Annotated in this window: 53 protein-coding genes, 1 tRNA gene, 4 pseudogenes and 1 riboswitch (2 of these 59 running past the window's edge); of the genes and pseudogenes, 19 read left to right on the top strand and 39 right to left on the bottom strand. The window is 69.8% G+C overall.

The features are described from left to right. From AB0B50_RS35310 to AB0B50_RS35280, 7 genes are all read right to left on the bottom strand, one after another. A protein-coding gene (locus tag AB0B50_RS35310) for a 2-aminoethylphosphonate ABC transporter permease subunit (RefSeq protein WP_362339904.1) crosses the window boundary here: on the bottom strand, positions 1 to 492 show its 5' portion. It extends 363 nt beyond the left edge of the window; 492 of the gene's 855 nt are visible here — the first part of the coding sequence; it begins with the start codon at positions 490 to 492; its stop codon lies beyond the left edge, outside the window. A gap of 139 nt (positions 493 to 631) precedes the next feature. Beyond that, entirely contained in the window at positions 632 to 1,693 is a 1,062-nt protein-coding gene (locus AB0B50_RS35305; RefSeq protein ID WP_362339903.1) for an ABC transporter ATP-binding protein, read from the bottom strand. Then, positions 1,693 to 2,403: an HAD family hydrolase gene (locus AB0B50_RS35300; protein WP_362339902.1), complete on the bottom strand. Its 711-nt coding sequence runs from the start codon at positions 2,401 to 2,403 to the stop codon at positions 1,693 to 1,695. Before AB0B50_RS35300 ends, AB0B50_RS35305 begins: the two co-directional genes overlap by 1 nt. 5 nt (positions 2,404 to 2,408) lie before the next feature. Next, complete coding sequence (locus AB0B50_RS35295) at positions 2,409 to 3,533, bottom strand: TIGR03364 family FAD-dependent oxidoreductase (RefSeq protein ID WP_362339901.1); 1,125 nt, start codon at positions 3,531 to 3,533, stop codon at positions 2,409 to 2,411. Between the two features lie 172 nt (positions 3,534 to 3,705). After that, positions 3,706 to 4,596, bottom strand: coding sequence for a GntR family transcriptional regulator (locus AB0B50_RS35290; RefSeq protein WP_362339900.1), 891 nt, complete (start codon positions 4,594 to 4,596; stop codon positions 3,706 to 3,708). Positions 4,597 to 4,678: 82 nt separating this feature from the next. Further along, positions 4,679 to 5,899, bottom strand: coding sequence for a hypothetical protein (locus AB0B50_RS35285; protein WP_362339899.1), 1,221 nt, complete (start codon positions 5,897 to 5,899; stop codon positions 4,679 to 4,681). Positions 5,900 to 6,152: 253 nt separating this feature from the next. Beyond that, entirely contained in the window at positions 6,153 to 7,259 is a 1,107-nt protein-coding gene (locus AB0B50_RS35280; RefSeq protein WP_362339928.1) for an ROK family transcriptional regulator, read from the bottom strand. A gap of 113 nt (positions 7,260 to 7,372) precedes the next feature. Between AB0B50_RS35280 and AB0B50_RS35275 the strand changes: the two genes are divergently transcribed. Next, positions 7,373 to 8,479, top strand: a complete 1,107-nt coding sequence (locus AB0B50_RS35275; RefSeq protein WP_362339898.1) for a Gfo/Idh/MocA family oxidoreductase — start codon at positions 7,373 to 7,375, stop codon at positions 8,477 to 8,479. Further along, positions 8,476 to 8,943: a heme-degrading domain-containing protein gene (locus AB0B50_RS35270; RefSeq protein ID WP_362339897.1), complete on the top strand. Its 468-nt coding sequence runs from the start codon at positions 8,476 to 8,478 to the stop codon at positions 8,941 to 8,943. Before AB0B50_RS35275 ends, AB0B50_RS35270 begins: the two co-directional genes overlap by 4 nt. A 305-nt stretch (positions 8,944 to 9,248) precedes the next feature. On the opposite strand, the gene AB0B50_RS35265 is transcribed toward AB0B50_RS35270, so the two are convergent. From AB0B50_RS35265 to AB0B50_RS35250, 4 genes are all read right to left on the bottom strand, one after another. Beyond that, entirely contained in the window at positions 9,249 to 10,106 is an 858-nt protein-coding gene (locus AB0B50_RS35265) for a fumarylacetoacetate hydrolase family protein (protein WP_362339896.1), read from the bottom strand. A 159-nt stretch (positions 10,107 to 10,265) separates the two neighbouring features. Then, positions 10,266 to 11,024, bottom strand: a complete 759-nt coding sequence (locus AB0B50_RS35260) for a YidC/Oxa1 family membrane protein insertase (RefSeq protein ID WP_362339927.1) — start codon at positions 11,022 to 11,024, stop codon at positions 10,266 to 10,268. Between the two features lie 130 nt (positions 11,025 to 11,154). Next, complete coding sequence (locus AB0B50_RS35255) at positions 11,155 to 11,475, bottom strand: DUF6412 domain-containing protein (protein ID WP_362339895.1); 321 nt, start codon at positions 11,473 to 11,475, stop codon at positions 11,155 to 11,157. A 57-nt stretch (positions 11,476 to 11,532) separates the two neighbouring features. Further along, complete coding sequence (locus tag AB0B50_RS35250; protein ID WP_362339894.1) at positions 11,533 to 12,063, bottom strand: helix-turn-helix domain-containing protein; 531 nt, start codon at positions 12,061 to 12,063, stop codon at positions 11,533 to 11,535. A gap of 135 nt (positions 12,064 to 12,198) precedes the next feature. On the opposite strand from AB0B50_RS35250, the gene AB0B50_RS35245 reads away from it, so the two are divergent. Continuing rightward, positions 12,199 to 13,590: an MFS transporter gene (locus AB0B50_RS35245; protein ID WP_362339893.1), complete on the top strand. Its 1,392-nt coding sequence runs from the start codon at positions 12,199 to 12,201 to the stop codon at positions 13,588 to 13,590. On the opposite strand, the gene AB0B50_RS35240 is transcribed toward AB0B50_RS35245, so the two are convergent. The 3 genes from AB0B50_RS35240 to AB0B50_RS35230 are packed head-to-tail and all read right to left on the bottom strand — an operon-like array spanning position 13,556 to position 16,170. Then, positions 13,556 to 15,085 (bottom strand): sodium:solute symporter family protein, encoded by a 1,530-nt coding sequence (locus AB0B50_RS35240; RefSeq protein WP_362339892.1) that lies wholly within the window; start codon positions 15,083 to 15,085, stop codon positions 13,556 to 13,558. The two genes, AB0B50_RS35245 and AB0B50_RS35240, sit on opposite strands and share 35 nt — an antisense overlap. After that, the gene (locus tag AB0B50_RS35235; RefSeq protein WP_362339926.1) at positions 15,082 to 15,288 is read right to left on the bottom strand and encodes a DUF3311 domain-containing protein; all 207 of its coding nucleotides are present in this window, start codon (positions 15,286 to 15,288) and stop codon (positions 15,082 to 15,084) included. Before AB0B50_RS35235 ends, AB0B50_RS35240 begins: the two co-directional genes overlap by 4 nt. A 33-nt stretch (positions 15,289 to 15,321) precedes the next feature. Continuing rightward, on the bottom strand, positions 15,322 to 16,170 hold the full coding sequence (locus tag AB0B50_RS35230) for a class E sortase (RefSeq protein ID WP_362339925.1): 849 nt from the start codon (positions 16,168 to 16,170) through the stop codon (positions 15,322 to 15,324). 126 nt (positions 16,171 to 16,296) lie between these two features. On the opposite strand from AB0B50_RS35230, the gene AB0B50_RS35225 reads away from it, so the two are divergent. Both AB0B50_RS35225 and AB0B50_RS35220 read left to right on the top strand, forming a co-directional pair. Beyond that, a complete protein-coding gene (locus tag AB0B50_RS35225) occupies positions 16,297 to 17,334 on the top strand; it encodes an SEC-C domain-containing protein (RefSeq protein ID WP_362339891.1) in 1,038 nt (345 codons plus the stop codon). 259 nt (positions 17,335 to 17,593) lie between these two features. Beyond that, positions 17,594 to 20,290, top strand: a pseudogene (locus tag AB0B50_RS35220) (DUF3427 domain-containing protein). Positions 20,291 to 20,294: 4 nt separating this feature from the next. On the opposite strand, the gene AB0B50_RS35215 reads toward AB0B50_RS35220, so the two are convergent. Next, complete coding sequence (locus tag AB0B50_RS35215) at positions 20,295 to 20,654, bottom strand: hypothetical protein (RefSeq protein WP_362339890.1); 360 nt, start codon at positions 20,652 to 20,654, stop codon at positions 20,295 to 20,297. A 495-nt stretch (positions 20,655 to 21,149) separates the two neighbouring features. Between AB0B50_RS35215 and AB0B50_RS35210 the strand changes: the two genes are divergently transcribed. The 4 genes from AB0B50_RS35210 to AB0B50_RS35195 all read left to right on the top strand — a co-directional run bounded on the left by AB0B50_RS35210 (position 21,150) and on the right by AB0B50_RS35195 (position 24,705). Continuing rightward, positions 21,150 to 21,998 (top strand): helix-turn-helix transcriptional regulator, encoded by an 849-nt coding sequence (locus AB0B50_RS35210; RefSeq protein WP_362339889.1) that lies wholly within the window; start codon positions 21,150 to 21,152, stop codon positions 21,996 to 21,998. Next, positions 21,995 to 22,192, top strand: a complete 198-nt coding sequence (locus AB0B50_RS35205) for a DUF397 domain-containing protein (RefSeq protein WP_362339888.1) — start codon at positions 21,995 to 21,997, stop codon at positions 22,190 to 22,192. Before AB0B50_RS35210 ends, AB0B50_RS35205 begins: the two co-directional genes overlap by 4 nt. Before the next feature lie 685 nt (positions 22,193 to 22,877). After that, complete coding sequence (locus AB0B50_RS35200; RefSeq protein WP_362339887.1) at positions 22,878 to 23,939, top strand: hypothetical protein; 1,062 nt, start codon at positions 22,878 to 22,880, stop codon at positions 23,937 to 23,939. Between the two features lie 454 nt (positions 23,940 to 24,393). Further along, positions 24,394 to 24,705, top strand: a complete 312-nt coding sequence (locus AB0B50_RS35195; protein WP_362339886.1) for a hypothetical protein — start codon at positions 24,394 to 24,396, stop codon at positions 24,703 to 24,705. Between the two features lie 40 nt (positions 24,706 to 24,745). Here the strand turns inward: AB0B50_RS35195 and AB0B50_RS35190 are convergent. The 3 genes and pseudogenes from AB0B50_RS35190 to AB0B50_RS35180 form a co-directional block, all read right to left on the bottom strand. Further along, positions 24,746 to 25,106, bottom strand: a pseudogene (locus AB0B50_RS35190) (VOC family protein). A gap of 31 nt (positions 25,107 to 25,137) precedes the next feature. After that, positions 25,138 to 25,587, bottom strand: coding sequence for a hypothetical protein (locus AB0B50_RS35185; RefSeq protein WP_362339885.1), 450 nt, complete (start codon positions 25,585 to 25,587; stop codon positions 25,138 to 25,140). Between the two features lie 76 nt (positions 25,588 to 25,663). Further along, complete coding sequence (locus AB0B50_RS35180; RefSeq protein WP_362339884.1) at positions 25,664 to 26,713, bottom strand: helix-turn-helix domain-containing protein; 1,050 nt, start codon at positions 26,711 to 26,713, stop codon at positions 25,664 to 25,666. Positions 26,714 to 26,758: 45 nt separating this feature from the next. Between AB0B50_RS35180 and AB0B50_RS35175 the strand changes: the two genes are divergently transcribed. Next, a complete protein-coding gene (locus AB0B50_RS35175; RefSeq protein ID WP_362339883.1) occupies positions 26,759 to 28,021 on the top strand; it encodes an MFS transporter in 1,263 nt (420 codons plus the stop codon). Here AB0B50_RS35175 and AB0B50_RS35170 read toward each other — a convergent pair. Further along, positions 28,014 to 29,483 (bottom strand): MFS transporter, encoded by a 1,470-nt coding sequence (locus tag AB0B50_RS35170; RefSeq protein WP_362339882.1) that lies wholly within the window; start codon positions 29,481 to 29,483, stop codon positions 28,014 to 28,016. The genes AB0B50_RS35175 and AB0B50_RS35170 overlap by 8 nt on opposite strands. Before the next feature lie 46 nt (positions 29,484 to 29,529). Then, positions 29,530 to 30,789: pseudogene (locus tag AB0B50_RS35165) on the bottom strand (DUF445 domain-containing protein); the annotation flags it as partial. Positions 30,790 to 31,220: 431 nt separating this feature from the next. On the opposite strand from AB0B50_RS35165, the gene AB0B50_RS35160 reads away from it, so the two are divergent. Beyond that, positions 31,221 to 32,543, top strand: coding sequence for an SGNH/GDSL hydrolase family protein (locus tag AB0B50_RS35160; protein ID WP_362339881.1), 1,323 nt, complete (start codon positions 31,221 to 31,223; stop codon positions 32,541 to 32,543). Positions 32,544 to 32,695: 152 nt separating this feature from the next. Here AB0B50_RS35160 and AB0B50_RS35155 read toward each other — a convergent pair whose 3' ends face one another. Genes AB0B50_RS35155 through AB0B50_RS35140 form a run of 4 tightly spaced genes read right to left on the bottom strand, consistent with a single transcriptional unit; the run spans position 32,696 to position 36,045 of the window. After that, positions 32,696 to 33,427: a DUF1707 domain-containing protein gene (locus AB0B50_RS35155; RefSeq protein ID WP_362339880.1), complete on the bottom strand. Its 732-nt coding sequence runs from the start codon at positions 33,425 to 33,427 to the stop codon at positions 32,696 to 32,698. Positions 33,428 to 33,437: 10 nt separating this feature from the next. Next, the gene (locus AB0B50_RS35150) at positions 33,438 to 34,403 is read right to left on the bottom strand and encodes an ATP-binding cassette domain-containing protein (RefSeq protein WP_362339879.1); all 966 of its coding nucleotides are present in this window, start codon (positions 34,401 to 34,403) and stop codon (positions 33,438 to 33,440) included. Between the two features lie 6 nt (positions 34,404 to 34,409). Then, positions 34,410 to 35,174, bottom strand: a complete 765-nt coding sequence (locus tag AB0B50_RS35145) for an ABC transporter permease (protein ID WP_362339924.1) — start codon at positions 35,172 to 35,174, stop codon at positions 34,410 to 34,412. Positions 35,175 to 35,223: 49 nt separating this feature from the next. Next, a complete protein-coding gene (locus tag AB0B50_RS35140; protein ID WP_362339878.1) occupies positions 35,224 to 36,045 on the bottom strand; it encodes an ABC-2 family transporter protein in 822 nt (273 codons plus the stop codon). A gap of 198 nt (positions 36,046 to 36,243) precedes the next feature. Here AB0B50_RS35140 and AB0B50_RS35135 point away from each other — a divergent pair, with 198 nt between their 5' ends. Then, positions 36,244 to 38,721, top strand: coding sequence for a transglycosylase domain-containing protein (locus tag AB0B50_RS35135; RefSeq protein WP_362339877.1), 2,478 nt, complete (start codon positions 36,244 to 36,246; stop codon positions 38,719 to 38,721). Between the two features lie 92 nt (positions 38,722 to 38,813). Here the strand turns inward: AB0B50_RS35135 and AB0B50_RS35130 are convergent, their stop codons facing one another. The 3 genes from AB0B50_RS35130 to AB0B50_RS35120 form a co-directional block, all read right to left on the bottom strand. Further along, a complete protein-coding gene (locus AB0B50_RS35130; RefSeq protein WP_362339876.1) occupies positions 38,814 to 39,134 on the bottom strand; it encodes a multidrug efflux SMR transporter in 321 nt (106 codons plus the stop codon). Between the two features lie 38 nt (positions 39,135 to 39,172). Continuing rightward, positions 39,173 to 39,244: riboswitch (guanidine-III (ykkC-III) riboswitch) on the bottom strand. A 55-nt stretch (positions 39,245 to 39,299) separates the two neighbouring features. Beyond that, the gene (locus AB0B50_RS35125) at positions 39,300 to 39,644 is read right to left on the bottom strand and encodes a co-chaperone GroES (protein ID WP_030793504.1); all 345 of its coding nucleotides are present in this window, start codon (positions 39,642 to 39,644) and stop codon (positions 39,300 to 39,302) included. A gap of 64 nt (positions 39,645 to 39,708) precedes the next feature. Beyond that, on the bottom strand, positions 39,709 to 40,029 hold the full coding sequence (locus AB0B50_RS35120) for a DUF3618 domain-containing protein (RefSeq protein WP_362339875.1): 321 nt from the start codon (positions 40,027 to 40,029) through the stop codon (positions 39,709 to 39,711). Between the two features lie 191 nt (positions 40,030 to 40,220). Between AB0B50_RS35120 and bcp the strand changes: the two genes are divergently transcribed. From bcp to AB0B50_RS35105, 3 genes are all read left to right on the top strand, one after another. Continuing rightward, on the top strand, positions 40,221 to 40,688 hold the full coding sequence (gene bcp, locus AB0B50_RS35115) for a thioredoxin-dependent thiol peroxidase (RefSeq protein ID WP_362339874.1): 468 nt from the start codon (positions 40,221 to 40,223) through the stop codon (positions 40,686 to 40,688). 173 nt (positions 40,689 to 40,861) lie between these two features. Beyond that, positions 40,862 to 42,358 carry a glycine betaine/L-proline transporter ProP gene (gene proP, locus AB0B50_RS35110; protein WP_362339873.1) on the top strand — a complete coding sequence of 499 codons (1,497 nt, stop codon included), beginning with the start codon at positions 40,862 to 40,864 and terminating at the stop codon, positions 42,356 to 42,358. Between the two features lie 70 nt (positions 42,359 to 42,428). Beyond that, a tRNA-Leu gene (locus AB0B50_RS35105) sits at positions 42,429 to 42,512 on the top strand. 54 nt (positions 42,513 to 42,566) lie between these two features. On the opposite strand, the gene rdgB is transcribed toward AB0B50_RS35105, so the two are convergent. The 5 genes from rdgB to AB0B50_RS35080 form a co-directional block, all read right to left on the bottom strand. Next, positions 42,567 to 43,172, bottom strand: coding sequence for an RdgB/HAM1 family non-canonical purine NTP pyrophosphatase (rdgB, locus tag AB0B50_RS35100; protein WP_362339872.1), 606 nt, complete (start codon positions 43,170 to 43,172; stop codon positions 42,567 to 42,569). A 42-nt stretch (positions 43,173 to 43,214) separates the two neighbouring features. Next, positions 43,215 to 43,610: a hypothetical protein gene (locus AB0B50_RS35095; RefSeq protein WP_362339871.1), complete on the bottom strand. Its 396-nt coding sequence runs from the start codon at positions 43,608 to 43,610 to the stop codon at positions 43,215 to 43,217. Between the two features lie 122 nt (positions 43,611 to 43,732). After that, positions 43,733 to 44,125, bottom strand: a complete 393-nt coding sequence (locus AB0B50_RS35090; protein WP_362339870.1) for a hypothetical protein — start codon at positions 44,123 to 44,125, stop codon at positions 43,733 to 43,735. Positions 44,126 to 44,252: 127 nt separating this feature from the next. Continuing rightward, the gene (rph, locus tag AB0B50_RS35085) at positions 44,253 to 45,002 is read right to left on the bottom strand and encodes a ribonuclease PH (RefSeq protein WP_362339869.1); all 750 of its coding nucleotides are present in this window, start codon (positions 45,000 to 45,002) and stop codon (positions 44,253 to 44,255) included. A gap of 105 nt (positions 45,003 to 45,107) precedes the next feature. Continuing rightward, a complete protein-coding gene (locus AB0B50_RS35080; protein WP_362339923.1) occupies positions 45,108 to 45,464 on the bottom strand; it encodes a PTS glucose/sucrose transporter subunit IIB in 357 nt (118 codons plus the stop codon). A 144-nt stretch (positions 45,465 to 45,608) separates the two neighbouring features. Here AB0B50_RS35080 and AB0B50_RS35075 point away from each other — a divergent pair, with 144 nt between their 5' ends. The 3 genes from AB0B50_RS35075 to AB0B50_RS35065 all read left to right on the top strand — a co-directional run bounded on the left by AB0B50_RS35075 (position 45,609) and on the right by AB0B50_RS35065 (position 49,448). After that, complete coding sequence (locus AB0B50_RS35075) at positions 45,609 to 46,922, top strand: PTS transporter subunit EIIC (protein WP_362339868.1); 1,314 nt, start codon at positions 45,609 to 45,611, stop codon at positions 46,920 to 46,922. Positions 46,923 to 47,178: 256 nt separating this feature from the next. Then, complete coding sequence (locus tag AB0B50_RS35070; protein WP_362339867.1) at positions 47,179 to 48,444, top strand: PTS transporter subunit EIIC; 1,266 nt, start codon at positions 47,179 to 47,181, stop codon at positions 48,442 to 48,444. A gap of 89 nt (positions 48,445 to 48,533) precedes the next feature. Further along, positions 48,534 to 49,448, top strand: coding sequence for a hypothetical protein (locus AB0B50_RS35065; RefSeq protein WP_362339866.1), 915 nt, complete (start codon positions 48,534 to 48,536; stop codon positions 49,446 to 49,448). A 4-nt stretch (positions 49,449 to 49,452) separates the two neighbouring features. Here the strand turns inward: AB0B50_RS35065 and AB0B50_RS35060 are convergent, their stop codons facing one another. Then, positions 49,453 to 50,205: an MBL fold metallo-hydrolase gene (locus AB0B50_RS35060; protein ID WP_362339865.1), complete on the bottom strand. Its 753-nt coding sequence runs from the start codon at positions 50,203 to 50,205 to the stop codon at positions 49,453 to 49,455. A 221-nt stretch (positions 50,206 to 50,426) separates the two neighbouring features. Between AB0B50_RS35060 and AB0B50_RS35055 the strand changes: the two are divergent. Then, positions 50,427 to 50,839, top strand: a pseudogene (locus AB0B50_RS35055) (type II toxin-antitoxin system PemK/MazF family toxin). A 97-nt stretch (positions 50,840 to 50,936) separates the two neighbouring features. Here the strand turns inward: AB0B50_RS35055 and AB0B50_RS35050 are convergent. The 6 genes from AB0B50_RS35050 to AB0B50_RS35025 form a co-directional block, all read right to left on the bottom strand. After that, a complete protein-coding gene (locus AB0B50_RS35050) occupies positions 50,937 to 51,890 on the bottom strand; it encodes a cysteine synthase (protein WP_362339864.1) in 954 nt (317 codons plus the stop codon). A 12-nt stretch (positions 51,891 to 51,902) separates the two neighbouring features. Continuing rightward, positions 51,903 to 52,181, bottom strand: a complete 279-nt coding sequence (locus AB0B50_RS35045) for a MoaD/ThiS family protein (protein ID WP_362339863.1) — start codon at positions 52,179 to 52,181, stop codon at positions 51,903 to 51,905. A 128-nt stretch (positions 52,182 to 52,309) separates the two neighbouring features. Next, entirely contained in the window at positions 52,310 to 52,465 is a 156-nt protein-coding gene (locus tag AB0B50_RS35040; RefSeq protein WP_362339862.1) for a putative leader peptide, read from the bottom strand. Positions 52,466 to 52,531: 66 nt separating this feature from the next. After that, the gene (locus AB0B50_RS35035) at positions 52,532 to 53,353 is read right to left on the bottom strand and encodes an ABC transporter ATP-binding protein (RefSeq protein WP_362339861.1); all 822 of its coding nucleotides are present in this window, start codon (positions 53,351 to 53,353) and stop codon (positions 52,532 to 52,534) included. Next, entirely contained in the window at positions 53,350 to 54,354 is a 1,005-nt protein-coding gene (locus tag AB0B50_RS35030; RefSeq protein WP_362339922.1) for an iron ABC transporter permease, read from the bottom strand. Before AB0B50_RS35030 ends, AB0B50_RS35035 begins: the two co-directional genes overlap by 4 nt. 125 nt (positions 54,355 to 54,479) lie before the next feature. Further along, positions 54,480 to 55,161, bottom strand: the 3' portion of a protein-coding gene (locus AB0B50_RS35025) for an ABC transporter substrate-binding protein (RefSeq protein ID WP_362339860.1). Its footprint extends 290 nt past the window's final position; only the last 682 of its 972 coding nucleotides appear in the window; its start codon lies beyond the right edge, outside the window — the gene reads right to left on this strand; it ends in the stop codon at positions 54,480 to 54,482.

Below are 55,161 nucleotides of genomic sequence, written 5' to 3'. Positions count from 1 at the left end.
GTACGTGATCTCGGCGAGCAGCACGCCCCACGGGGTGGTCAGGAACTGGAACGGCCCCTCGGCGGCCCCGGTCGCATCCGTCCAGACGCCGTTGGCCATGCCCTTCGTGCCGTAGATGAACAGAAGGGCGAGAGTGATCAGGAAGGACGGGAAGGACAGAAAGACGTCGATGAACTTCGAGACGGCCTTCCCGCCGGGAAACGGCACGAAGGCGATGACGAGCGCGAGGGCGAACCCGAGCACGAGACATCCGACGGTGGCCCCGACGGCCAACCACACGGTGGTGCCGAGAGCTTCCCGAAAGGCCTCGGACGCGAAGACGTCCGAGTACGGCTGAAGAGAGGTCCCTCCCGTGTCCGGCTGCACGGACTGCTGGACGACGAGAAGAAGCGGATAGAGAAAGAAGAGGGAGAGCAGAGCGATTGGGGGCAGAGCCCAGACGAACTTGGGCACACCCCGCCGCAGTCCACCACCCGCACGCCGCTCTCCCACCCCGCCCTGTCCCGGCTGTGTACAGCCGTCCCGCCCTTGCTGTGGGGGGCGGCCGTCCCGCCCTTGCTGTGGGCAGGCGTTCCGCACGGCGGAACGGGTGGGCACAGCCCTTGATCCCGGCCCACCGTGAACGAGGCGCTCACTGGGACTGCCCATCGGTCACCCCACCCCCCAGCAACACCGCGTCATCCGGCGCGAAGTGCAACGTAACCGTCTCCCCCAGAACCGGCGGAGCCTTCAGCTCGCGTACGTCCGCCTTCACCCGCTCCCCGCCGACATCCACGTACAACCGATGCGTGGCCCCCCGCCACTGAACCTCCACCACCTCCCCCACAAGGGAGTTGGGCCCCTCCCCCAGCCCCACCAGATGCGGCCGCACGCACAGCGTGGCCGCCACCCCGGCAGCCGCCTCCCCCGTATCGACCACGATCTCGACCCCACCGAAGGAGACACCCCCCGCCCCCACCGTCACCGGCAACAGATTCGCGTTGCCCACAAAGGAAGCCGTGAACTCCGTCCGCGGCGCCCGATACAGCTCCTGCGGCGTCCCGCAGTCCTGAAGCCGCGCCCGATCCATCACGGCAATGCGGTCGGCCAGCGTCAGCGCCTCGACCTGGTCATGGGTGACGTACAGAATCGAGACGTCCGGCAACTCCCGGTGCAGCCGGGCAAGTTCGGCCAGCATCCCCGACCGCAACTGCGCGTCCAACGCGGACAGCGGCTCATCGAGCAGCAGCACCCCCGGCCGAACGGCGAGCGCCCGCGCGATGGCCACCCGCTGCTGCTGCCCACCGGACAGCTCGCGTGGATACCGCTTCGCGTACGCCGCCATCCCGGTCATCTCCAACGCATCGGCGACGCGCCCGGGTATCTCGCCCTTGGCCACCTTCTGCGCCTTCATCCCGAAGGCCACGTTGTCCTCGACCCGCATGTGCGGAAAGAGCGCGTACTGCTGGACGACCATGCCGATCCCCCGCTGATGCGGCGGCAGCCCGGTGACATCACGGTCCCCGATGAACACCCGCCCGGACGCGGGCCGCACGAAGCCCGCGACGGCCCGCAGCGCGGTGGTCTTGCCGGACCCGGAGGGCCCGAGCAGGGCCATCACCTCACCGGGCTCGACGGCCAGGTCGAGGGAGTCGAGGACGGTGGTCCCGCCGTACGCGACGGAGACGTGGTCGAAGCGGATGCCGCTTCCCATCAGCCGACTCCCCTGAGCATCAAGGGCAGTTCGGCGACGGACCCGAGCACGTGCGTGGCCCCGGCCTCCCGCAGCACACCCTCTCCGTGAGCGCCGGTCAGCACCCCGGCGACGACCGAGGCCCCCGCCCGTACACCGCTCTTCATGTCGTACGCGGTGTCACCCACGACGGCGACCTCCTGGACGCCCGCCGCCGCACCGGTCCGCAGGAACGCGCTGAGCACCATGTCCGGACAGGGCCGCCCGCGGCCGCCCGCGTCGGCGGGGCACAGGGTCAGCTCGACGAGGTCCCGCCACCCGAGCGCGTCCAGGATGGCGTCCTGTGTGACCCGCGCGAACCCGGTGGTCAGGACGACGGTCCTGCCGTCGGCCCGCAGCTCCTCGATGGCCTCGCGCGCCCCGTCGACCGGCGCGATGTGCCCGCCGTCGACCAGCGTGCCGTACGCCTTCTCGAAGGCGGTGTTGGCCTGCCGCGCGAGCGCCTCCTCGCCGAACAGATGCCGGAACACGGAGATCTTGGACTCGCCCATGGTGGCGCGGACGTACTCCAGCTTCGCGGCGTGGTCCGCGGAGTCCGGCTCGACGCCGAGCTCCCGCGCGGCGGCGGCGAAGGCCTGCTCCACCAGGCCCCCGTCGGCGACGGTGGTCCCCGCCATGTCCAGTACGACGAGTCCGATGCGACCCGTGGTCGACGTCTTCTCTGCGGCCAATTCCCTCACCATCCCAATTCGTCGGCGGTCTTCTCGGCGATCGCGGGCGAGCAGGTCATGCCGCGCCCGCCGGGCCCGGTGACCAGCCACACGCCCTCGCGCACCTGCTGGCGGTGCACGACCCGGCTCGTGTCGACGCACTGCGCGTACACCCCGGCCCAGCGGCGCCGGATCTTCGGCAGCGGCCGCCCGAGAAAGCCCTCGACGACCTCGGTGAGGTGCTCGTAGGGGTCCTCGACGGTGTCGAAGGCGAAGGGGTGCTCGTACTCGTGCGTGTCGCCGATGGTCAGGCCGCCGTCCTTGCGCTGCACCATCAGGAGCTGCATCTTGTGCGCGGCGGCGGTCGGCGTCTGCGCCTGCCGGGCGTTGAGGTCGTCGAGCGCGGGCGACTTGTACGCCGGGTAGTAGCGGAAGCTGTCCGCGTCGGCGACGGAGGTGGTGAGCGGCTCGCCGAGCGCCTCGGTCTGCATCATCTGCAGCCGCACGCGGCGCACGGGCAGGTCGGGGCCCGCGAGCTCCCGGACGAGCCCGCCCAGCCAGGCGCCGGTGGCGAGCACGACGACATCGCCGGTGTGCACGTCGCCGTGGTCGTCCCGCACCCCGCTCCCGCCGACGACCTCGCGCACCTCACGGCCCGGCAGGAAGGTGTAGCGCGGCGACGCCAAGAGGGCTTCGCGCAACCGGAGTTGGGCGGTTCGGGGTTCGACCGCGGCGTCCCGCTCGCACCACAGCCCCGCGAGGAAGTCACCGCGCAGGGCCGGGTTGAGGGCGCGCGCCTCGTCGGCGCTCAGGAGTTTGTAGCCGCGGGCTGCCGCGTCGGGGCGGGCGAGCGCGGCCTCGGCGACGGCCCGCTCGCGTTCGTTGCGTACGAGGGTCAGCGAGCCGTTGGCCCTGAAGCCCAGGCCCGGCACGCGCTCGCCGATGCCCTCCCACAGCTCACGGGCGCGCAGGGCGGTGTCGAGCTCCTCGCCGCCCGCCCGTCCGCTGACCCATATCTGCCCGAAGTTGCGCAGCGACGCCCCGCGGGCCTCGCTCTCACGCTCGATCTGTACGACCTCGTGGCCGCGTTCCACTGCGTGCCAGGCGTGCATGGTTCCCACCACGCCGGCTCCTACGACGATGACTCTCACGGCGGCAACGCTCCTGGGAGTTGGTGACCCGCGCGGGACCGGTCGGCAACGGGACGGTGAACGGCCACCCAAGGTTGGCCTAGACCCGTTACGTTCCCGTTATCATCATGGGTCAACTGCCGTACGGGGAGACGAGGTTCGGCCGTTGCCCGACGACGACCGGAAGCCGGGCTCAGGCGCCGCCGTTGCCCAGATGCGTCGTGAAGGAGAACCGGTCGCCCCGGTACAGGGTCCGCACCCGCTCCAGCGGACGGCCCGCCGTGTCCCGCGAAAGCCGGTGGATCAGCAGCATGGGCAGCGCGGGGGGCGTCCCGATGAGCAGGGCCTCGCGCGGAGTGGCGAGCACCGTCTCGATCCGCTCGTCGGCGTCGCCGAAGGAGATGCCGAGCTCGTCGCGCAGATAGGCGTAGAAGGACGAGTCCGGCTCGAAGTCGCCGTCGAGCCCCGGCACCCTCGCCACGGAGACGTAGGTGCTCTCCAGGCCGACCCGCTCGTCGTCGGCGAGCAGCACCCGCTCCATGTGCCAGACGGGCTCGCCCGCCTCGGCGCCGATCTGGGCGGCGAGCGCGGCCGGGCACGGGAAGCGGTCGAGGGAGATGAGGTTGCGGCCGGGGGTGCGCCCCTGGCGCCGTACGCCTTCGGTGTAGCTCGCGAGCGACAGCGGCTGCTCCAGCTTGGGCCCGGCGACGACGGTGCCGCGGCCCTGCCTGCGCAGCCGCCCCTCCAGGAGCAGTTCGCGCAGCGCCTGGCGCACGGTCTCGCGCGCCACCTCGTACCGCTCGGCGAGATCCCGCTCGGTGGGCAGCGGCTGTCCGTCCCCCAACTCCTCCATCAGGACGGCGATCCGGGCCTTCACGGCGTAGTACTTGGGGATGCGGCCGTGCTCGGGAATGCCGGAGCGAATGGGCGCGCCCGGCGCCTGGTCGAGCAGGTGGGCGGCGGGGTGCGCGGTGTTCGGGTTGTCCACCCCGGGATGTTCGCAGACGTACGTGAACACGAAGGTGAACGCGGGGTGTCCTCGGCCACGGCCGAAGGTATGGCTGAGGACACGGCCCGTGGGCATGACCGCGCCCGCGGCCGCCGGTACTGATCGGCTGGGGCGGCGCGGGCGCGGTCTTTCCGGAAGGTGGTGGGAGCGGCTGGTTTCAGCGCCCTCTGGCCCGAAGGCGCCGAGATCCCACCACAAGGGCGCCGCCGGCGAGGAGGAAGGCGCCGGCGGTGGCCCCCAGCCCGAGCAGAGTGCCCGGGCCCGTCTGTGCGAGTTGCTTGGCGGACGGCGTTCCGGAGCCGTCGGCCACGATGTCGAACGGGTAGTCGTTGGAGTCGCCGACCCAGTCGCCGTCGTCGTCCCTGCGCTGCACGAGCGCGGCGGACGCGACGACGTGGTTGGCCTGGGTGTCGGAGGTGAAGGCGAGCCGGACCTTGACGGTGACGGTCTTGCCGGGGCCGACCGTGAAGCCCGGGAAGCCGTCGTCGAAGACCCCGATGTTCTCGTCCTGGTCGGTCTTCTCGAAGGGCACGGGCCGCCAGCGCGTCCCGTCGTGGAACTCCAGCTGGATCTGGCGCGCCTGCAGCGTCTGCTTCTGGTCGACGAGGACGAGGATCGGGTGGACGTTGCCGCAGGACTGGTCGGTGGTGTTGGTGAGGTCGATCGTCCAGTGCTGGTAGCCGCCGCCGGGGTGGTAGGTGGCGGGCCCCTGGTGGATGCGGGTGTCGATGGGGAAGTCGGCGCTGTCCGCGGGCCCGCAGGTGGGCTGGTTCGCGGCGCCGGTGTCGACCAGGGTCTCGCGGGGGCGGGCTTCCTTGGCTGCGGGGCGGACGACGGTGGCGGCGTCGGCGGGCTTCTGTACGCCGGTCACGTCGGTCGGGTTCTGGGCCGTGCCGGTGTCCGCCGGGTTCTGCGCGGCGCCGGTGTCGGTGGGGTTCTGCTGGGTGTTCGTACCCGTGGGCTGCTGCTGGGTGTCCGTACCCGTGGGCTGCTGCTGGGAGTCCGCCCCGGTCGGCTGCTGCTGGGTGCCCGTCGCGTTCGGCTGCTGCTGGGAGTCCGTACCCGTCGGCTGCTGCTGGGAGTCCGTCCCGGTCGGCTGCTGCTGGGTGCCCGTCGCGTTCGGCTGCTGCTGGGGCTGCGGCTGTACGTCCGTGCCGTTCGGCTGCTGCTGCGACTGAGGGAAGTTCGTCGCCGCTTCGGTGTCCGCGGCACAGGACGAGTCCTCGATCACCGCGTCCAACAGCCCTGTCACCGCGCAGACTTGGCTGTTCAGGATGCTGCTGCCCTCGTCCGCCACGGCGGGTGCCCCGGCCACGGCGGGCGCGAGGGTGGCGGCTGCGGCGGTGACGCCGAAGGCGAGAGAACTGCGGAGTCGCATGGAAGACCTTTGCTGAGCTGAACGCCGAACTGAACGCTGATCTGTACGCGGGGCAGGTGCGGAGCGGGACCGGAGCGGAGCGGTGAGCGAGCGAGCCGACGACCGGTCCAAGCGCCATCCCCCGCGAAGGAGTTGGTCCGCGATCCACCGGTCGTGGCCCGAGACCCTGCCACGCGCGCGCGACCTCGCCGTCACGCCACCGCCCGATAGGACCAATCGGCCGCCCAAGTCCCCTCGATCAGCCGAGTTTGCGTCAATTCCGATTGGCGGGAAAGGCCACATTCGCGCGGCCGAAAAGGGGCGCGAGGACGAGCTGGGCCGCCCCCTCCGCGACTCCGCGCTCCCCTCCGGGGGCGAGGGCCACGGGTACGTCCGCTCCCCCGCCGCCGCGCCGGACGCGTGCGGCGACGACGGCGCCCACCCCTCGTACGAAGAGGCCCTCAGCAGTGAAGACGGTCCGCCCGCCGAGCAGGACGCGGTCGATGTCGAGCAGCCCCGTGAGGTTCCCCGCGGCCGTGCCGAGCACCCGAGCGGCCTCCGCCAGATCGCCCCGGGCGACGGCCGCGAGGCAGAGCGCCTCGACGCAGCCGCGGTCCCCGCACTCGCAGGGCGGGCCGTCCAACTGCAGCACCTGGTGGCCGAATTCACCCGCCCCGGTCCTGGCCCCGCGATACAGGGTGCCGCCGAGCACGAGCCCGGCGCCGAGGCCGGTGCCCAGGTGCAGATAGGCGAAGGAGTCGGCGGCGCCCGCGAGGGCCAGGCCGAGGGCGGCGGCGTTGGTGTCCTTGTCCACGACGACGGGCAGCCCGAGCCGCTCCCCGAGCGCGTCCCGCAGCGGGAAGCCGTCCCACTCCGGGAACCCGGTGACGCGGTGCAGCACCCCCTCGGCGTGGTCGAGCGGTCCTGGCAGCGCGACGCCGACCCCGGAGACGGCGCCGTGCCCGGCGAGCAGTTCCCCGACCTCCCCCGCGGCCGCGTCGGCCACCGCGTCGCCGCCCGCGCCGAAGGCCAGCGGGGCGCGGCGCTCTGCGACCACCGTGCCGGTCAGGTCGACGAGGACCGCCGTCAGCTCGTCGCGGTCCAGATGGAGGCCGACGGCGTGGCCCGCGTCGGGGACCAGGCGCAGGACGGTGCGGGGCTTGCCGCCGGTCGAGGCGCGGCGGCCCGCCTCCGCGGCCAGTCCCTCGCCGCGAAGGCGTGCGGTGATCTTGCTGACCGCCTGCGGGGTGAGCCCGGTGCGCTCGGCGAGCTCGAGTCGGCTGATGCCGGTCTCACCCGCGGCGCGCAGCAGATCGAGCACGAGCGCGGCGTTGTGGCCGCGCAGCGCAGGCAGGTTCACCCCGGCGTTCGCCCCGGTCATGTACGTCCCGCTCACCTTCACCCCGGCCACGTCCGCCCTGTTCACGTACGACTTCACGACCCCATTGTCCCGTCCGCTTGCACTTTGGCAACACCGTTGCTTAAGTGGAAAGCATGACTGGCACAGGCTCTGACTCCGCGGGCCCTTCGAGGTCCCCCCTCCGCGTCGGCCTCATCGGGTACGGCCTCGCGGGCTCCGTCTTCCACGCCCCGCTGATCGCCGCCACCGAGGGCCTCGCCCTCGACACGGTCGTGACGTCGAACCCCGAGCGGCAGGCGCAGGCCCGCGCCGAGTTCGGCGACGGCCTGCGCCGCGCGGCGTCGGCGGACGAGCTGTGGGAGCGCGCGGACGAGCTCGACCTGATCGTCATCGCATCCCCGAACAAGACGCACGTGTCGCTGGCGACCGCCGCGCTCAAGGCGGGCCTGCCGGTCGTCGTGGACAAGCCGATCGCGGGCACGGCGGCCGAGGCGCGCGAGCTCGCGTCCCTCGCCGACGAGCGCGGCCTCCTCCTGTCCGTCTTCCAGAACCGCCGCTGGGACAACGACTTCCGCACGCTGCGACAGCTGCTCGCGGAGGGTGAGCTCGGCGACGTATGGCGCTTCGAGTCCCGTTTCGAGCGGTGGCGGCCGCGGCCGAAGGGCGGCTGGCGCGAGTCCGGCAACCCGGAGGAGATCGGCGGACTCCTCTACGACCTCGGCAGTCACGTCGTCGACCAGGCGCTGGTGCTGTTCGGCCCGGTCGTGAGCGTGTACGCCGAGTCGATCGTCCGCCGCCCCGGCGCGGAGGCGGACGACGACACGTTCCTCGCGCTCACGCACGCGAACGGCGTCCGCTCGCATCTGTACGTGAGCGCGACGACGGCCCAACTGGGCCCGAGGTTCCGCGTCTTGGGCTCCCAGGCGGGTTACGTGAAGTACGGCCTGGACCCGCAGGAGGCGGCCCTGCGCGACGGCAAACGCCCCGCGTCCGGCGCCCCCTGGGGTGTGGAGCCGGAGTCGCTGTGGGGCAGGGTCGGCTCCGGCGAGTCCCCCCTGACCGGCGGCGGCCGCCCCCTGCCGACGCTGCCGGGCGACTACCCCGCGTACTACGCGGCGGTGGCCGACGCCCTGCGCGGCACGGGCGAGAACCCCGTCACCGCGCACGAGGCGGCGGCGGCCCTGGACGTCCTGGAGGCGGCGCGACGCTCGGCGCGCGACGGTGTGACGGTGACGCTGTGAGCGAGGCCCCGTCGATATCCGAACTGGAAGCCCAGGAACGCCGCCTGACGCTCCCTCACTTCACGCACGACGACGCGTGGACGCTGGGCGCACTCCTCGTGACCCTGGCCCGCGAGCGCCGTGCCCCGGTGGCGATCGACATCCACCGCGGCGGCCAGCAGCTGTTCCACGCGGCGCTGCCCGGCTCGACCCCGGACAACGACGCCTGGATCGACCGCAAACGCCGCGTGGTGGAACGCTACGGCTGCTCCTCCTACCTGGTCGGCTCCCGCTTCCGCGCCAAGGGCACGACGTTCGAGTCCTCCTCCCGCCTGGACCCGGACGTGTACGCGGCCCACGGCGGCGCGTTCCCGATCACGGTCGAGGGCGCGGGGGTCATCGGCACGGTCACGGTGTCGGGCCTGCCGCAGGTGGAGGACCATGCGTTGGTGGTGGAGGCGTTGGAGAGGTTCGTCGGGGCGTAGCCGGGGGGGCTCGCAGGGCCGCACAGGTTCACGTACGGGTCGGCGTCCAGGCCGTGGTCGTGCGGGACGGCCATGTCCTGCTCGGCCTGCGGGCCGGTGGGTTCGGTCCCACACCCGGCTCTCGCGCTCGCGCCGGGCGGTGGCCCGCTGGATGAGCCGGGCGCTGGAGAAGGTGGCGAGCGACCCCGACGCCGTGCCGATGAGCGCGGCCTCCGCCGCAGCCAGTCCCACGGCGTCATCATGCCGCGCGAGCGCCCCCGGCGAACCAGGAGCGCCCGCACCGATGCCCAGGGGCGAAACCGCGGTTACGCGTTCTTCAGCTCCTGCCGCTGCCGCCCGAGCCCCTCGATCTCCAGCTCCACCACGTCACCCGCCCGCAGATACGGCTTCGGCTCCGGCTGCCCCATCGCCACGCCCGCCGGCGTACCCGTGTTGATCACGTCACCGGGGTAGAGCGTCATGAACTGGCTGACGTACCGCACCACTTCGGCCACCGGGAAGATCTGGTCGGCCGTCGTGCCGTCCTGCTTCGGCTCACCGTTGACCCAGAGTTTGAGGGACAGCGCCTGCGGGTCCGGGATCTCGTCCGCGGTGACCAGCCAGGGGCCCAGCGGGTTGAACGTCTCGCAGTTCTTGCCCTTGTCCCAGGTGCCGCCCCGCTCGATCTGGAACTCCCGCTCGGAGACGTCGTGCGCGACCGCGTACCCCGCGACGTGCGCCAGCGCCTCCTCGTGCGAGTCCAGGTAGCGCGCCGTACGTCCGATGACCACGGCGAGCTCCACCTCCCAGTCCGTCTTGACCGAGCCCCGCGGCACCAGGACGGTGTCGTCGGGGCCGACCACCGTGTCCGCCGCCTTGAAGAAGACGACGGGCTCGGTGGGCGGCTCGGCGCCCGTCTCACGGGCGTGGTCGTGGTAGTTGAGCCCGATGCAGACGACCTTGCCTATCCGCCCCACCGGCGGCCCCACGCGCAGCCCTTCGGCGTCCAGCGCGGGCAGCTCACCGGCCTCGGCGGCGGCCCTGATCCGGCCGAGCGCGGCCGCGTCGGCGAGCACGGTGCCGTCGATGTCGGCGACAACCCCCGACAGGTCCCTGAGGGTCCCGTCGGCGTCGAGCAGCGCGGGGCGCTCCGCCCCTGCCGTACCGACTCGCAGCAGCTTCATGGTCTGAACTCCCTTGGTCGAGCGCGATCGAGTGTGATCGAGCGTGGCCCGGCCGATGGGTTGCGGCCATCGGAGGTTTGGTCGATCGTCCAAGGTCCCTGTGCGGTATGCAATACCCGGTTCACGTACTGGACCATTACCCGGCGGTAGCCGAGGCCTTCACGCGGCGGCGGCCAGAGCCCCCGCACCGTTCGGCATGTCCCGGTACAGCACCGCCCGCTCGACCGCACTCCAGGTCGTGCTCGTCACCACGTACAGCGCGGCGGCGAGCGGCACCACGGCCACCGTGATCAGAGTCATGAACGACATCAGCGGCATCACCTTGGTCATCGCGGTCATCGCGCCCGCGCCCGGCATCGGCTGGTCACCGGCCTGCGGCAGTGGGGTCGCGGCCATCTGCCGCTTGGTGCGCCGGTAGTTGAAGGTCGCCACCGCCGCGACGATCGCGAAGAGGCCGAGGTAGACCAGGCCCTGCGCCCCGAAGACCCCGCCGTCCGCCAGCGCGTCCGTCCACCGTCCGCCGAGCGGCGCCGCGAAGAGCGTGTGGTCGAGCAGCGTGTTCGCCTCGCCGCCGATGCCGGAGTTGGAGAAGAGGTGGTACAGCAGGAAGAACGCCGGCAGCTGGAAGAGGCTGGGCAGGCACCCGGAGAGCGGCGACACCTGCTCCTTCCGGTGCAGCTCCATCACGGCCTTCTGGAGCTTCTCGGGGTTCTTGGCGTGCTTCTTGCGCAGCTCCGCGATCTGCGGCGAGAGCTTGGCGCGCGCCTTCTGGCCGCGGGCCGACGCCCGGGAGAGCGGGTGGACGAGGAGGCGTACGCACGCGGTGAACAGCACGATCGCAGCGGCGGTCGCCGAGGCGTGGAAGAGCGGGTCGAGCAGGTCGGCGATGTGCTCGACCAGGCCCGCGAAAAGGGACATGAAGGACGCGAAGAGATCGGACATGGAGAGGCCCTCCGAGGGGTTCGTCGTGCCGGGAGAAGAGGCGACGGATGACGTCGCGTCGGCGTGACGACCCGCGAGGGGACTCGATGGAGCTGGGCGTGTTCCCCTACGCGGCCGTCAGGAGGGCACGGCCGGGTGCTCGGGGGCGCCTGCGGCCCCTGGCGTCGGGGTCGCGTTGCGGCAGGAAGGCCGTACGCAGCTCGCGGTCGCGGATGGCCGTGCGCACCTTGGTGCGGGGCACGGCGGGCGCGCAGCGCGCGGCGATCACGGAGCAGACGGTGAGAGCGGAGCCCGCGGCGGCGGTCGCGGCGAGCGCGACGGCGGCGGTGAGGCTGCCGGTGTCGACGAGGACGACCTCGACGAGGAGGAACAGAAGGAGCAGGGCCGGGCGCGCGGCCGCCTTCCAGCTGCGGATCGCGTCGTGCATGGCTGCCCTCCTCTCCTCACGCTCGGTCAGTGCACACGGCACTTTGTCGTACTGACGTTATACAGGATCCGTCTCGACCGGCTGAAGCAGCCTGCGGGGCCGCAGCAGCGCCCGGCTGACCGGATCCGAGGGTTCCGGATCGAGTCCGGGGCCCGGCACCATCTCGACGTCCTCGACGGCGACGAGGCCGCCGCAGGCCGGGCACTCCCCCACCAACCCCAGCTCCGTACCGCACTCGGCATGGCGGAAGTACCGCAGCGGCGCGGTGCCCGGGATGTGCTCGCGCCCCCACAGACCGAGCGCGCGCAGCGTGGGCCACAGGGCCTTGCCGCGCTCCGTCACCACGTACTCGTGCCGCCTGGGTGCGTCCGGGCACGGCCGCTTGTCGAGGACCCCGGCGGCGACGAGCGCCTGGAGGCGCCCGGCGAGGACGGCGCGCGGGATGCCGAGGTGGACGAGGAAGTCGTTGTACCGCCGCACTCCATAGAGCGCGTCGCGGACGACGAGCAGCGTCCAGCGCTCGCCCACCACCTCCAGCGCGCGGGCGATCGAGCATTCCTGCGCGGCGTAGTCCTTGCCCAGAGCCATGGCCCCACTCTAACCACTTTTCCCGTACGAGGTTCAGTGAACGAACTCGGGGTGCTACGGTCACCCCACTTGCCGAGTTCATTGACTGAACCTGAACGACCTCAAGGATCTCCAAGAACCTCGAAGGGCTGACCCATGTCCACGACCACGGCACCGGCCACCACACCGCCGGCCGAAGCCGCGCCCCGCGCCTCCGCCACCCTCGCCGTCACCAGCGCCGCCACCGCCGTGGCCCTGATGACGTACACGGCGCCGATGATCACGCTCCCCGACACGGCCGCCGCCCTGCACACCCCGCTCTCCGCCCAGGCCTGGCTGCTCAACGGCACGCCGCTCGGCCTCGCCGCCGTGCTCCTGGTCGCGGGCAGCCTCGCCGACGACTACGGCCGCCGCCGGATCTTCCTGACCGGCACGGTCGCGCTCGGCATCACCACCGCACTCGCCGCGCTCGCCGATTCCACCTGGCTGTTCACGCTGGCCCGCGTTGCCCAGGGCATGGCGAGCGCGGCGATCCTCGCGAGCAGCCTCGGCCTGCTCGTGCACGCGTTCCCCGCGGGTCCTGGCCGGATCAGGGCGACCGGCATCTGGGGCGCGTTCGTCAGCGGAGGCATCGCCGCGGGCCCGCCCGTCGCGGGCGGCATCGCGAGCGCGGGCCAGGACGGCTGGCGCTGGGCGTACGCGGTGCTCGGCCTCGCCGCGCTCGCGGTTGCCGCCTTCGTCCCGCGCGCCCTGACCGAGTCCCGCGCGGCGCGCCCCGGCCGCCCGGATCTTGCGGGCGCCCTGACCCTCGGCCTCGCCCTGACCTCCCTGGTCGCCGCGCTCACGCTCGGCAGGGACGGCTGGCTGCGCGCGCCGGTGGGCGTACTCCTGGTCGCGACGGTGGCCCTGCTCGCCGCGTTCGTCGCGGTGGAGCGCCGCGTCAGGACCCCGATGCTCGACCTCGGCCTGCTGCGCCGCCCGCTGTTCCTCGCCTCGACGTCGGGCGCCCTGTTCACCGGGTTCTCGGTGATCGCCCTCTTCAGCTACCTGCCGACCCTGCTCCAGCACACGCTCGGCATCTCGACGATGGGCGCGGCCTGGCTGTTCGTCATCTGGTCGGGCACGTCGTTCCTGGCGGCGCTGCAGGCCAGGCGGCTCGCGGGCCGGGTCTCCGCCCGCCACCAACTGGCCGTCGGCTTCGTGCTGCACGCCGTCGCCGTCCTGACCATGCTGGGCGCGGCGGGCGGCGGCTCCTGGCTCCGCCTCCTGCCGGGCCTCCTCGTCTCCGGCGTGGGCAGCGGCCTCCTGAACGCCGCGCTGCCGCTGCTCGCGGTCGAGTCCGTGCCGGCCGAGCGCGCCGCGATGGGCTCGGGCGCCAACAACACGGCGCGCTACATCGGTTCGGCGGCGGGCGTCGCGCTGATGATCGCGGTGTCGACGTCCACGGGGGACCTCGCGCACGGCGCGAACGTGGCGATGGCGGTCTCGGCGGGGCTCGGCCTGGTGGCGGCGGTCAGCGTGACGCTGCTGCGGGAGCGGCGGGGCTGATCTCCTCCTCGTCGCCGAGGGGATCCCGGGCAAGGACCTCCGCGTCCGGCCGGTCGTCCCCGCGGTCGGCCGGACCCGCGTACGTCACGGTGAGGGCGACGGCCAGGTTGACGGCGAGCGCGACGATCCCCGCGTTCACCCCGAAGACCGGATCGTGCTCGGTGAAGACCAGCCCGCACACGACCCCGACCCCCACGACGAGACCGCTCACCGCCCCCACCATCGTCAACTTCCGCCACACCAGGCCGAGAAGGAGCATCGGCACCAGCTGGGCCATCCCCTCGTACGAGATGAGGGAGAGCCGTACGAGGGTGTTGGGCGCCGTATAGGTCAGGGCGAGGGCCAGCGCCCCCGCGACGACGACCACGCCCTGCGAGGCCAGCTTCTGCCGCTGCGGGGTGCGCCACCGGGGCAGCAGTGACAGCACGCTGCTGCCCCACATGGTCCCGATGACCAGCATGAACACGGCCATGGGCACGATGGAGGAGAGCGCGGCCGCGACCCCGATGATCCCGACGGCCCACGCGGGCAGCGAATCCACGACCAGCTTGAAGAGCGCGAGATTGGACTCGGCCCCGACGAGCCCCGGCACGACGAACAGCGCGGCCATGCCGAGCAGCATCGGCACGAAGAGCAGCACGTTGTAGGCGGGCAGCCAGATGGCGTTGCGCCGCAGCCCGTCCGCGTTGCGGGCGCCGAGATACCCGGCGACGGTGGTCGGAAAGATGACGACGGTCAGTGCGTTGAGCAGCGAGGTGGTGGCGAACCAGGCCTCTCCGTACGCGCTTCCGCCACTGCCCGGCAGAGTGAGCCAGTCGCTCTTCTCACTCACGATGCGGTCGAGGAAAGGCCCGTACCCGTCGAAGTAGTGCAGCGGCACATAGACGGCGAGGAACCCGAGGGTCCCGATGACGAGCAGGTCCTTCAGGACGGAGACCCAGGCGCTCCCGCGCAGCCCGCTCACGACCACGAAGCCGGTCGTGACCGCGAAGCCGATGAAATAGGCCCAGTTGAGGCTGATGGCGCCGTAGGAAATGGTCGAGACAACAACACCCATCCCCGTGATCTGCAGCTGGATGTACGGCAGCAGGAAGACGGTGACGAGCAGCGCGACCCCGGCGCCGAGCCAGGGCCTGTCGTACCGGTGGGCGACCATGTCCGAGATGCTGACGAGACCGTGCCGCCGGGCGTACGCCCAGAGCATGGGCCCGACCACGTACCCCACGGCGTATCCGCAGGACATGTAGGCGACGACGTACAGCACGGGAGCCCCGTAGTTGTACCCCCACCCGGCAGCGCCCAGATAGCTGAAGCTGGTGTACCCCTCCCCCGCCATCAGCACCCAGATGAAGACGGCCCCGAGACTGCGCCCGCCCACGGACCACTCGGCGATCCCGCCCTGCCGCCCGCGCCCGCGGACGGCGGCGAGCCCGAGGGCGACGGTCCCGACCATGAAGACACCGAACACGGCGGTGGCGACGGCCCCGTCACTCATGCCCGACCCCCTGCCCGCTGCCGGTCGCCCCTATGGGCCAGCCACACGCAGAACGGCGTGAGGAGAGTCGCACAGAGCAGCCAGAAGAAGAGAAAGGGCAGCCCGAGGACGACGGGCCGTACGCGGTTGGCGAGCGGGAGGGCCCCGAGATACAGCACGAAGGGCACGAGGAGCCAGAGGAGATGGGGTCGTCGTCGAGCGATCACGAACGGTGAGCCTATCGGCCGCACAGCTCCCTATCGGGGCCGCATGGACCGCAACGTGCCCCACACGACGAGCCGGTACTTCGAGGTGTACTCGGGTGTGCAGGTGGTGAGCGTGATGTAGTACCCGGGTTCGCGGTACCCGTACCCTTTGCGCACATCGCTGCGCGGCACGCTGCGGAGGACACCACTGTCGCGGGCGGAGGTCTGCGCGAGCGTCTTGTTCACGACGTACGTATAGACGGCACCGGCGGTCTCGACCCTCAGCTCGTCCCCGCCCCGAAGCCGGTTGATGTACCGGAAGGGTTCGCCGTGGGTGTTGCGATGCCCGGCGAGGGCGAAGTTCCCGGCCTGGCCCGGCTGGGCGGTGCGGGGGTAGTGCCCGACGTATCCCCGGTCGAGAACGCCCCTCTTGCTGATCCCCTCGGCGACGGGGACGCGGATGCCGATGCGGGGGATGTGGAGGATGGCGTAGGCGTGGTCCCAACGAGGTTTGGATTCAGGGGAATTGGCACGCCCTGAGGCATCCGAGGCACCGGAGGCGCTGCGGGACCGCCACTCCTCCCCGTCGGCACCCTCGGTACGTGCCCGATCACCACCGGAGGGGGAACCGGAGGGGGAACCGGAGGGGGAACCGGAGGGGGAACCGGACGAGGAGTCACCGGAACCCCCCGCGTCCTGCCGCTCCCACTGCTCCTCAAGGGACTGGACCTTCCGCTCGGCGGCGGCGCTGGCCTGGCGGTTGGTCCACCACAGCTGGTGGGCGACGAGGAGGAGCAGGACGAGTCCAAGGGTGACGGCGACTTCGGCGCCGTTCCAGAGGAGGCGGACAGGAAGGGGCCGCCGAGAGCCACGGCCTTGCTGAACGACGGGAACCCGCACCTGCACGACGCCTCCTTCGGCCGCGGGGAGGATAGGCGCCGCAAGGGCAACAATCCATGGCCGGACCAGGTCGACAGTCGAACCGCCCCTCCTACAGGAGGCCCGCGCGGCAGTACGGTGTCCCGTATGCGCCCCGACAAGCCTGCTGCTGCCGACCACGTCGACGCCGACCACATCGCCGAAGCCGCGCGCCTGGAACGCACGGCCGGCCTGTACCCGGAGGACGCCGAACAGCTGCTCCTCCAGGCCGCCGCCCACCTCGAACTGGCCGGCGCACGCGCCCGCGCGACGACGCTCTACGACAGCCTCCTGTCGCCGTCCGCCCCGCACCCCCCGTCCGCCCCGCTCCTGATCCGCGCCCTGAAGGCCTCGAACCTCTGGGAGTACGGCCACGAGGCGGAGGCGAGGGCGATCATCGACGGAATCCGCACGGCAGCCCCCCACGACCCGGCGCCGTGGGTGATCGTGGCGGAGTCCCTGGAATCGCACGACGAGTTGGAGCAGGCGCACGCGACGTTCACGGAAGCAGCAACCCTGCTCCTCCCCTCCGACACGCAGGACCCCCCGTACTCAACCCACCCGCTCCTCTTCGGCCGCCACCGCGTACGCCGCCTCCTGGGCAAGGACCACGACGAGTGGGACGCCCTGGCAGACCGCGTCTCCACCGCCCCCGTCCCCCTGGACGAACTCCACGACCCGAAGCGGGTCTGGTCCCTGGGCTCGGAGAACCCGGCGGAACTCCGCGCGGAAATCACGCGAATCCAGGCAGAGTTGGGCTCGTACAGGGAGGCCCTCTCCCGCCCCTTCCCGGTGGCGATCCTCCACTGGCCGGCGACGGAACTGACGGAACTCCTGACGGCGTACCCGGCGCTCTCTTCTGAATACCCGTCCCACGAGGCGCACTTGGCGACCATAGAGTCCTCCCTCCGAGAACTCTCGGCCTCCGGCACCCCGAACCTGGGCATCGTGACGGGCACGGTCCCTTCGTACGAGGCCTTCGCGGCTTCGGAGAGCACGTCTCCGGAGGACCCGTCCTTGTTGCCGCAGTACGCGACGACGTTGGCTGCGCGGGGGCGGGCGGTGGGGTGGCCGCCGGAGAGGGGTGGGGATTGCTGGTGTGGGTCGGGGGCGGCTTACGCGGAGTGTCACGGGAGCGATGCCTGACGGGGATCGCGCTTCCCTGGCGAGTCGATCAACTCCAGTCACACTTCGGCGATATACAGCCAATGCTTGTCCTAATCGCCTGCACATCTCAAGATTGCGCGCTTCGATGCCCCAAGCATCGACCGTCAGTGACTCCTGCTAGAACGGAGCCACATCGGTTCCGGCGGTCGAGGGAGTCAGCGTGACGGAGTCGTGGAGTGCTACACAGCCAGTGGCAGGCGTATACGAGAGGCTCATCACTCAGGGGCTACAAGGCAACATGGAGCATCTCAAAGCCGCTGGTTGGAGTGTTGTTGATGCCGAGGTCAGCACCGAGTCCAGACCGCATGTCCTGGCCCGTCGCCTAGGTGAAGTCATCGGACAAAGGCCGTTGCAGTTGCCGCACGACCAAAGGATCCAGGCAGCCAACGCGCTTGCGTGCCGGCCGCGATCGCGGAATCCCCATCCGCGTGATCGCGACCGCCTATATCGGAGCATCAGAGCGACACGCCCTGGATCGACTGATCAACGAGTTCGGCGCCGAGGTCACGGCCAACTACGAAATTCGCTCCACTCGACTACACGCGAAGGCATGACCCTTCCGACGCAACAGCGGGTACGACACCGAGTATGTAGGCAGCTCTAACCTCTCCAAGGCGGCGCTTCTCGATGGCCTCGAGTGGAATGTCTGCATGTCCTCGCGGCCCGTCTAGATGGCGCACTGTCTCAAGCGAGTGGGAGCATCCAAGGAACAGGAAGGAACACCATCACTCTCTCAGGGCTTGAAGTCACCGCCTATCCGCACCAGAAGGACATGCTGGAGCGCTTGGAAGTTGAGCGCTCGATGCGTGGCCGCCACCGCAATCTTCTCGTTGCCGCAACTGGAACGGGCAAGACGGTCATGGCAGCACTCGACTACAAGCGGCTTCGCCGCCAGGATGGGCGCGATCTGCGACTCCTCTTTGTCGCACATCGCAAGGAAATCTTGGATCAGTCCCTACGGACGTATCAAGACGTTCTCAACGACGCCAACTTCGGCGAGCTCTTCTACAGCGGCGAGATCCCGAAGAACTGGACACACGTATTTGCGAGTGTCCAGTCTCTCAACTCTCGCACGCTGGAGCGGCTTTCCCCTGATCACTTCGACGTGATCGTTATTGACGAGTTTCACCATGGTACGTCTCCCACCTACCGTAAGATCATCGATCACTTCAAACCCAGCGAGTTGCTTGGCCTGACAGCGACACCTGAGCGCATGGACGGCAAGAACATTCAGGATGAGTTCTTTGAGGGGCACATCGCAGCCGAGATGCGACTGTGGGAGGCCTTGGAGAACGATTTGCTCAGCCCGTTCCACTACTTCGGGATCAGCGACAACACCGATTTAAGCTCCGTGGAGTGGAAGCGCGGCTCCTACGACTCGACTTCCCTCAGTAATGTCTTGACTGGGAATGACGTACGCGCCCGACTTGTGGTGAAGGCGGTCCAGGAGAAGGCCGGCTCTCCTAGTTCAATGCGCGCGCTAGGGTTCTGCGTCTCTGTCGCACACGCGCACTTCATGGCTCGCTACTTCCGGAAGGCCGGTCTCAACGCCATCGCCCTCTCCGGTGAGAGCCATCGGGACGAGCGAGAGCAGGCCCTCAGGGACCTCAAGGCCGGCAAGATTCAAGTGATCTTCTCCGTAGACCTCTTCAATGAAGGGCTCGACATCCCTGATGTCGATACCTTGCTCCTGCTCCGCCCTACCGCAAGCGCCACCGTCTTCCTGCAGCAGCTTGGGCGAGGACTCCGTCGCACCGAGGACAAGGCCGTCCTCACGGTGCTCGACTTCATCGGCCAGCACCGCAAGGAGTTCCGCTTCGAGAACCAGTTCCGCGCCCTGACCAATCTCACTAGAAAACGCCTGCTCGACAACCTGAGCAACGACTTCCCCATGCTGCCGTCTGGCTGCCAGATCATCCTGGAACCCAAGGCCAAGCAGACGATCATCAGGAACATCAAGGAGCAGCTCAACGTCAATGTGACTGCCCTGGCACGCGAGGTAGCCACCTACGCTGAACAGCGGCTGGCCACCTATCTAGAGGAGAGCGGCCGAGAGCTCAAAGAGCTCTACCGCGGAGGCAACGGCAACTCGTGGACCAGCCTTCTGCGACGCGCCAACCTACTCACCGACCCCGCCCCCGAAGGCGAGTCCGGGCTGCTGAAGCGCATCCCTTCGTTCCTTCACGTAGATGACCGCGAGCGCATCGAGGTGTACCAACAACTCCTCGCGGATGACGCTCCGCTGTACGACGCCTTGACGCCCATGCAGCAGGCCTACGCTCGCATGTTGTTCTTCAACTTCTGGGACAAGGCGGGTGGCTACACCTCGTACCAAGATGGGTTGACGGCTTTGCGTGAGCACAGAGCCGTCCGTCAGGAGCTCCATCAGGTCCTCGACCACTGCCTCGCTACGGCGGATCACTTCCCCCTCCCCCTGGAAGGGCCACACAGCGGCCTTGCACTGAAGATCCACAGCTCCTACAACCGCTCCGAGATCCTTGCCGCGCTCGGAGTGGCCCGCTTCGGCGGGCAGATGCCGGGGTCCTTCGCGCAGGGTGTCGTCGACGCCAAGGAGATCAACTCCGACGCTCTCCTCATCACGTTGGAGAAGGACGAGAAGGACTTTTCGCCAACGGTCCGGTACAAGGATTACGCGATGAGCCCCACCAGGTTCCATTGGGAGTCGCAGAGCACGACCGACGAGGACTCCACGACAGGGCGCAGATACCGCGAGCACGTACAACGAGGGAGCCACATTCTGCTCTTCGTCCGCCGATACAAGAACACAGACATCGGCGGCGCCGAGCCGTGGATGCTTCTCGGCCCTGCTCGCTATGTGTCCCACGAAGGAAGCAAGCCCATGGCGATCACGTGGGAGCTCGAGCAGGAGATGCCGGCCGATGTGTGGACGTACTCGGCGATTGCATCGAACTGAACATCTAGGTCTGGAAGTTAGCTGACTCTGCGAGGCCGCACTCCGCCTCGAAGTGCATCTGTGCCCGGTCCAACGCCTCATCAGGGTCGCAGCCATGCGCCAGCAGCCAGTGAAGGAGGTCGGCGATCAGATCGATCGCCGCCTCCTCCGCTACCGCGACACCGACACGCCCTGAACCCTGCACCCCTCCCCAGCGCACACCGCCGTAGAGCAGCAAGTGCTCCGCTGCTCGTGCCACTCTCGGGCTGTCGGCAACCGCATCGGCAGCCCTTTCCCCTGTCTCGAACTCGCACCACACCGTCTTCGAGTCACCGCAGAGGATGACGCCCCAGCGCTGCTTGGACACTGTGTCGACGACGGTCATTCCTCGCCCTGACTCTGCCTCGGGGGCAGCGTCAAGGAGCGTCGGAAGCGCCCGGGCGTCTGAGTCGCGCATTTCAATGCGGAGATAGGCGTCCCGGATGGCAACCGTGAGACACGCAGCCGTACCGATCCCCACATGCCGAATGACGTTTGACGCCAACTCCGCGACGCAGGTCTGAGCTGACTCGACCAACTCCGGCAGCCCCCAAAGGACCAAGCGGAGCTTCAACGCGCGGCGAAGTTCAGCCACTTCGTGCGGCTCAGCCGAGAAGCGCCGCACCCAGGGCTCCCGCCGGACACATTCATTCGCATAGATCATCGCTACCTGCTTCCCGCGCACCGCGCGCGTTGCGTGACCATCGATCACCCTCAGTGAGAGGTTCCCAGCGCTTATCCCTTCGTGCAACGTGCATATCGAGATTCCCCCTAAGGGGTGATTGGCCTTCTGCACCACTTCCGATGAGATGGAACACCCGCTACCGCAGGAGGATTTGAGATGGCTGGTTCCCCGACCGCACGCCGTCGCCGACTGGCGATCGAGCTCAAGAAGCTCCGCGAGGAGAACGGCTTCACCTGCAGCCACGTAGGCAAGGAGCTGGACTGGAGCAGCTCGAAGGTCAACCGAATGGAGACAGGGCAAGGACGGGTCCAGCCGTCTGACGTAGACGCCCTGTGTCGCTTCTATGGAACGCCCGACGAACTGCGCGACCTCCTCAAGTCCTTGGCGAAGGAGTCAAAGACCAAGGGGTGGTGGCATGCCCACGGAGACGCGGTGCCTTCATGGTTCTCCGTGTACGTGGGCCTGGAGCAAGCCGCCGCCAGCTTGCGCAGCTATCACAGCGAGTTCGTCCCCGGGCTTCTCCAAACCTCCGACTACGCCTCGGAGCAGAGCCGCGCTTGGGTCGACCACACCACCGATGAGATCCAGCGCATGGTCGATGTACGCATGCGCCGTCAAGATCTCCTGATGAGCAGGAGCGCGCCCGACTTGTGGACTGTCGTACACCAGAGCGCACTGATGCACGTGGTGGGAAGTCGACGGGTCATGGCAGACCAGCTCGAACGTATGCTGGAAATGGCGAAGTTGAAGAACGTGACGATCCAGGTCCTGCCGTTCGATGCGGGCGCCTACCCCACGACGGGGTCGTTCACCGTTCTCGGCTTTCCTGAGCAGGAGGACCCAGACGTGGTGTATCGGGAAGGACTGACAGACTCTGTCTATCTCGAGCACCCAACGGACGTTGCCCTCTACACGAAGGCGTTCGACCATCTCCGTGCGCTTGCACTGAGTCCGCAGCGATCAGGCTTGCTGATCAAGAGAGTCTTGGAGGAGCACTCCCAATGACGCCCGACCCAAGTGTCCGGTGGCGCAGGAGTAGTTACAGCAACGGCATGGGGGGAGAGTGCGTCGAGGTCTCCACCGACGTAGCTGTTGTTGCCGTACGAGACTCCAAGGCGCCCCTCGGCCCCCAGATCACCATGAGCCCGCCCGCATGGAAGATATTCGCGGGAGCTGTTCGGTCAGCAAGCCTTGGCTAGATGACTGATTGATTGGGGTCGCGGATGATCGCCCCAGCCCGCTCAAGGAAGATTGAATGAGCCTGTGTCATCTCGCGGTTTGCTTGTTCCCACCGGGTCCACTCCGGGCTCTGACGCCCTGGGGTGGAAGAACGGCCACCCTGCGCCAGCCTGAGAGCCTGCGTCGCCTCGATCGTGCTGACCGTCACCTCACTCGCCAGGCGAACCACTTCTTCCGGCCCCCATAGCGCGATTTGCCTCGTGCACGATTGCAAGGCCAAGCTGCGGTCCCTGAGCTCATCGCGCGCTTCATCCGATAGCCGCGCGCCCGCTCGTATCCCGGGTGCCGCTCGCGCCAGCGTGTCCTCGACCGCGGAATGAGCCTCAAGCAGCCGCCCGTAAGCTTGCTGCCGCTGCCCACGTACCCACTGAAGGTGCTCGGCAACGGCCTGCCCTTCGACTTGCAAGCGTGCGGCCTCAACTGCACTTGTTCCACCGAACTTTGCCCCTCGCAAGGACAATGCTCCACCGGCGATCGCACCGGCGACAGCCGCCACAATCCCAACGGCCCCCGCTAGTACCGCAGCTATTCCCTGATCCATGCCCCGTATCGTCCCCCGCCGCGGGTGGTCCACCAAAGCGCAACGCTGCACTGCCGGTTACCCTCTTCCCGCTCCTGCCGAGCGGGCGGACTAGCCTCTACGTCATGACGACATCCGCCCCCACAATCAGACCCGGAGATGTCCGCACGCGCGCGGAGATCCGTCAGGAGTTAGGGGGGAGCCCTCAAGGCGGTATATGTCCGTCAGAGTCCAAGAAGACCGTTGTTCTCTTCTCGGACATCAAAGCTGGTGAGCCGTACGGCTACCGTGACGGGTGGCTCACCGAAGAGGACGACCTCGGCCCTATCTTCGCGTACACCGGAGCGGGCACTAAAGGTGACCAGACCTTTGGAGGGCTCTACGGCAAGGGCAACTCCGCCGTGCTCGACCACGCCACCCGCGGACGTACCCTTCACCTGTTCATCGCTGAGGGGAAGGTTCAGGGCTCCGGCGCTCGGACGCATCGCTACGTCGGCCCCTTCAAGGTCGATGAGCGCGAGCCCTACCAATTGCGACAAGCTCGCGATGAGAACCAGGCAGACCGAAGCGTCATCGTCTTCCGCTTACGCCCGGCTGGTGAGGTCTACCGTTCCGACGCTCACACGCTCCCCAGGGCGAAGGCAACCAGGCCCATCTTCTTCCGCGCCAGAGAGGCGACTCGCTTAGCCAGGGCTCAACGTAGGCAGCGGAACCAGCACCGCACCCTCACGCCCGATGATGTCGCCGCGCAGCGGCGTGATGAGTTGAGCGAAAGCTACGAGAGTCGGCTAGAGCAAGCGGGCCACTCAGTCGGCTATCTGCAGGTTGAAGTCAAAGACAAGACATCTACCCTCATCAGTGATCTTTACGATGAAAGCGACAACACTCTCTACGAAACCGCGGGCAGTACGTCGCGCGAGGCGGTCAGAAGCGCGCTGGCACAACTCTTGGACCTCAGCAGATATCTACGCTTGATGGAGCACAGCCAGCCGCTCCGGCTCATGGTTCTCTCGCCTGAGCTTCCCGATGCGGACATCCGAGAGCTCCTCGAGGAACACAACGTCGGCGTCATCTACCGCAACGAGGCTGGGGATTTCTCAGAGTTCCAGGGTGAACGACGCACACCTGGTGGCCGCGCCGGAGCCCCGCCGTTCCCGTGTGCGGAGTGCCCAGCTCTGAGCAGCTAGATGCAGCGACAAGGCGGGCGCTCAGCTACAAGAGCGCCGTAAGGCCACTCGCTTCTTGGCCATGGTCGCGCCTCCACGCCTTGAGTAAAGGGCCCTCCGCTGCGCTGCGCGTCGGCTTCGCCGATTGCGCTTCGCTTCACCCTTGACTCAAGGCGTTCCAGCGCGCGGGAGAAGCGAGCGAGCGGCCGGAGGAGCGGGGCCGCGTCCTCGCAGGGCGGGGGTGCCGGATTGAGTTGGCGGCTGCCGGTCACGTGGTGGGCGCGTTCCGCTTCGCCGGGCACGCCGGGTCTCGTCAAGCGGCTGTCGCCCGGCTCGAGCCGCGGGCAGGCGTGACGACTGTCCCGTTATGCCCATCCGGTACCACTCTGACCGCTCCTGAGACCGGCAGCGTAATCTCGGCTGCGGATCCGCGGGCAGGTCCGCGGATGACTCATCGCCTACGTCGGGAGGCCTCATGCCCCGCATCTCCACCGCCCCCATAGCCGCCGCCGGGCTCATCGGCGGCTACGCCACCGCCCGCCTCACCAAGAAGCGCCCCCTCGGCGGAGTCGTGCTCGCCGCCGCCGGCGCCGCCGCCGGGCAGCAGTGGCGGAAGGCCGCAGGGGGCAAGACCGCCGCCGCGCTCGGGGCCGCCTACGTCGCCGGGTTCGCCGGGTCGCACCCCCTCGCCAAGAAGGTCGGCGCCTGGCCCGCCGTCCTCGGGGTCGCGGGTGCCGTCGCCGCCGCCTCGTATGTGCTCGTCGATCGGCAGCGGCAGGCCTCCTAGCCACCGAAGGCCGGGCGCAGGCCGGGCACCCGGCCTCGCCTCAGCCCACGTGGCTCAGTACGTTCACCACCCTGCCCCGCGGGTCCCGTACGAAGAAGCGGCGTACGCCCCACTCCTCGTCCCGCAGGGGCAGGACGATCTCCGCGCCCGCGGCGCACGCCTGCTCGTACACCGCCTCCACGTCCGTCACCTCCACACTGAGGTCCGGGACCACGGGAGCCGTCGCGTCGTGCGTGAAGAAGCTGATCTGCGCCGTGGGGTTGGCGGGGGGACGCGAGCGTCGTGGTCCAGCCCTGACTCATGACCTCGCGGAAGCCCAGCAGTTCGTAGAACTCGCGGTGCCGAGCGAGGTCCGACTCGGACTCCAGCCGTACGTTCGGCACGATCCTGCGGATGGTCATCGGGCGCTCTCCACACTTCCCTGCGTCGCGCTCAACCGTCCTGGGCCGTCCCAGTGTCCCCACGCTCCCCGAACCTCGCCGCCAACGCCCCCACCACCAGCACCCCCACGCCCATCAGCAGCGCGAAGAACGCCCACGCCAGCTGCCACGCGTCCGCGTCCGGTGTGGGGTGGGTGTCGAAGGAGAAGAACATCAGCGTCGACGGCGGGGCCGCCGTCACCAAGAGCGTCCACACCGGGCGGTCCCTCAGGCCGAAGTAGGCCGACAGCAGCACCAGGGCCAGCACGAACGTCGTCAGGCCCAGCGCCGTCACCGGTGACGTCTCGTTGATCGCGCCCGGCGTCCCGGCGCGGTTGCGCAGGTCCCAGGGAAGACACACCACGTACGCGGTCGCCGCCAGCCCCGCGCCCAGCAGGCGGGTCGCGTACCTCGGCAGCGGCGGGCTCTTCGGGAGAGGAGTCAGCAGCGTATTCATCGGCATGCGTACGACCGTGCCCTCCCGGGCCGCGGGCGCAACAGAGTATGCGTACCTAAGTACGCCCCATACGCCCCTGCCTTCACCCCACCCGCCCCTGGCCCTCGTCTCCCGCCGCCCCATCACCTACTCCCCTGAACGTCGCCCGATACGCCCCCGGCGACACCCCCACCCCTGCCACGAAGTGCTGCCTCAGCGACGCCCCCGTCCCGAAGCCCGCCTCCGTCGCCACGCGGTCCACCGTGTGGTCCGTCGATTCCAGGAGTTCACGCGCGCGGTCCACCCTGCGCTGCGTCAGCCACTGCATCGGCGTCAGGCCCGTCTCCTCCCGGAAGCGGCGGCTGAAGGTCCGGACGCTCATCGAGGCCCGGGACGCCATCTCCGTCAGCGTCACCGGCTCATGAAGGTGCCTGAGCGCCCACGACCTCGCCTCCCCCGTCGACGTCAACCCCGGCTCCGTCACCGGCCGTTGGATGAACTGCGCCTGGCCGCCCTCCCGATGCGGCGGCACCACCGTGCGGCGCGCCACGTCCGTCGCCACGCTCGCGCCGTGGTCCCTGCGGATCATGTGCAGGCACAGGTCCACCCCCGCCGCCTCCCCCGCCGAGGTCAGCACCCACCCCTCGTCGACGTAGAGCACATCGGGGTCGACGGTCACCGCCGGAAACGTGCGCGCGAAGCGGTCCGTCGACAGCCAGTGCGTCGTCGCCCTGCGGCCGTCCAGCAGGCCCGCCGCCGCCAGCACGAACGCCCCCGTGCAGATCGAGGCGAGCCGAGCGTGCCGAGCGGCGTCCAGCGCACGCGCCAGCGGCGCCGACAGGCCGCCGGGGCCCAACGCCTCGTCCTCCTCGTGCGACGCGGGGACGATCACCGTGTCCGCCCACTCCAGCGCCTCGGGTCCGTGCGGCGCCCCCACCGGGAAGTCCGCGTCCGTGCGGATCATGCCCGGACCCGTCACCGCGCACGTCCGCACCTCGTACAGCCGCTCCCCGGAGGGCGACCGCGCCCCGCCGAACAGCTGGTGCACCAGGCCCAGTTCCATCGGCAGCACACCGTCCCGCACCAGGACCGCCACCCGCTGCCTCGCGCTCTGCCCCGTCCTCATGGCCAGATCCTTGCACAGCCTGGCCATCTGGCCACTGATCCCGACCCCCCTCCCGGGCGCAGCCTCGTATCCATGACACGCCGCGAACACCTCCGCCCCTGGACCGTCGTCTGCGCCGCCGCCCTCGCCATCGTCACCACAGGCGCCTTCAGTACCCTCTCCGGGCTCCTCGTCGGGCCGCTCCACCGCGATCTGGGGTGGTCACGGTCCGCCGTCGGGCTCGGCACGCTCGTGAGCATGGTGGTGTACGGGGCGACGGCGCCGTTCGCCGCCGCGCTGATGGACCGCTTCGGGATGCGCCGTGTCGCCGTCGGCGCGCTCGGGCTCGTGGGGTGCGGGGCCGGGCTCGCCGCCACCGCCATGGCCGATCCCTGGCAATTCGTCCTGTACTGGGGTGTGTTCGTCGGGCTCGGGACCGGAGCCACCGCCATGGCCTTCGCCGCCACCGTCACCGAGCGGTGGTTCGTGGCACGGCGCGGGCTCGTGACGGGGCTGCTGACCGCCGCGAGCGTGGTCGGGCAGTTCGTGTTCCTGCCGGTGCTCTCCGCCGTCATCGAGCGGTACGGGTGGCGGGTCGCCGCCCTGAGCCTCGCCGCCGCGGCCGCGGCCGCCGTCCCCTTGGTGTGGCTCGCCCTGCGCGACCATCCCGCCGATGTCGGACAACAGGCTTACGGGGCAGTCGAGTTCACTCCCCGGCCCGCACCGCGCAAGGACGCCGCCCGCCGCGCCCTGCGTGTCCTCGCCGACTCCGTACGCACCGGCCCCTTCTGGCTCCTCGCGGGGACCTTCGCCGTCTGCGGGGCCTCGACCAACGGTGTCATGTGGAACCACTTCGCGCCCGCCGCGCACGACCACGGGATGCCGGTGACCGTCGCCGCCTCGCTGCTCGCGCTGATCGGTGTCTTCAACGTGGCGGGGACCGTCGCCTCGGGGTGGCTGACCGACCGGCGCGACCCGCGGCGGCTGCTCGCCGTGTACTACGCGGTGCGGGGGCTGAGCCTGCTCGTGCTCCCGCTGCTGTTCACGGCGACCGTGCAGCCGCCGCTCGTCGCCTTCGTCGTCGTCTTCGGGCTGCTCGACGTGGCCACGGTGCCGCCGACCCTGGCGCTCTGCCGCGAGCACTACGGCCCCGACGCGGCGATCGTCTTCGGCTGGATCAACGCCGCCCATCAGGTGGGCGCCGGAGCCCTCGCCTTCCTGGGCGGCGCGGCGCGGGACGCCTTCGGGTCGTACGACATGGTGTGGGTGACGGCGGGCGCGCTGTGCGCCATGGCCGCGCTCCTCGCGCTGACCCTCAGGACACCGACTGAGGCAGAAGGACCCGTCCTCACTTGACCGCCGCCGCCGACAACGGCGTCGCGATATCCTCCAACGACCTCCGCTCCGCCCGCACCGCGAGCGCCGCCGCGACCAGACCCGCCGCGCACATCAGACCCGCACCGATCTGGAAGGCGAGCACCGTGTCGCCCACGACGCCCGACTCCGTCAGGTCGGCGAAGACCAGCGGGCCGCTGATGCCGCCGGCCGCCGTGCCCACCGCGTAGAAGAAGGCGATGGCCATGGCCCTGGTCTCCATCGGGAAGATCTCCGACACCGTCAGATACGCGCTGCTCGCCCCCGCCGACGCGAAGAACAGGACCACGCACCAGCAGGCCGTGAGCGTCGTCGCGGTCAGCGAGCCGCGGCCGAACAGCCAGGCCGTGCCGAAGAGCAGGAGGCCGGAGAGCAGATACGTCGAGGAGATCATGATCCGGCGGCCGACCGTGTCGAAGAGCTTGCCGAGGAAGAGCGGGCCGAGGAAGTTGCCCGCGGCGATGACGGCGAAGTAGTAGCCCGTGCTCCCGGACGGGACGTCGTAGAACGTGGTCAGGATGGCGCCGAAGCCGAAGGTGATCGCGTTGTAGAGGAACGCCTGGCCGACGAAGAGGGACAGGCCGAGCACCGCCCGCCGGGGGTAGACCGCGAAGACGGTGCGGGCGATGGTGACGAAGCCGATCGACGTGCGCTGACGGATGGTGATCTCGCCGTGCGGGGGCGGCAGTTCACGGCCACCGAGTTCCGCCCGCACCTCCTCCTCGGCCTCCCCGACAAGACGCTCCGCCTCCTCCCCCTTGCCGTGGATGAACAGCCACCGCGGACTCTCCGGGACGTTACGGCGTACGAGGAGGATGACCAGGCCGAGGACGACGCCGAGGCCGAAGGTGAGCCGCCACCCCACGTCGGGCGCGAAGAGCTCGGTGTCGAGCGCGACGACCGAGAGCAGCGAGCCGCCGATCGCGCCCAGCCAGAAGCTGCCGTTGATGACCAGGTCGACGCGGCCGCGGTACTTGGACGGGATGAGTTCGTCGATGGCCGAGTTGATGGCCGCGTACTCCCCGCCGATGCCGAAGCCCGTGAAGAAGCGGAAGACGAAGAACCACCAGGCCTCGAAGGACAGTGCGGTCAGCGCGGTCGCCGCCAGATAGACCCCGAGCGTCACCATGAACAGCTTCTTGCGGCCGAAGAGGTCGGTGAGCCACCCGAAGAACAGCGCCCCGGAGCACGCCCCCGCCACGTACAGCGCCGCCGCGACGCCCGTGACCTGCGCCGATGAGATGTCGAGCCCGCTGCCCTCCTCGGACAGACGGCCCGCGATGTTCCCGACGACGGTGACTTCGAGGCCGTCCAGGATCCACACCGTGCCGAGGCCGACCACGATCGTCCAGTGCCAGCGGGACCAGGGCAGCCGGTCCAGGCGGGCGGGCACGGCCGTGGTGACGGTGCTGTCGCCGCCGGGGGCGGCCGGGGCGTGCGGCATGGGACCTCCCGGGAGTCCGGGCCCCGGGTCCCCCGAACCGCCCCGCCTACGCCCCCAGCAGCTTCGACACCGTATAGATCGCGAGCCCCGCCAAGGACCCGACCACCGTGCCGTTGATCCGGATGAACTGCAGGTCGCGCCCGATGTGGGCCTCGATCTTCTTCGAGGTGTGCTCGGCGTCCCAGCCGGCCACGGTGTCGCTGATGAGCGAGGTGATCTCGTCGCGGTAGGTCGTGACCACGTAGACCGCGGCGCCCTCGACCCAGCCGTCGACCTTCCGCTGGAGGTTCCCGTCCGTCGCCATCCGCGCGCCGAGCGAGAGCAGCGAGGCCCGCACGCGAAGGCGCAGCTCGCTGCGCTCGTCCTCGGCGGCGGCCACGATCATCTGGCGGACCGACGACCAGGCGGAGGCGATCAGGTCCTGCACCTCGCCGCGCCCGAGGACCTCACGCTTCAGGCGCTCCACGCGCTCCCGCGTGTCCGAGTCGGACTGCAGGTCGGCGGCGAAGTCGGCGAGGAAGCGGTCGACGGCCCCGCGCGCGGGGTGCTCGGGCATGTCCCGCATCTCGGTGACGAAGCGCAGCAGTTCCTTGTAGACCCGCTCGCCGACCCTCTTGTCGACGAACCGCGGGGTCCAGCCGGGCGCGCCGCCCTGCACCGCGTCCATCACCGAGTCGCCGTGCTCGACGAGCCAGTCGTGGGCGCGTACGCAGACCAGGTCGACGACCCGTTTGTGGCCGCCGTCCGCGACGATCTTCTCCAGCATCTTGCCGATGCCGGGGGCGATCTCCTGGGCGTCGGCGCGGCGCGTGATGGCCTCGCCGACGACGGCCTGCACGTCCGAGTCGCGCAGCACGGTGAGGGCGCCGCGCAGGGCCGTGGCGAGTTCGGCGGTGACGCGGTCGGCGTGCGCGGGCTCGGCGAGCCAGGCGCCGAGGCGCCCGCCGATGCCGACGGCGTGCAGCCGGCCTCGTACGACATCGGCGGAGAGGAAGTTCTCCCCCACGAAGTCGCCCAGGGAGGCGCCCAGTTGGTCCTTCTTGTTCGGGATGATCGCGGTGTGCGGGATGGGGATGCCCAGCGGGTGGCGGAAGAGGGCGGTGACGGCGAACCAGTCGGCGAGCGCGCCGACCATGCCCGCCTCGGCGGCCGCGGCGACGTACCCCGCCCAGGCGCCGGCGCCGGAGTGCTGCGCCCACTTCGCCAGGACGTAGACGAGCGCGACGAAGACGAGCAGCCCCGTCGCCGTGATCTTCATGCGGCGCACCCCGCGCCGCTTCTCCTCGTCGGCGGCGCTGTAGGTGAAGCCTCCGCCACCGCCCCCGAGGCCCGCGCCACCCGCGCCGCCCCCGCCAACAGGAGCACCGCCTGCTACGCCAACGGGGGCACCGCCTGCTCCGAACGGGGTGCCGCTTGAAGAGCGAACTTCGCGGGCATGCTGCCCACGGTCCCCCTTGTCCGGTTCAGTCGCTTCCTCCGCGTTTGTGCGTTCCACTCACTCCACCCGGCCCGTTCGCCTCGTCCTCGTCCGCACGGTTCCCACGTCCTCTGTCCTGATTGTCCCCATGCCCTTGTGTCATGCGCCCCTTCCTGACCGACTCCTGGAACGGACGACAAGTTCCCGGCGTCTGAAAGGACGGAGGGGGGCAGTGTCGGCCGCCTCACGGCCCATGACGCATCATGGGGTGATCACACCGGAGCCTCGGGGCTCCCCCTGCCCGAGGAGAAAGAGCCCGCATGACCAAGCGTCACGGTTATGCCCTTCTCGCCGCGGTCCTCGCGGTCATAGTGGTGATTTCCGCCGCCATATACCTCGGTGTCTCAGGCACCGACGGCGGCTCCAAGGACACGGTCAACGCGGGCCCCCGGGGTCCCCGCAACTCCGCCGCGCCGGCCTCCTCCGGCACCTGGGTCGGCTCCTGGTCCGCCTCGCCCGCGGGCTCCGAACCGGGCACGGCGCAGAAGGGATTCGCGGGTCGCTCCATCCGCAACGTCGTGCACACCAGTGTCGGCGGCACCAGCGCCCGCATCACCCTCTCCAACCTCTACGGCACGACGCCGCTCAGCATCACACACGCCTCGATCGCGCTGGCCACCGCGACGAACGACCCGGCCGCCGCGCCCGGCAGCCTGCGCCGCCTCACCTTCAACGGCAACACCTCGGTGGTGATCCCGCCGGGCGCCCAGGTGATGAGCGACGCGGCCCGCCTGCGCGTCCCGCACGACGCGGACCTGCTGGTCACCACGTACTCGCCGACGCCGTCGGGACCGGTCACCTACCACCCGCACGCGCGCCAGATCAGCTACGTCGCCGAGGGCGACCGCACCGAGGACCAGAGCGGCGACGCGTACACCGAGCAGAGCCCCTTCTGGCGCTACCTCTCCGCGGTGGACGTGCTCAGCAACGAGACCAACGGCACCGTGGTCGTCTTCGGCGACTCCATCACCGACGGCATCTCGTCCACGATGGGCGCCAACCGCCGCTGGACCGACGTCCTGGCCGACCGCCTGCGCGACGAGTCGGGCGCGCCCCGCTACGGCGTCGTGAACCAGGGCATCAGCGGCAACCGCATCCTCTCCGACGGGCGCGGCAGCCCCGCCGCCAACCCGTCGGGGCTCTCCCGCTTCGACCGCGACGTCCTGGACCGCACCGGCGTCAAGGCCGTCGTGATCGCCCTCGGCGTCAACGACATCCTGCGCAACCCGCACCAGAACGACCCCGCCCGCATCGTCGAGGGCCTGCGCGAGCTGACCCGCCAGGCCCACACGCGCGGCCTGCGCGTCGTCGGCGCGACGCTGATGCCGTTCGGCGGCCACCGCGGGTACGAGCCCGCCCTGGAGGCGGTCCGCCAGTCGGTGAACGAGCAGATCCGCTCCGGCGAGGTCTTCGACGATTACGTCGACTTCGACAAGGCGCTGCGCGACGCGTACGACCCGCGCAAGCTGCGGTCGCTCTATGACTCGGGGGATCATCTGCACCCGAGCGACGCGGGGTACCGCCGTATGGCGGAGGCGTTCGACCTCGCGCACCTGAAGGGCTCGGCTGCGGCTGAGCTGTAGGGCTTTCGTTCGTCTGCGGACCAGTTGTGGCTTGTCACGCAGTTCCCCGCGCCCCTTTCAGGGGCACTACAGCTCAGCCGAGGGATGGAGCGCCCCGAAGGGGCGCGGGGAACTGCGCGCTCAGCCACTGACGGCGCAGGCACCACACCACCTCAGTCGAGCTCCCCGCGCCGGAGGCGATCGCGCCGCTCCAGCTTCTCGCGCCGCCGCTCCTCCTTCAGACGCAGCTTCTCCATCCGGCGGATCTTGCGGTCCACGCCGACGCCGCCCATCAGGGCGAAGCCCTTGACGACCACGCGGGGCGATCCCGGCGTGCCCTCGCCGGTCGCACGGTCGTCGAAGCCGCCCATGATGCCGAAGCCCTTGACCACGACGTTCATCTCCGGCGGCACGGTGACCTGCATGCCGCCCATGATCGTGTAGCAGCGGATCTCGACGTCGGGCGACGCGAAGTACGCCTCGCGCAGGTCGATCTCGCCGCCGCCCCACATCGTGAACGCGGTGAACACCCGCCCGATCGTCCAGCCGCCCTTGCGGCCGAAGCCGCTCCAGAAGGCGAAGCCGCCGGTCGAGGTGGGCGGAGTGTCCACCATCCGCTCGTGCCAGTCGATGGCGGCCGGGTCGTCGCTCACCGGCCGCTTCACCATGGACACCTTGGCGGCGCCGTGCGACGGCAGGTCGCGGGTGATCGGCTCCAACTCGCCGTACGTACGCGCCTTGTACGTCGCGTCGAGGCGCTCCTCGAACTCCGTCATGTCCAGGCGGCCCTCGGCCATCGCGTCCCGGAGCTGTTCGGCGACCTTTTCGCGGTCGGCGTCGGAGGCACGCAGGTCGGGCCCGGGGAGTTCCGGGGGTGTCGCCCCCGAGGATGCAGCTTCGCTCATACCGTGCAGCCTACGAGGTCGACTTGTCCGCGTACATCTTGGCGATGACCGCTTCGATGTCGGGCTCCCTGACCGAGAGATCGACCATCGGGTACCGCTCCGCGATCCGCGCGACAAGCGGAGCGGCCGACTCCGCCGCCGGGAAGGCGAGCCACTGCCGCGGGCCCGCCACCTTCACCACGCGCGCCGACTCGACCTCGATGGGCGGAAGTTCGCGTTCCAGGTCCACCACCAGGGTGCGCTCGCTCTCGCCCACCTCGTGCAGCCCCGCGAGCGCGCCGTCGTACATCAGCCGCCCGTGGTCGATGACCATCACGCGCTTGCAGAGCTGCTCGATGTCGGTCAGGTCGTGCGTGGTGAGCAGGACCGTCGTGCCCAACTCGGCGTTCAGATCCCGCAGGAACCCGCGGACCTTCGCCTTGCTGATGACGTCGAGGCCGATCGTCGGCTCGTCCAGGTACAGCACCTCGGGGTCGTGCAGGAGCGCCGCCGCGATGTCGCCGCGCATCCGCTGTCCCAGCGAGAGTTGACGCACGGGAACGTCCAACAGCTCGCCCAGTTCGAGGAGTTCGACGCACCGGTCGAGGTTCTCCGCGAAGCGCTTGTCCGGGATCCGGTACATGCGGTGCATCAGGCGGTACGAGTCGATCAGCGGCAGGTCCCACCACAGCGTGGTGCGCTGGCCGAAGACCACGCCGATGCGCCGGGCGAGTCTCGTCCGCTCCCGTGAGGGGTCGATGCCCGCGACCCGCAAGCGCCCCCCGCTCGGCGTCAGGATCCCCGTCAGCATCTTGATCGTCGTCGACTTGCCCGCGCCGTTGGGCCCGATGTAGCCGACCATCTCGCCGCGCGGCACGGTGAACGAGATCCCGTCGACGGCCCGCACCTCGTGCCGCTCGCGCCGCAGGAAGCCGGTCTTCTTGCGTACGTCGAAGACCTTCTCCACGCCGTCGAGCTCGATGAGGTCTGTTGCCACGGCAGTTCAGCTCCCTGTGCTGCGGTACGAACGAAGCCCCGTGCGCCAGGCGAGAGAGGCGAGGGCGAGCGTGCAGGCGGCCACCAGCGGCGGCAGGAAGGCCACCCACGTCGGCAGGTCCAGCGGATAGGGCCGCCCCAACACGTACAGCGCGGGCAGCCAGTTGACGAAGGCGAGCGGCAGGACGAAGGTGACGCCCCGCACCAGCTCCTTGGCGAAGACGGTCGGCGGGTACTGGAGCAGCGTCGTGCCGCCGTACGTGAAGGCGTTCTGCACCTCGGCCGCGTCCTGCGCCACGAACTGGAAGGCCCCGCCCGCCACGAACACCGAGGCGAAGATGGCCGCGCCGCAGACCAGCATCAGCGGCACCATCAGGACCTTCACCGGGGTCCAGCCGACGTCCAGGACCACGAGCGCGTACCCGAGGACGAGCGCGCCCTGGGTGACGCGCCCGATCCTGTGCAGCCCGAAGCGGTCCCCCGCGACCTGCGCGATCACCGGGGCGGGCCGCACCAGAAGCGTGTCGAGGGTGCCGTCGCGCACCCGTCTGCCGAGCCGGTCCATGGACCCGATGGCGAGGTCCGCGAAGCCGAACGCGGTGCACGAGACGCCGTACAGGAACGCGATCTCGGGCAGCGAGTAGCCGCCGAGCCGGTCCACCTGGGAGAACATCAGCAAGATCGCCACGAAGTCGAAGGCGGTCACCGCGAAGTTGCCGAGCGCGGTCATCGCGAAGGAGACGCGGTAGGCCATGAGGGAGCGGATCCACATCGCGGAGATCAGCCGGTAGGCGCGCAGCCCGTCCCGGACCTGGGTCAGGTCAGCCACCCTGGACCACCACCCGTCGCGTGGCGCCGGCCTGGAGCAGCCGCCCCGCCGTGAGGAGCGCCGCCGCCCAGCCGGCCTGAAAAGCGTACGTGCGCAGCAGGTCGACGCCCGTGTGCTTGCCGAGGAACACGTCCACGGGCACCTGGAGCGTCGCGGACCACGGCAGCGCGCGGGCGAACTCGCCGAGCGCGCCGGGGAAGACGTTCAGCGGGAGCAGCATCCCGGAGAAGAAGGTGCCCGCGAGCATCGCGATCTGGCTGGTACCCGCGCCGTCCATCAGCCAGAACGCGGAGAGCGCGACCAGGAAGCGGATGGCGTAGCTGACCAGGACGCCGAGCAGTACGGCGAGCAGGAACGCCGCCCAGCGCAGCGCGTCCCCCGGCAGCGCGAGGTCGAAGACGAGGGCGCCGAAGGCCATCGGCACGACACCGCGGCCGAGCAGCTGGAACGCGGCCCTGCCGAGGTCGGTCGCCAGCCACCAGGCCTGCAGGTCGGCGGGGCGGTACAGGTCGATGGCGATGTCGCCGGTGCGGATCCGCTCGATCAGCTCGTTCTCGACGCCGCCGCCCATCAGCGCCATGACGGTGAGCAGCCCCTGCCCCAGCCACACATAGGTGAGCGCCTGCGACTGGTCGTACCCGCCGAGGCCGGGGCGCTCGTCCCAGAGGGCGATGTAGGTGTACGCGAGAATCAGGCCGAAGACGGTGTTGGTGAACACCCCGGCCGCGGTCGCCACCCGGTACGTGGCGTATCTGCGGAAGCCTCCCTCGGTGACGGCCGCGTACAAACGGAACCGTCCTGCACGCACGAGCATCCCTTTCACAGTGAGCTTCGTCCCGAATCGGGCCAAAGCGCAGGAGCCTAGTGCGATCGGGGTCGCTCGTGCCAGGCATTTTCGGCGCGAGGGCGCGTGCCTGGTCACGAACGCATGTGACTGCGGTGTGCAATGGGGGTTGCAATGGGTTTACGAGGCGTACTGGACGTACGACGCTAACCGGGAGTTCCGCAAGACATGAGCGACGAGCCGCAGCAGCAGGGTCCTGCCGGGCACCAGAGCTGGGCGCCGAGGGAGCCGCAGGACACACCCGCCGGCACCCCGAAGGACCCGGCCGAGGGCACGGCGGAGGGCACGGCGGAGGCGGCCGCGGACGGCAAGAAGGCGAAGAAGCCCAAGCGGCCCAAGCGCAAGGGCTGGCGGCGGATCTTCCCCACCTGGCGCATGGTCCTCGGCGGCTTCATCCTGCTGATCCTGCTCTGCGCGGGCGCGTTCATGGCGGGCTACATGCTGGTCGACATCCCGCCGGCGAACGCCGCGGCGACCAAGCAGAGCAACGTCTATCTGTACGCCGACGGCACCGAGATCGCCCGTGACGGCAAGGTCAACCGCGAGAACGTCCCGCTCAAGCAGGTCCCGCTGACCGTCCAGCACGCCGTGCTCGCCGCCGAGGACCGCGACTTCTACAGCGAGTCCGCGGTCGACCCGAAGGCGATGATCCGCGCGGCCTGGAACACCGTCACCGGCAAGGGCAAGCAGTCCGGCTCCACGATCACCCAGCAGTACGTGAAGAACTACTACCTGGGCCAGGAGCAGACGGTCACCCGAAAGGTGAAGGAGTTCTTCATCTCGATCAAGCTGGACCGCGAGGTGAGCAAGGACGACATCCTCGCGGGCTATCTGAACACCAGCTACTTCGGCCGCAACGCGTACGGCGTCCAGGCCGCCGCCCAGGCGTACTACGGCGAGGACGTCGAGGACCTCTCCACCGCGCAGGGCGCCTACCTCGCGACCCTGCTCAACTCCCCCAACGCGTACGACGTCGCCACCCACCCCGAGAACAAGCAGCGCGCGGCGGGCCGCTGGAACTACGTCCTCGACGGCATGGTCAAGGAGGGCTGGCTCAGCAAGTCCGAACGGGCGAAGACGAAGTTCCCGATGCCCGACGAGGCCAAGGGCCAGGCGGGCCTGTCCGGGCAGCGCGGCTATGTCGTCAAGGCCGTCGAGGACTACCTCACGACCAACAAGATCATCGACGAGGAGACGCTGGCCAAGGGCGGCTACCGCATCACCACGACTCTCCAGAAGGACCGTCAGGACGCCTTCAAGAAGGCCGTCGACGAGCAGGTGATGTCCAAGGTCGACAAGGACGCCCGCAAGGTCGACCGCAACGTCCGCGCGGGCGGCGCCTCCATCGATCCGGCCACCGGCAAGGTGGTCGCGATGTACGGCGGCATCGACTACACCAAGCAGTACGTCAACAACGCGACGCGGCGGGACTACCAAGTCGGGTCGACCTTCAAGCCGTTCGTGTTCACCTCCGCGGTGGAGAACGGCTCGGTCACCCAGGACGGCCGCACGATCACCCCCAACACCGTCTACGACGGCACCAACACGCGCCCCGTGCAGGGCTGGAGCGGCGGCACGTACGCCCCCGAGAACGAGGACCAGGTCTCGTACGGCGACATCACCGTCCGCGAGGCCACCGACAAGTCCGTGAACTCGGTGTACGCGCAGATGGCCGTCGACGTCGGCTCCGACAAGGTCAAGGACACCGCGATCGCCCTCGGCGTCCCCTCGACCACGCCCGACCTCACCGCGTCCCCCTCGATCGCGCTCGGCCCGTCCACCGCGAGCGTCCTGGACATGACCGAGGCGTACGCGACCCTCGCCAACCACGGCAAGCACGGCACGTACACGATCGTCGAGAAGATCACCAAGAACGGCGAGGAGGTCGAGCTGCCGGGCAAGGACACCAAGCAGGCCGTGTCCCGCGAGGCCGCCGACACCACCACCTCGATCCTGCAGAGCGTCGTCCAGGGCGGCACCGGCACGGCGGCGCAGGGCGCGGGCCGCCCGGCCGCGGGCAAGACCGGCACCGCCGAGAACGACACGGCGGCCTGGTTCGCGGGCTACACACCCGATCTCGCCACCGTCGTCGCCGTGATGGGCCAGGACCCGGACACCGGCGCGCACACCCCGCTGTACGGCGCGCTCGGCGAGACCCGCATCAACGGCGGCGCCTACCCGGCACGGGTCTGGGCGCAGTTCACCAAGGCCGCCCTGGAGGGCAAGCCGGTCAAGGACTTCGACCTGGAGCTTGAGCAGGGCGCGGACGTCCCGGTCGTACCCGACCCGACCACGGGCGGCACTCAGGAGCCGGAGACCGGCGGCACGACGGACGGCGGCGCCACCACGGGCGACCAGGACACGGGCGGCGCGGCGACGGGCGGCCAGGACACCGGCGGGGCGACCACCGGGGGCCAGGACAACGGAGGCCAGACCGGCGGGCAGACGGGCGGCCAGACGGGCGGCCAAACGGGCGGCCAGGACACCGGCGGCACCACGGACGGGGGCGCCACGGACGGCGGGGCGACGAACGGAGGCCCCACCAACGGAGGCGCCGCACAAGGAGGCCAGACGGGCGGCGGCGCGGACGACGGAGGCGGCGGCGTGGACGACGGAGGGGCGCTCGGCGGCCTGACGGACGGCTAGAGCGCCCCGAGGGGGCGCCCCGTAAGCAGCGCGGGGAACTGCGCGACCAGCCACGACGGACCCGCAGTTCCCGAAGAACCCCGGCGAGGCACTCAGTGACCGGAGGTCGCCTTGAGACCGACCACGGCGACCAGCAGCAGACAGACGAAGAAGATCCTCGCGGCGGTGACGGGCTCACCAAGAATGACCATGCCAAGCACCGCCGCACCGGCGGCACCGATACCGACCCACACCCCGTAAGCCGTGCCGATAGGCAACGTCTTCGCCGCATGCGAGAGCAACATCATGCTCGCGACAATGCCCGCGCCCGTGAACACACTGGGCCACAGCCGGGTGAACCCCTCGGTGTACTTCATCCCGATCGACCAGCCCACCTCGAGCAGACCGGCGACGATCAACAGAACCCAGGCCATGACGGCACCTCCGACAACGTGAAACGCGGAATCAACGGGGTGCGTCGTCTTTGCGAAAGCCCGGTACGGCGCGTCTCGTCGGGGTCCCTCAAAGGTAGCAAAGGGCAAGCGGAAGGGGCTGGTGACGATGGTCACCAGCCCCTTCTCGACACGTGCTGCGTGCTGCTACAGGTACAGGCCCGTCGAGTCCTCGGAGCCCTCGAACCGGTCGGCGGCCACGGCGTGCAGATCGCGCTCCCGCATCAGGACGTACGCCACGCCCCGCACCTCGACCTCGGCGCGGTCCTCGGGGTCGTACAGAACCCGGTCGCCCGGCTCGACCGTGCGGACGTTCTGCCCGACGGCGACCACCTCGGCCCAGGCGAGCCGCCGGCCCACGGCCGCGGTCGCGGGGATCAGGATGCCGCCGCCGGAGCGCCGCTCGCCCTCGCTGGTGTCCTGCCGCACGAGCACGCGGTCGTGCAGCATCCGGATGGGCAGCTTGTCGTCGTGGTGGGTCTTCTCGCTCACGCCTCGAACCTACCTGCCCCGACAGCGCCCGTGGGCTCCCGGGTCGGCTCTTGTGGCACGCGAGTCAGCGGTCCCTGCGCCGCGAGCTCACGACGAGCAGTCCCACGAGGCCCACGGCCACCAGGGCGACCGGGACGATCCGCTCGATACGGGGCGAACCGTCCTCCGAGACCAGCTGTCCCCTGACGTCCGACACGAAGCGGTTCGCCCCGACGTACGCCCGGCCAAGGGAGTTGTCCACGCTCGCGACGACCTTGGCCTTCGCGTCGCCGACGATCGTCTTCGGGTGGACGCGCACCCCGATCTCGTCGAGGGTCTCGGCCAGCTGGTCGCGCCGGCGCTTGATGTCCGCCTCGATCTGCGCAGGGGTCCTGGCATCCGACACCGCGCTGCCTCCGTGGTCGTATCGGTCGATCCGAGGATCAGTGAACGTATGCCCCACAGTCTGTCAGCTTCACGCGCACCGCACCCCACGGCACCCCTATTACGCTCGACTCCGTCACCACCCCATTCGCGGGACACCCACCGCGAAGCACCCGCAAAGCACCCGCGAAGCACCCTGCGAGGAGACCGAAGATGAGCGAGCGACTGCAGCCCGGCGACACCGCCCCCGCCTTCACCCTGCCCGACGCCGACGGCAAGGACGTCTCGCTGGCCGACCACAAGGGCCGCAAGGTCATCGTCTACTTCTACCCGGCCGCCCTCACGCCCGGCTGCACCAAGCAGGCCTGCGACTTCACGGACAACCTCGACGTCCTCGCCGCCGCCGGGTACGACGTCATCGGCGTATCACCGGACAAGCCGGAGAAGCTCGCGAAGTTCCGCGAGAAGGAGAACCTCAAGGTCACGCTGGTCGGCGACCCGTCCAAGGAGACCCTGGAGGCGTACGGCGCCTTCGGCGAGAAGAAGCTGTACGGCAAGGTCGTGACCGGTGTCATCCGCTCGACCGTCGTCGTCGACGAGCAGGGCAAGGTCGAGCACGCCTTCTACAACGTGAAGGCGACCGGCCACGTGGCCAAGATCATCCGGGACCTCGGCGTCTGAGCCGTCCCACCACGGTTGAACCGTCCCACCACGGTTGAACCGTCCCACCACGGTTGAGCCGACCCACCACGATGTGACGAAGGCCCCCCTCACGGGGGGCCTTCGTTTGCGTGGGCGATGTTGGAGCAAGTGATCTCAAGGGGGCATGTCCGAAGAACGAAAGGAACCACTCCATGGCGGCCCATGAAGAGATCGAGGCCGATACCGAGGCGGTCAAGCGCCACCGCGCCCTGTTCCGGGCCGTCAAACGCCGCAGGAACCCGCCCTTGCGCCGGACCGACATCACGGTCACGGACGAGGCCGCGGTCAAGCGGGCGGTCAAGGCGGCCTCGCTCGGCAACGCCATGGAATGGTTCGACTTCGGCATCTACAGCTATCTGGCGGTCACGATCGGCCATGTGTTCTTCCCGTCCGGGAACGACACGGCACAGCTGATCTCCTCCTTCGCGACCTTCGCGGTGTCCTTCCTGGTGCGGCCCATCGGCGGCATGGTCTTCGGTCCGATGGGCGACAAGATCGGTCGCAAGAAGGTCCTCGCGCTGACGATGATCATGATGGCGATCGGCACGCTGGCCATCGGCCTGATCCCGTCCTACGACTCGATCGGCTTCTGGGCGCCCGTCCTGCTGATCTTCTTCCGCCTGGTCCAGGGCTTCTCGACGGGCGGTGAGTACGGCGGCGCCTCCACCTTCATCGCCGAGTACGCACCCGACAAGCGGCGCGGCTACTTCGGCAGCTTCCTGGAGCTCGGCACGCTGGCCGGCTACACGGGCGCGGCGGGCCTCGTCCTCGTCCTCAACACCGCGCTCGGCTCCGACGCCATGGAGTCCTGGGGCTGGCGCGTCCCGTTCCTCGTCGCGGGCCCGCTCGGTCTCGTCGGCCTCTACCTGCGGCTGAAGCTCGACGAGACCCCGGCCTTCCAGAAGATGGAGGACGCGACCTTCCACGCGGCGTCCGAGGGCGCGTCCACGGTGGAGACGACGGCGAAGGGCGACCTGGCGAAGATCTTCCGGCAGTACTGGCCCACGCTCATCCTCTGCATCGCCCTGGTCGGCGCGTACAACGTCACGGACTACATGCTCCTGTCGTACATGCCGACGTACCTCTCGGACGAGCTCGGCTACGACGACTCGCACGGCCTGCTGATCCTGATCGGCACGATGATCGTCCTCATGCTGATCATCAACCAGGTGGGCAAGCTCTCGGACCGCTTCGGCCGCAAGCCCCTCCTGATGACGGGCATGGTGAGCTTCCTGGTCCTCTCCGTCCCCGCCTTCCTCCTGATCAAGCAGGGCAGCCTGCCGGCGGTCTCGGGGGGCATGCTCCTGCTGGGCCTCTCCCTGGTCTGCCTGCTCGGCACGATGTCGGCCACGCTCCCGGCCCTCTTCCCCACCTCGGTCCGCTACGGCTCCCTGTCGGTCGGCTACAACCTCTCCGCCTCCCTCTTCGGCGGCACGGCCCCGCTGGTGATCACCTCCCTGATCAGCCTCACGGGAACGGACATGATCCCGGCCTACTACTCGATGGCGGCGGCGCTGGTCGGCGTGATCGCGGTGGCCTGCATGAAGGAGACGGCCCAGCAGCCGTTGGCGGGCTCGCCCCCTTCGGTGGAGACGAAGGAGGAGGCGGCGGAGCTGGTGGAGGCACAGGCTCCGGCGCCGCGGTTCTGACCCTGCTGCCCGCGAGCTGCCGACGCGCCAACCACGTGCCGCGCCAGGGCCATTACGATGGGGCCTGCGCGCGGCCGTGGTGGAACTGGCAGTCACGCTGGGTTTAGGTCCCAGTGGGGTAACTCCCGTGAGGGTTCGAGTCCCTCCGGCCGCACAGAGACGACGAAGGGCGCCCCTCGGGGCGCCCTTCGTCGTACGCACGGGCCGCTCAGCCCAGCAGCTCCCGCACCACCGGCACCAGCGCCCGGAACGCCTTGCCGCGGTGGCTGATCGCGTTCTTCTCGGCCGCCGTCAGCTCCGCGCACGTGCGCGTCTCGCCCTCCGGCTGGAGGATCGGGTCGTAGCCGAAGCCGCCCGAACCCGAGGGGGCGTGGCGCAGGACTCCCCGGAGTTGGCCCTCGACCACGCGTTCCGTGCCGTCGGGGAGCGCGAGGGCCGCGGCGCAGGCGAAGTGGGCGGCGCGGTGGGTGTCGGACTCGATGTCGCCGAGCTGGGCCAGGAGCAGATCGAGGTTGGCCCGGTCGTCGCCGTGGCGGCCGGCCCAGCGGGCGGAGAAGATGCCGGGGGCCCCGCCGAGCACGTCGACGCAGAGGCCCGAGTCGTCGGCGACGGCGGGCAGTCCGGTGGCCTTGGCGAGGGCGTGCGCCTTGAGGAGGGCGTTCTCGGCGAAGGTGACGCCGGTCTCCCTGACGTCGGGGATCTCGGGGTAGGCGTCCGCGCCGACGAGCTCGTGGGTGAGGCCTGCGTCGGCGAGGATCGCCCTCAGTTCCGTGATCTTGCCGTTGTTGCGGGTGGCGAGGATGAGGCGGGTCATGTGCCCCAGTATCCCGGCGGCATGACCCGGCTCATCACCGCGTCACGGCGTGCAGACCTTCGTCAGTTCGCCCGCGGCGTCGGTGACCGGGCTGACGTCCGGGGTGGCGTCGCCGTTCTTGATGGCGTCGCGGACGTTGTCCACGGCCTTGTCCAGGTCGTCGACGGCCTTGTTCACATCGGCGTCGTCGGTCTTGTCGCCGATCTCGTCGAGGTTCTTGCCGATGTCGTCGAGGGCCTTGTCGGCCTGCGTCGGGTCCTCGCCCGCCTTCTCGACGGCCGTCTGCAGGTCGGTGACGCTGTCGGCGATGGCGTCGGCGGTCGACACGCAGTCGAGCGCCTTGCTGACGGCATCGCAGCCGACGAGGCCGATGCCCGCCGGCACGGCGATCAGGACGGCGGTGACAGCGGTGGCGATACGGCGGTGGCGCGCGGCCATGGTTCGGTCCCTCCCCAGGGGTACGGACGGGCGCACGGCTTGGCCCGCGCGCCCGTACTCGTAAGAACGCCCCTAAGGGGCCTGATGGTTGCGTCCAGTATCGGGCCCGGACGCGCGGTTGCCTACGGGGTGCAGGCCTTGGTGACCTTGCCGCCCGCGGCCACGACGGGACCGAGGTCCGGTGTCCTGTCCCCGCCGTCGACCGTGTCCTCGATTTTGTCCACGGCCTTCTTCATCTCGTCGACGGCGTCACGGACGTCCTGGTCGTCGTTCTTGTCGCGGATCTCGTCGAGGTCGGACTTGATGTTGTCGAAGGACTTGTCGGCCTTCTCCGGGTAGAGGGCCGCCTCCTGGGCGGCCTTGCGCATGGCGTCGACGCTGTCGGAGACCGCGTCGGCCGCGCGGACGCAGTCCACGGCGTCCGACGGTTCGCAGGCGGCGAGGCCCAGTGCGCCCGGGACGACGAGCAGGGTGGTGACGGTGGCGACGGCGAGACGACGATGACGCGCGGCCATAGGTGAAGCCCTCCCGGGACACGGTGAGCACGCGGCCTGGCCCGCGCGCCCGTCGTGTTCGTAACGACGCCCTCAGGAGCCCCGGGGTTGACCGTCCGCCTTCAACGGGCGGCGCGGACCGGGCAGTTCAGCCGTTCCGGAGCGTCGATTCCAGTGCTTCGCGCTGCAGGGCGGCGAGGTCCTCGCAGCCGCCGACGGCGAGGTCGAGGAGCGCGTTGAGCTCCTTGCGGTCGAAGGGCTCGGCCTCCGCGGTGCCCTGGACCTCGACGAAGCGGCCGTCGCCGGTGCACACGACGTTCATGTCGGTGTCGGCCTTCACGTCCTCCTCGTAGCAGAGGTCGAGGAGCGGGACCCCGCCGACGATGCCGACGGAGACGGCGCTGACCGTGTCGGTGAGGGGCTTGCGGCCGTGCTTGATGAGCTTCTTGCCCTGGGCCCAGGAGACGGCGTCGGCCAGGGCGACGTACGCACCGGTGATCGCCGCGGTGCGGGTGCCGCCGTCGGCCTGCAGGACGTCGCAGTCCAGGACGATGGTGTTCTCGCCGAGCGCCTTGTAGTCGATGACGGCGCGGAGCGAGCGGCCGATGAGGCGGGAGATCTCGTGGGTGCGGCCGCCGATCTTGCCGCGGACGGCCTCGCGGTCACCGCGGGTGTTGGTGGAGCGCGGCAGCATCGAGTACTCGGCGGTGACCCAGCCCTCGCCGCTGCCCTTGCGCCAGCGCGGGACGCCTTCGGTGACGGAGGCGGTGCAGAAGACCTTGGTGTCGCCGAAGGAGATGAGGACGGAGCCCTCGGCGTGCTTGCTCCAGCCGCGCTCGATGGTGATCGGGCGGAGCTGTTCGGGGGTGCGGCCGTCGAAGCGGGGCGTTGAGGACATGGGGCTGAGCCTATCCGGACATGGCTGAGGGGCCCTTCCCCATGGTCGGGACATGGTCGGGGAAGGGCCCCTCGCCGGTGAGTTCAGGAACTCGCGTTCAGGAACTCACATCATGTCTTCGATGTCCGCGGCGATCGGGTCGGCGTCGGTGCCGATGACGACCTGGACGGCGGTGCCCATCTTGACGACGCCGTGGGCGCCGGCGGCCTTGAGGGCGGCGTCGTCGACCAGAGCCGGGTCCTTGACCTCGGTGCGGAGGCGGGTGATGCAGCCCTCGACCTCTTCGATGTTGTCGATGCCGCCGAGCCCGGCAACGATCTTCTCAGCCTTGCTGGCCATGTGTTTCTCCCTGTTTTTCTTACGGCTGGGGGTCCGGGTTTTCGCCCGGAGGACGCAGCCAGAGGACGCGGCCTTCGACCCACCGTAGGTCCGCTTTGCCACGGTAACGCACGGTTGGACCATCTTCACGGGCGGTTACGGCACTCGTGCCCAATGATGACGATCAAGGTGCCGTCTCTCATCAGGTGGCGCTCGTACCCGTTTCCGCAACTGGTCTACACCAGTTTTCAACGACCGCCAAACCTGGCTAGTTCCGGGAGGACGCCGATGAGTTCCGACGCCACCGCGGTGCCGCAGAAGAAGTGGTGGAACGGCCTGCTCCAAGGCCTCCAGAAGATGGGCCGCAGCCTCCAGCTGCCCATCGCCGTCCTGCCGGCCGCGGGCATCCTCAACCGGCTCGGCCAGCCGGACGTCTTCGGCGACGACGGCCTGGGCTGGACGAACGTCGCCAAGGTCTTCGCGGCGGCGGGCGGCTCCCTGCTCGACTCCTCGCTCGGCCTGCCCCTGCTGTTCTGCATCGGCGTCGCGATCGGCATGGCGAAGAAGTCGGACGGCTCCACGGCACTCGCGGCGGTCGCGGGCTTCCTCGTCTACTACGCGGTCCTGCGCGCCTTCCCCGACGACTGCCCCGCGGACACCACGTTCGGCGGCGCGGGCATGTGGAGCGGGGTGTGCGTGGCCGAGGACGGTACGGTCGCGCAAGCCGCGTACCAGAATCCAGGGGTCTTCGGCGGCATCGTGATGGGCCTGCTCGCGGCCTGGTTCTGGCAGCGCTACCACCGCGTGAAGCTGGTCGACTGGCTCGGCTTCTTCAACGGCCGCCGGCTCGTGCCGATCATCATGGCCTTCGTCGGCCTGATCTTCGCCGGGCTCTGCGTCTGGATCTGGCCGCCCATCGGTGACGCGCTGACCAGCTTCTCCAAGTGGCTCGTCGACCTCGGCTGGCTGGGCTCGGGCATCTTCGGCGTCGCCAACCGCGCCCTGCTCACGGTGGGCCTGCACCAGTTCCTGAACACCTTCGTGTGGTTCCAGTTCGGCGACTACACCAAGGCGGACGGCACGGTCGTCCACGGTGACATCAACCGGTTCCTGGCGGGCGACCCGACGGCGGGGCAGTTCACCTCGGGCTTCTTCCCGATCATGATGTTCGCGCTGCCCGCCGCGGCCCTCGCGATCACGCACTGCGCGCGCCCCGAGCGGCGCAAGGTGGTCGGCGGCATGATGCTCTCGGTCGGCCTGACGTCGTTCGTCACGGGTATCACCGAGCCGATCGAGTACTCGTTCCTCTTCATCGCCCCGCTTCTGTACGCGATCCACGCGGTGCTCACCGGTGTGTCGATGGCGGTGACGTGGGCGCTGGGCGTGAAGGACGGCTTCAGCTTCTCCGCGGGTCTGATCGACTACGTCATCAACTGGAGCCTGGCGACCAAGCCATGGCTGATCATTCCGATCGGTCTCTGCTTCGCCGTCGTGTATTACGCGCTGTTCCGCTTCGTCATCACGAAGTTCAATCTGCCGACCCCCGGACGTGAACCGGAGGACGAGGCGGAGGCCTTGGACAGGGAGCAGACCAAGGCGTGACCCATGGGCGCGGGACCGTCTCCCGCGCCTTCCACCAGGCCCTCGGACCTCGCGTCCGGGGGCCTTTGGTCTGTCATTTCCGGATATGGCCGAGCCCACAGGAATCGCGGGTTCCTTACGTCACCTTCACCGTGTTACAACAGGTCTACACCACTAATTGGTGTAGACCACGCGGCCTTCTGCCGCGTCCCCCCGGAGACGCCGCCGTCCCCCACTTCCTTGTCCCCAGGCGGCGCCTTGCCCACTGGAGGAAGTTGTGTCCACGGCCAGTGCCGCCCCCGCGGCCGACAAGAAAAAGGGCGCCGGCGTGATGGCTGTGCTGCAGCGCATCGGCCGCAGCCTGATGCTGCCGGTCGCCGTGATGCCCGCCGCCGCGCTCCTGGTCCGCCTCGGTGCCGACGACATGCTCGGCCGGGATTCCTTCCCGACCTGGGTCACCAAGATCGCCAGCTATATGTCGGCCGGCGGTGGCGCGATCATCGACAACATCGCGCTGCTGTTCTGCGTCGGCATCGCGATCGGCTTCGCCAAGAAGTCGGACGGCTCCACCGGCCTCGCGGCCGTCGCGGGGTACCTGGTCTTCCAGAAGGTGCTCGCCACCTTCACCGACGACAACCTGCCGAAGGTCCAGGCGGTGGTCGACGGCAAGATCGTCGAGAACGCGGCCCCGGTCAACGCCGGTGTGCTCGGCGGCGTGGTCATGGGCATCGTCGTGGCCCTGCTGTACCAGAAGTTCTACCGGACCAAGCTGCCCGACTGGGCCGGCTTCTTCGGCGGCCGCCGTCTCGTCCCGATCCTGTCGTCCTTCGCGGGTCTGGTCCTCGGCATCGTCTTCGGTCTGATCTGGCCGGTGCTCGGCGCGGGTCTGCACAACTTCGGTGAGTGGCTGGTCGGTTCGGGCGCCGTCGGCGCGGGCATCTTCGGTGTCGCCAACCGCGGTCTGATCCCGATCGGCATGCACCACCTCCTGAACTCCTTCCCGTGGTGGCAGGCGGGCGACTACAACGGCAAGCACGGCGACATCCCGCGCTTCCTCGAGGGCGACCCGACCGCCGGACAGTTCATGACCGGCTTCTTCCCGATCATGATGTTCGCCCTCCCCGCGGCCTGCCTCGCGATCACGCACTGCGCCCGTCCCGAGCGCCGCAAGGTCGTCGGCGGCATGATGTTCTCGCTCGCGCTCACCGCGTTCGTCACGGGCATCACCGAGCCCATCGAGTTCACCTTCATGTTCATCGCCCCGGTCCTGTACGCGATCCACGCGGTGCTCACCGGTGTCTCCATGGCCCTGACCTGGGCGCTCGGCATGAAGGACGGCTTCGGCTTCTCGGCAGGCTTCATCGACTACGCGCTGAACTTCGGCGCGGCCACCAAGCCGATCGGCCTCGCCCTGGTCGGCCTCTGCTTCGCCGCCCTGTATTACGTGGTCTTCCGCTTCGCGATCACCAAGTTCAACCTCCCGACGCCGGGCCGCGAGTCCGACGAGGAACTCGCCGAGCTCCAGAAGGCAGAGGCGAAGTAGTCTCAGCCCGCACCTGGGGACGTAAGCCCCTCGCCGTTGGTACCAACGGCGAGGGGCTTTGTCGTGTCCGGCCGCCTACGGTCGAAGGCATGACCGATATGACCACCCCCCGCATCCTCGACCTCGACCGCGAACGCCTCGCCGCCCTGCGCGGCCGCGAGCTGACCGCCTCCGTCGCCGCAGCCGAGGGCCGCACCATGGTCGGCGAGGTCTTCGCCGACCGCGCCGCCCTGATTCCGATGCCGGGCATGCCCGGCGTCCACAACGCCGAGCTCGTGGCGGCCTTCGGCGCCGACATCGTCGTACTGAACCTCATCGAGCGCGCCTGGGACGGGGAGCGCCTCGACCTGCCGGGGCTCGGCACCTTCGACTCCATCGCCGATCTCGCCGCGTACATCGGCCGCCCTGTCGGCATCAACCTGGAGCCCGGCGACGTCCCCGAGATCCGCCGCGCCAAGCCCGAGTACGCCAAGCGGCTGATCGACATGGGCGCGGCGATGCTCTGTCTGACGGCGAACCCGGGCACGGGCGGGTCCTACGAAGGGCTCGCGCGGGTCACCGAGGAGCTGCGGGCCGGGCTCGGCGACGACGTGGCGCTGTGGAGCGGCAAGATGCACCACGCGGGGCACCCTGAGCGGGTCACGGTGGACCGGCTGACCTCGCTGGTGGACGCGGGCGCCGACGGCGTCGTGCTGCCCCTGCCGGGCACGCTGCCGGGCGTCACCAAGGAGCTGGCCGCGCAGGCGGTGGCGGCCGTGCAGGACGCCGGGGCGGTCGTGATGGGCGCGATCGGCACCAGCCAGGAGGGCAGCCACGCGAACGTGGTGCCCCAGCTGGCCCTGACCGCGAAGGAAGTGGGCATCGACGCGCACCACTTCGGGGACTCGTTCCTGCCCGGGATGTGCGACCCCGAGGTCATGTACGACTACTCGGTCGCGATCCGCGGCCGCCGCCACACCTGGAACAGGATGGCGCTGGGCGGCCGCGGGTACCGGCGGACCTGAACCGTCAGATCTCGTACGTCGCGCCGGGCGCCGCGAGGGCGGTGGGGCCCTCGTACGCCGCGCGGGCGTCGGCGAGGTTCACCTGCGGGTCCGTCCACGGCGGGATGTGCGTGAGCAGCAACCTTCCTGCACGCGCGCGGTGGGCGGACTCGCCCGCCTCGCGGCCGTTGAGGTGCAGGTCGGGGATGTTCTCCTTGCCGTGCGTGAAGGCCGCCTCGCACAGGAACAGGTCGGTGCCCTCGGCCAGTTCGTCCAGGACGTCGCAGGGGCCCGTGTCCCCGGAGTACGTGAGCGACTTGCCGCCGTGCTCGACGCGGATGGCGTAGGCCTCGACGGGGTGGCACACCTTCTCGGTGCGCACCGAGAACGGGCCGATGTCGAACGAGGCCGGCTTGACCGTGTGGAAGTCGAAGACCTCGCTCATCGACGATGCGGAGGGCGTGTCGGCGTACGCGGTGGTCAGACGCTGTTCGGTGCCCTCGGGGCCGTAGACCGGGATGGGGGCGCAGCGGCCGCCCTCGTGCCGGTAGTAGCGCGCCACGAAGTACGCGCACATGTCGATGCAGTGGTCCGCGTGCAGATGGCTGAGGAAGATCGCGTCGAGGTCGTACAGACCGATGTGGCGCTGCAGCTCGCCGAGGGCGCCGTTGCCCATGTCGAGCAGCAACCGGAAGCCGTCGGCCTCGACGAGGTAGCTCGAGCAGGCCGAGTCCGCGGACGGAAACGAGCCCGAGCAGCCGACGACGGTGAGCTTCATGAAGCTGGAACCTCCGCGCTGGCAGGAGACTGACAGAAGAGCCCAGAAGAGCTGGGAAGTGGCTGTGCGGTTCGTCGAGCGTAAGGCGCAAAAGGCCTGGTCGCTCCTCCGTCGCGGGCCGTTGTGGGGGAACTCACCTGCGGTGTCACCGGTTCGGGGGGCTTATGGGGCGCCCGGGATGCGGTGGGCGACGCGAGGCGTACGCCGGTACCGTCGTCCGTATGGACACGTCCTGGTGGCTCGCGCTGGCCGCCGTGGTGGTGCTCGCGCTCGTCGTCACGCTGGTGGACGGCTGGGGCCGCGGGGGCCGCGGCGACGGCTGCCGGCGCCGCGGCCTGCGGAGATCTGGTGGGCGCGGGTGCCGTACGAGGACGGTCCCGGGGGCAAGGACCGGCCGTGCCTGGTCCTTGCCGTGCGCGGGGACAGCGCCCTGGTCGCGAAGATCACCAGCAAGTACCACGACGAGCGCTCGGGCGTGATTCCGCTGCCGCCGGGAGCGGTGGGGGACTCGCAGGGCCGCCCCAGCTTTCTGGAGACGGACGAGCTGCGGGAGGTTCCGCTGTGGGAGTTCCGGAGGCGGGCCGGGGTGGTGGATCCGGTGCTGTGGGATCAGGTGCGGTATCTGGCGGGCTGACCCGCCGTGCCCCCGGGGCTCCGCCCCGGACCCCGCTCCTGGAACGCCGGAGGGGCTGGTTTCACCAGCCCCTCCGGACTATCCGCTCAGCCTGGCTTCACGCCCACAGCTGACCCTGCAGCGTCTCGATCGCCTCTTCCGTCGTGGCCGCCGTGTAGACGCCCGTCGACAGGTACTTCCAGCCGCCGTCCGCCACGACGAAGACGATGTCGGCCGACTCCCCCGCCGCCACCGCCTTCTTGCCGACGCCGATCGCCGCGTGCAGCGCCGCCCCCGTGGAGACGCCCGCGAAGATGCCCTCCTGCTTGAGGAGTTCCCGGGTGCGCGTCACCGCGTCAGCAGAGCCGACGGAGAAGCGCGTGGTCAGGACGGAGGCGTCGTACAGCTCGGGGACGAAGCCCTCGTCGAGGTTGCGCAGGCCGTAGACGAGGTCGTCGTAGCGCGGCTCGGCGGCGACGATCTTGACGTCCGGCTTCTGCTCGCGCAGATAGCGGCCCACACCCATGAGCGTGCCCGTGGTGCCGAGGCCCGCCACGAAGTGCGTGACCGAGGGGAGGTCGGCGAGGATCTCGGGGCCGGTCGTGGCGTAGTGGGCGCCCGCGTTGTCGGGGTTGCCGTACTGGTAGAGCATCACCCAGTCCGGGTGCTCGGCCGCCAGCTCCTTCGCCACGCGGACCGCGGTGTTGGAGCCGCCCGCCGCCGGGGAGGAGATGATCTCGGCGCCCCACATGGCGAGCAGGTCGCGCCGCTCCTGGGAGGTGTTCTCCGGCATGACGCACACGATGCGGTAGCCCTTGAGCTTGGCCGCCATGGCGAGCGAGATGCCGGTGTTGCCGGAGGTCGGCTCCAGGATCGTGCAGCCGGGCGTCAACCGGCCGTCCTTCTCGGCCTGTTCGACCATGTGGAGGGCCGGCCGGTCCTTGACGGAGCCGGTCGGGTTGCGGTCCTCCAGCTTGGCCCAGATGCGGACGTCGTCCGAAGGGGACAGGCGCGGCAGGCGGACGAGCGGCGTGTTGCCGACCGCGGCGAGCGGGGAGTCGTAGCGAGGCATCCGGGATCGGGCCTAGACCATGCCGCCGGCCACGGCCGGCAGGATCGTGACGCTGTCGCCGTCGGTGACCTTCGTGGAGATGCCGTCCAGGAAGCGGACGTCCTCGTCGTTCAGGTACACGTTCACGAAACGGCGCAGCTTGCCGTCGTCCACGATGCGCTCGGCGATGCCCGCGTGCCGCGAGTCGAGGTCGGTGAAGAGCTCGGCGAGGGTGTCCCCGCTGCCCTCGACGGCCTTGGCGCCGTCGGTGTAGGTGCGGAGGATGGTCGGGATGCGGACCTCGATGGCCATGCTGAGGGCTCCTGTCGGGAGTCGAGAAGTGCGGGTGGTGGGCGCGCGGCGGCGCTGTCGTGCGGGTGGTGCGTGGTCGTACGTACGCGGGTACGGCGCCGTGGCCCACGGCCGTGCGGCGGAACGGTTCAGCGGGAACAGATCGCGCTGGCGAGGCGGCACAGGTCGACGTGCAGCCGCGCGGCTCCGCATCCAAAGGCTCCCAAAAGAAGAGTGGAGGCGGAGCGCAGCGGAGCGAGCGGCAGTGCGCTCGGCGTCTCTTCGCTCACGTCATGGGGAACCATGCGGTCATCGTATCGATTCCCGGTCCGGGTCCTGGAATGTGATCTCAGATGGTGGACGAAATCCGTTCAGGATGCGGTCGGCGGCAGATAGACCACGGTCGGGGCGCCAGTGACGGGATGGGTGCTGACCTCGGCCGTCACGCCGTAGACGGTGGCGAGCAGCTCGGGTGTGAGGACCTCCTTCGGCGCCCCGGAGGCGACGAGGCGGCCGCCGTCGAGGACGTGGAGGACGTCGCAGTAGTACGCCGCCAGATTCAGGTCGTGCAGGGCCAGGAGGTTCGTCGTGCCCAAGTCCCGTACCAGGGAGAGGATTTCGAGCTGGTAGCGGATGTCCAGGTGGTTGGTCGGCTCGTCGAGGACGACGAGCGTCGGCTGCTGCACCAGGGCGCGGGCCACCAGGGCACGCTGGCGCTCGCCGCCGGAGAGGGACGGGAAGGAGCGCTCGGCCAGGTCCTCGACGCCGACCCGGGCGAGCGCCTCGTCGACGAGCTCCTCGTCGGCCGTCGTGTCCGCCTCCCAGAAGCGCTTGTGCGGGGAGCGGCCCATCGCGACCACCTGCCGGACGGTCAGCTCGAACGCCGCCTGCCCGTCCTGCGGCACCGTGGCCAGGCGCCGGGCGCGGGCCTTCGCCGTCATCGTGTGCAGGTCGTCGCCGTCGAGGAGGGCTCGCCCGCCGGTCGGGCGCAGCGTTCCGTACACGCAGCGCAGCAGCGTCGTCTTGCCACTGCCGTTGGGGCCGACGACGCCGACGGTCTCGCCGGGGGCGGCGGTGAGGTCGACGCCGTCCACGAGGACCTTGCCGTCGATCTCGTACGAGAGGCCTTCCGTACGGAGTTCTCCGGCGGGCGCGGGCTGGTTCTCTCCGGCGGGCGTGGGCCGGTTCGTCATGCCGGGGCTCCTTCGTTGCGCCGCCGCAGCAGCCAGAGGAAGAACGGGCCGCCGGTCAGCGCGGTGAGCACACCGACCGGGATGTCCTGCGGCGCGGCGACCGTGCGCGCCGCGATGTCCGCGACGACCAGGAACACCGCGCCCATCAGCGCCACCACGGGGAGCAGCGCCCGGTGTGCGGCGCCGACCAGCATGCGGGCGGCGTGCGGCACCATCAGGCCGACGAAGCCGATGGCTCCGCTGTACGCGACCAGGACGCCGGTCAGGAGCGAGGCCAGGACGAAGACGCCGGCGCGGAAGCGGGCCGTGTCCAGGCCGAGGACGGTGGCGCCCTCCTCCCCCGCGAGCAGCAGGTCCAGGGGACGGGCCAGGGCCGTCAGGAGGGCCGTGCCGACGACCAGGACGACGCAGGGCAGGGCGAGCATGTCCCAGCGGGCGCTGCCGAGGCCGCCGAGCGTCCAGTACATGACCTCCTTGAGGTGGTCCGCGCTGTCCGCGGTGACGAGGATGAGGCTGGTCAGCGCGGTCAGGATGTACGAGACGGCTACCCCGGACAGGATCAGGCGGCCGGTGGCGAATCCCCCGCCGCCGCCTCTGGCCAGGGCGTAGACGAGGACCAGCGAGATCAGCGCGCCGACGAAGGCGGCGGCCGGGATCGTGACGGTGGTCGCGAGGCTCGCGCCGAGGCCGAAGACGCCGCCGAGCACGATCGCGACGACCGCGCCGACGGAGGCGCCCGAGGAGACGCCGAGCAGGAACGGGTCGGCGAGGGGGTTGCGGACGAGGGCCTGCAGGACGGTGCCGATCACTGCCAGTCCGGCGCCGACGGCTGCGCCCAGCAGAATCCTGGGGAGCCTTACGTCCAGGACGATCGTGCGGAAAGGTGAAGGCTCGGCCCTCCCCGTAAGGATCTCCAGGACCTGGCCTGGTGGGATGCGGACGGAGCCGAGGGCCAGCCCGGCGACGGTCGCGGCGACCAGGGCTGCGGTGAGGACGGCCAGGGTGAGGAGGCGTCGCCTCTTTGAGCTCGGTCGGTCGCCCTTCGGGCTCGTCCTCAATCGCCGGACGGGCTTGGTTTTCTCGCCCCCGGGCTTGGATTCGTGCCGGACGGGCTTGGCTGCCTGGCTCACAGCTGTGCCGCCAGCTTCCTCACCGCCTCCGGTGCTCGTACCCCTGTGACCGTGTCCGAGAGCGGCAGGACCGCGAAGCGCTTGTTCTTGATGGCCGGGACGTCCTTGAGGACCGGGTCGTCGAGGAGGCGCTTCTTCTTCTGGGCGACCGACGTCGCGCCGTAGTCCAGGATCAGGATGACCTCGGGCCTGCGCTGCACCACCGACTCCCAGGACGCGTCGCTGAAGGACTTGTCCACGTCGGCGAAGACGTTGCGGCCGCCCGCCCGCTTGATGATGTCGTTGCCGATGCCGCGGCCGCCCGCCGTGAACGCGGACTTGTCGCCGCTGTCGTAGACGAAGACGGAGAGCGGCTTCTTGCCCTTGGACTTCTCTGCGGTGGCGGCCAGTTCGCGCTCGGCGCCCCGCACCCACTTGTCCGCGCGGGCCCGCACCCCGAAGGTGGAGCCGACCTCACGGACCTCGCGGTACACGTCCTCCATGGAGACGGGGTCCTTGGCGCAGCCCTCGACGTTCAGGCGGCTCTCGATGCCGGACTTGGCGAGTGCGGAGCGGCTGCGGCCGTCGCCCGCGAGGAAGGCGCTCGCGTAACCGCCGTACACGTAGTCGGGGTTGACGGAGAGCAGCTTCTCGTAGGAGGGGTACTCCTTGGCGATCACCGGGACGGACTTGTACGCC

The organism is Streptomyces sp. NPDC041068 (assembly GCF_040647455.1).
Classification (GTDB): Bacteria; Actinomycetota; Actinomycetes; order Streptomycetales; family Streptomycetaceae; genus Streptomyces.
This window is presented reverse-complemented; position numbering and strand designations above follow the sequence as displayed.

Bases quoted from the DNA above. Each gene is read 5' to 3' on its own strand.
- AB0B50_RS35045 (WP_362339863.1), bottom strand. From the start codon at position 52,181: ATGGCCATCGAGGTCCGCATCCCGACCATCCTCCGCACCTACACCGAC.
- AB0B50_RS35155 (WP_362339880.1), bottom strand. From the start codon at position 33,427: ATGAGCGAAGCTGCATCCTCGGGGGCGACACCCCCGGAACTCCCCGGG.
- AB0B50_RS35170 (WP_362339882.1), bottom strand. From the start codon at position 29,483: ATGCCGCACGCCCCGGCCGCCCCCGGCGGCGACAGCACCGTCACCACG.
- AB0B50_RS35215 (WP_362339890.1), bottom strand. From the start codon at position 20,654: ATGACCGTCGTCGACACAGTGTCCAAGCAGCGCTGGGGCGTCATCCTC.
- AB0B50_RS35305 (WP_362339903.1), bottom strand. From the start codon at position 1,693: ATGGGAAGCGGCATCCGCTTCGACCACGTCTCCGTCGCGTACGGCGGG.
- AB0B50_RS35080 (WP_362339923.1), bottom strand. From the start codon at position 45,464: ATGGTCCAACCGTGCGTTACCGTGGCAAAGCGGACCTACGGTGGGTCG.
- AB0B50_RS35245 (WP_362339893.1), top strand. From the start codon at position 12,199: ATGTCCACGACCACGGCACCGGCCACCACACCGCCGGCCGAAGCCGCG.
- AB0B50_RS35095 (WP_362339871.1), bottom strand. From the start codon at position 43,610: ATGGCCGCGCGCCACCGCCGTATCGCCACCGCTGTCACCGCCGTCCTG.
- AB0B50_RS35090 (WP_362339870.1), bottom strand. From the start codon at position 44,125: ATGGCCGCGCGTCATCGTCGTCTCGCCGTCGCCACCGTCACCACCCTG.
- AB0B50_RS35035 (WP_362339861.1), bottom strand. From the start codon at position 53,353: ATGACGAACCGGCCCACGCCCGCCGGAGAGAACCAGCCCGCGCCCGCC.
- AB0B50_RS35140 (WP_362339878.1), bottom strand. From the start codon at position 36,045: ATGCTCGTGCGTGCAGGACGGTTCCGTTTGTACGCGGCCGTCACCGAG.
- AB0B50_RS35130 (WP_362339876.1), bottom strand. From the start codon at position 39,134: ATGGCCTGGGTTCTGTTGATCGTCGCCGGTCTGCTCGAGGTGGGCTGG.
- AB0B50_RS35255 (WP_362339895.1), bottom strand. From the start codon at position 11,475: ATGCACGACGCGATCCGCAGCTGGAAGGCGGCCGCGCGCCCGGCCCTG.
- AB0B50_RS35040 (WP_362339862.1), bottom strand. From the start codon at position 52,465: ATGGTTCCCCATGACGTGAGCGAAGAGACGCCGAGCGCACTGCCGCTC.
- AB0B50_RS35195 (WP_362339886.1), top strand. From the start codon at position 24,394: ATGCCCCGCATCTCCACCGCCCCCATAGCCGCCGCCGGGCTCATCGGC.
- AB0B50_RS35180 (WP_362339884.1), bottom strand. From the start codon at position 26,713: ATGGCCAGGCTGTGCAAGGATCTGGCCATGAGGACGGGGCAGAGCGCG.
- AB0B50_RS35250 (WP_362339894.1), bottom strand. From the start codon at position 12,063: ATGGCTCTGGGCAAGGACTACGCCGCGCAGGAATGCTCGATCGCCCGC.
- AB0B50_RS35175 (WP_362339883.1), top strand. From the start codon at position 26,759: ATGACACGCCGCGAACACCTCCGCCCCTGGACCGTCGTCTGCGCCGCC.
- AB0B50_RS35290 (WP_362339900.1), bottom strand. From the start codon at position 4,596: ATGCCCACGGGCCGTGTCCTCAGCCATACCTTCGGCCGTGGCCGAGGA.
- AB0B50_RS35265 (WP_362339896.1), bottom strand. From the start codon at position 10,106: ATGAAGCTGCTGCGAGTCGGTACGGCAGGGGCGGAGCGCCCCGCGCTG.
- AB0B50_RS35185 (WP_362339885.1), bottom strand. From the start codon at position 25,587: ATGCCGATGAATACGCTGCTGACTCCTCTCCCGAAGAGCCCGCCGCTG.
- AB0B50_RS35065 (WP_362339866.1), top strand. From the start codon at position 48,534: ATGACCGATATGACCACCCCCCGCATCCTCGACCTCGACCGCGAACGC.
- AB0B50_RS35205 (WP_362339888.1), top strand. From the start codon at position 21,995: ATGACGCCCGACCCAAGTGTCCGGTGGCGCAGGAGTAGTTACAGCAAC.
- AB0B50_RS35240 (WP_362339892.1), bottom strand. From the start codon at position 15,085: ATGAGTGACGGGGCCGTCGCCACCGCCGTGTTCGGTGTCTTCATGGTC.
- rdgB (WP_362339872.1), bottom strand. From the start codon at position 43,172: ATGACCCGCCTCATCCTCGCCACCCGCAACAACGGCAAGATCACGGAA.
- AB0B50_RS35225 (WP_362339891.1), top strand. From the start codon at position 16,297: ATGCGCCCCGACAAGCCTGCTGCTGCCGACCACGTCGACGCCGACCAC.
- AB0B50_RS35050 (WP_362339864.1), bottom strand. From the start codon at position 51,890: ATGCCTCGCTACGACTCCCCGCTCGCCGCGGTCGGCAACACGCCGCTC.
- AB0B50_RS35210 (WP_362339889.1), top strand. From the start codon at position 21,150: ATGGCTGGTTCCCCGACCGCACGCCGTCGCCGACTGGCGATCGAGCTC.
- AB0B50_RS35200 (WP_362339887.1), top strand. From the start codon at position 22,878: ATGACGACATCCGCCCCCACAATCAGACCCGGAGATGTCCGCACGCGC.
- AB0B50_RS35160 (WP_362339881.1), top strand. From the start codon at position 31,221: ATGACCAAGCGTCACGGTTATGCCCTTCTCGCCGCGGTCCTCGCGGTC.
- AB0B50_RS35275 (WP_362339898.1), top strand. From the start codon at position 7,373: ATGACTGGCACAGGCTCTGACTCCGCGGGCCCTTCGAGGTCCCCCCTC.
- AB0B50_RS35280 (WP_362339928.1), bottom strand. From the start codon at position 7,259: ATGACCGGGGCGAACGCCGGGGTGAACCTGCCTGCGCTGCGCGGCCAC.
- proP (WP_362339873.1), top strand. From the start codon at position 40,862: ATGGCGGCCCATGAAGAGATCGAGGCCGATACCGAGGCGGTCAAGCGC.
- AB0B50_RS35285 (WP_362339899.1), bottom strand. From the start codon at position 5,899: ATGCGACTCCGCAGTTCTCTCGCCTTCGGCGTCACCGCCGCAGCCGCC.
- AB0B50_RS35135 (WP_362339877.1), top strand. From the start codon at position 36,244: ATGAGCGACGAGCCGCAGCAGCAGGGTCCTGCCGGGCACCAGAGCTGG.
- AB0B50_RS35260 (WP_362339927.1), bottom strand. From the start codon at position 11,024: ATGTCCCTTTTCGCGGGCCTGGTCGAGCACATCGCCGACCTGCTCGAC.
- AB0B50_RS35145 (WP_362339924.1), bottom strand. From the start codon at position 35,174: ATGTGGATCCGCTCCCTCATGGCCTACCGCGTCTCCTTCGCGATGACC.
- rph (WP_362339869.1), bottom strand. From the start codon at position 45,002: ATGTCCTCAACGCCCCGCTTCGACGGCCGCACCCCCGAACAGCTCCGC.
- AB0B50_RS35075 (WP_362339868.1), top strand. From the start codon at position 45,609: ATGAGTTCCGACGCCACCGCGGTGCCGCAGAAGAAGTGGTGGAACGGC.
- AB0B50_RS35060 (WP_362339865.1), bottom strand. From the start codon at position 50,205: ATGAAGCTCACCGTCGTCGGCTGCTCGGGCTCGTTTCCGTCCGCGGAC.
- bcp (WP_362339874.1), top strand. From the start codon at position 40,221: ATGAGCGAGCGACTGCAGCCCGGCGACACCGCCCCCGCCTTCACCCTG.